Annotated in this window: 52 protein-coding genes and 1 tRNA gene (2 of these 53 cut by a window edge); 18 read left to right on the top strand and 35 right to left on the bottom strand. The window is 67.4% G+C overall.

The features are described from left to right. The 3 genes from ELY12_RS02360 to ELY12_RS02370 form a co-directional block, all read right to left on the bottom strand. Nucleotides 1-891, bottom strand: partial view of a metal-dependent hydrolase gene (locus ELY12_RS02360; RefSeq protein ID WP_126175092.1) — the 5' portion only. The gene continues 78 nt to the left of window position 1, outside the view; 891 of the gene's 969 nt are visible here — the first part of the coding sequence; it begins with the start codon at nucleotides 889-891; its stop codon lies beyond the left edge, outside the window. Between the two features lie 211 nt (nucleotides 892-1,102). Continuing rightward, a complete protein-coding gene (locus ELY12_RS02365; protein ID WP_126175093.1) occupies nucleotides 1,103-2,185 on the bottom strand; it encodes a 2-oxoacid:ferredoxin oxidoreductase subunit beta in 1,083 nt (360 codons plus the stop codon). Between the two features lies 1 nt (nucleotide 2,186). Further along, nucleotides 2,187-4,178: a 2-oxoacid:acceptor oxidoreductase subunit alpha gene (locus tag ELY12_RS02370; protein WP_126175094.1), complete on the bottom strand. Its 1,992-nt coding sequence runs from the start codon at nucleotides 4,176-4,178 to the stop codon at nucleotides 2,187-2,189. A gap of 172 nt (nucleotides 4,179-4,350) precedes the next feature. Here ELY12_RS02370 and ELY12_RS02375 point away from each other — a divergent pair, with 172 nt between their 5' ends. Together ELY12_RS02375 and ELY12_RS02380 are read left to right on the top strand one after the other, a co-directional pair. After that, on the top strand, nucleotides 4,351-5,307 hold the full coding sequence (locus ELY12_RS02375) for an alpha/beta hydrolase (RefSeq protein ID WP_126175095.1): 957 nt from the start codon (nucleotides 4,351-4,353) through the stop codon (nucleotides 5,305-5,307). Further along, on the top strand, nucleotides 5,304-5,777 hold the full coding sequence (locus ELY12_RS02380) for an RNA pyrophosphohydrolase (RefSeq protein WP_126175096.1): 474 nt from the start codon (nucleotides 5,304-5,306) through the stop codon (nucleotides 5,775-5,777). Before ELY12_RS02375 ends, ELY12_RS02380 begins: the two co-directional genes overlap by 4 nt. Before the next feature lies 1 nt (nucleotide 5,778). On the opposite strand, the gene ELY12_RS02385 is transcribed toward ELY12_RS02380, so the two are convergent. Genes ELY12_RS02385 through ELY12_RS02405 form a run of 5 tightly spaced genes read right to left on the bottom strand, consistent with a single transcriptional unit; the run spans nucleotide 5,779 to nucleotide 11,318 of the window. Beyond that, nucleotides 5,779-6,285 carry a tetratricopeptide repeat protein gene (locus ELY12_RS02385; RefSeq protein WP_241229686.1) on the bottom strand — a complete coding sequence of 169 codons (507 nt, stop codon included), beginning with the start codon at nucleotides 6,283-6,285 and terminating at the stop codon, nucleotides 5,779-5,781. 59 nt (nucleotides 6,286-6,344) lie between these two features. Next, nucleotides 6,345-7,526, bottom strand: coding sequence for an RsmB/NOP family class I SAM-dependent RNA methyltransferase (locus tag ELY12_RS02390; protein ID WP_126175098.1), 1,182 nt, complete (start codon nucleotides 7,524-7,526; stop codon nucleotides 6,345-6,347). Then, entirely contained in the window at nucleotides 7,523-8,986 is a 1,464-nt protein-coding gene (gene guaB, locus ELY12_RS02395; protein ID WP_126175099.1) for an IMP dehydrogenase, read from the bottom strand. Before guaB ends, ELY12_RS02390 begins: the two co-directional genes overlap by 4 nt. Nucleotides 8,987-9,040: 54 nt before the next feature. After that, nucleotides 9,041-10,528: a M28 family metallopeptidase gene (locus tag ELY12_RS02400; RefSeq protein WP_126175100.1), complete on the bottom strand. Its 1,488-nt coding sequence runs from the start codon at nucleotides 10,526-10,528 to the stop codon at nucleotides 9,041-9,043. 34 nt (nucleotides 10,529-10,562) lie between these two features. Then, a complete protein-coding gene (locus ELY12_RS02405; protein ID WP_206435749.1) occupies nucleotides 10,563-11,318 on the bottom strand; it encodes a 3-hydroxybutyrate dehydrogenase in 756 nt (251 codons plus the stop codon). Nucleotides 11,319-11,436: 118 nt separating this feature from the next. On the opposite strand from ELY12_RS02405, the gene ypfJ reads away from it, so the two are divergent. Continuing rightward, entirely contained in the window at nucleotides 11,437-12,288 is an 852-nt protein-coding gene (gene ypfJ / locus ELY12_RS02410) for a KPN_02809 family neutral zinc metallopeptidase (protein WP_126175102.1), read from the top strand. A 1-nt stretch (nucleotide 12,289) separates the two neighbouring features. Then, nucleotides 12,290-12,916 (top strand): hypothetical protein, encoded by a 627-nt coding sequence (locus tag ELY12_RS02415; protein WP_206435750.1) that lies wholly within the window; start codon nucleotides 12,290-12,292, stop codon nucleotides 12,914-12,916. A gap of 72 nt (nucleotides 12,917-12,988) precedes the next feature. On the opposite strand, the gene ELY12_RS02420 is transcribed toward ELY12_RS02415, so the two are convergent. Then, nucleotides 12,989-14,575 carry a M56 family metallopeptidase gene (locus ELY12_RS02420; RefSeq protein ID WP_126175103.1) on the bottom strand — a complete coding sequence of 529 codons (1,587 nt, stop codon included), beginning with the start codon at nucleotides 14,573-14,575 and terminating at the stop codon, nucleotides 12,989-12,991. Beyond that, on the bottom strand, nucleotides 14,572-14,961 hold the full coding sequence (locus tag ELY12_RS02425; RefSeq protein WP_126175104.1) for a BlaI/MecI/CopY family transcriptional regulator: 390 nt from the start codon (nucleotides 14,959-14,961) through the stop codon (nucleotides 14,572-14,574). Before ELY12_RS02425 ends, ELY12_RS02420 begins: the two co-directional genes overlap by 4 nt. 103 nt (nucleotides 14,962-15,064) lie before the next feature. On the opposite strand from ELY12_RS02425, the gene ELY12_RS02430 reads away from it, so the two are divergent. Further along, complete coding sequence (locus tag ELY12_RS02430) at nucleotides 15,065-16,213, top strand: alpha-hydroxy acid oxidase (protein WP_126175105.1); 1,149 nt, start codon at nucleotides 15,065-15,067, stop codon at nucleotides 16,211-16,213. Here the strand turns inward: ELY12_RS02430 and ELY12_RS02435 are convergent. Continuing rightward, complete coding sequence (locus ELY12_RS02435) at nucleotides 16,210-16,650, bottom strand: YidH family protein (protein ID WP_126175106.1); 441 nt, start codon at nucleotides 16,648-16,650, stop codon at nucleotides 16,210-16,212. The two genes, ELY12_RS02430 and ELY12_RS02435, sit on opposite strands and share 4 nt — an antisense overlap. A gap of 65 nt (nucleotides 16,651-16,715) precedes the next feature. Between ELY12_RS02435 and ELY12_RS02440 the strand changes: the two genes are divergently transcribed. After that, nucleotides 16,716-17,756, top strand: a complete 1,041-nt coding sequence (locus ELY12_RS02440) for a winged helix-turn-helix domain-containing protein (protein WP_126175107.1) — start codon at nucleotides 16,716-16,718, stop codon at nucleotides 17,754-17,756. Nucleotides 17,757-17,848: 92 nt separating this feature from the next. Beyond that, nucleotides 17,849-18,400, top strand: coding sequence for a hypothetical protein (locus ELY12_RS02445; RefSeq protein ID WP_126175108.1), 552 nt, complete (start codon nucleotides 17,849-17,851; stop codon nucleotides 18,398-18,400). Here the strand turns inward: ELY12_RS02445 and ELY12_RS02450 are convergent. The 4 genes from ELY12_RS02450 to sdhC form a co-directional block, all read right to left on the bottom strand. Next, on the bottom strand, nucleotides 18,397-19,128 hold the full coding sequence (locus ELY12_RS02450; protein ID WP_241229687.1) for a glycoside hydrolase: 732 nt from the start codon (nucleotides 19,126-19,128) through the stop codon (nucleotides 18,397-18,399). The genes ELY12_RS02445 and ELY12_RS02450 overlap by 4 nt on opposite strands. Nucleotides 19,129-19,280: 152 nt before the next feature. Then, on the bottom strand, nucleotides 19,281-21,089 hold the full coding sequence (gene sdhA / locus ELY12_RS02455) for a succinate dehydrogenase flavoprotein subunit (protein ID WP_126175109.1): 1,809 nt from the start codon (nucleotides 21,087-21,089) through the stop codon (nucleotides 19,281-19,283). Continuing rightward, a complete protein-coding gene (sdhD, locus tag ELY12_RS02460; RefSeq protein WP_126175110.1) occupies nucleotides 21,089-21,475 on the bottom strand; it encodes a succinate dehydrogenase, hydrophobic membrane anchor protein in 387 nt (128 codons plus the stop codon). The genes sdhA and sdhD overlap by 1 nt, the downstream gene beginning before the upstream one ends. 13 nt (nucleotides 21,476-21,488) lie before the next feature. Then, nucleotides 21,489-21,869 (bottom strand): succinate dehydrogenase, cytochrome b556 subunit, encoded by a 381-nt coding sequence (gene sdhC, locus ELY12_RS02465; RefSeq protein WP_126175111.1) that lies wholly within the window; start codon nucleotides 21,867-21,869, stop codon nucleotides 21,489-21,491. Nucleotides 21,870-21,964: 95 nt separating this feature from the next. On the opposite strand from sdhC, the gene ELY12_RS02470 reads away from it, so the two are divergent. The 3 genes from ELY12_RS02470 to ELY12_RS02480 are packed head-to-tail and all read left to right on the top strand — an operon-like array spanning nucleotide 21,965 to nucleotide 24,492. Next, the gene (locus ELY12_RS02470) at nucleotides 21,965-22,672 is read left to right on the top strand and encodes an SDR family NAD(P)-dependent oxidoreductase (protein ID WP_126175112.1); all 708 of its coding nucleotides are present in this window, start codon (nucleotides 21,965-21,967) and stop codon (nucleotides 22,670-22,672) included. Then, nucleotides 22,662-23,567: a subclass B3 metallo-beta-lactamase gene (gene bla / locus ELY12_RS02475; RefSeq protein WP_126175113.1), complete on the top strand. Its 906-nt coding sequence runs from the start codon at nucleotides 22,662-22,664 to the stop codon at nucleotides 23,565-23,567. Before ELY12_RS02470 ends, bla begins: the two co-directional genes overlap by 11 nt. Beyond that, complete coding sequence (locus ELY12_RS02480) at nucleotides 23,560-24,492, top strand: 50S ribosomal protein L11 methyltransferase (RefSeq protein ID WP_241229688.1); 933 nt, start codon at nucleotides 23,560-23,562, stop codon at nucleotides 24,490-24,492. The genes bla and ELY12_RS02480 overlap by 8 nt, the downstream gene beginning before the upstream one ends. 270 nt (nucleotides 24,493-24,762) lie before the next feature. Here the strand turns inward: ELY12_RS02480 and ELY12_RS14455 are convergent, their stop codons facing one another. Genes ELY12_RS14455 through ELY12_RS02510 form a run of 6 tightly spaced genes read right to left on the bottom strand, consistent with a single transcriptional unit; the run spans nucleotide 24,763 to nucleotide 31,193 of the window. Next, entirely contained in the window at nucleotides 24,763-24,978 is a 216-nt protein-coding gene (locus tag ELY12_RS14455) for a hypothetical protein (protein WP_241229689.1), read from the bottom strand. Nucleotides 24,979-25,013: 35 nt separating this feature from the next. Then, entirely contained in the window at nucleotides 25,014-27,074 is a 2,061-nt protein-coding gene (gene ligA, locus ELY12_RS02490) for an NAD-dependent DNA ligase LigA (RefSeq protein WP_126175114.1), read from the bottom strand. A 22-nt stretch (nucleotides 27,075-27,096) separates the two neighbouring features. Beyond that, a complete protein-coding gene (locus ELY12_RS02495) occupies nucleotides 27,097-27,780 on the bottom strand; it encodes a GNAT family N-acetyltransferase (RefSeq protein WP_126175115.1) in 684 nt (227 codons plus the stop codon). After that, on the bottom strand, nucleotides 27,777-28,646 hold the full coding sequence (locus ELY12_RS02500) for an alpha/beta fold hydrolase (protein ID WP_126175116.1): 870 nt from the start codon (nucleotides 28,644-28,646) through the stop codon (nucleotides 27,777-27,779). The genes ELY12_RS02495 and ELY12_RS02500 overlap by 4 nt, the downstream gene beginning before the upstream one ends. Before the next feature lie 29 nt (nucleotides 28,647-28,675). Next, complete coding sequence (recN, locus tag ELY12_RS02505; RefSeq protein ID WP_126175117.1) at nucleotides 28,676-30,340, bottom strand: DNA repair protein RecN; 1,665 nt, start codon at nucleotides 30,338-30,340, stop codon at nucleotides 28,676-28,678. Between the two features lie 34 nt (nucleotides 30,341-30,374). After that, nucleotides 30,375-31,193, bottom strand: a complete 819-nt coding sequence (locus tag ELY12_RS02510) for an EAL domain-containing protein (protein ID WP_126175118.1) — start codon at nucleotides 31,191-31,193, stop codon at nucleotides 30,375-30,377. 129 nt (nucleotides 31,194-31,322) lie between these two features. Here ELY12_RS02510 and ELY12_RS02515 point away from each other — a divergent pair, with 129 nt between their 5' ends. From ELY12_RS02515 to ELY12_RS02530, 4 genes are all read left to right on the top strand, one after another. Beyond that, nucleotides 31,323-32,111, top strand: a complete 789-nt coding sequence (locus tag ELY12_RS02515) for an NAD kinase (protein ID WP_241229690.1) — start codon at nucleotides 31,323-31,325, stop codon at nucleotides 32,109-32,111. A gap of 75 nt (nucleotides 32,112-32,186) precedes the next feature. Continuing rightward, nucleotides 32,187-32,261, top strand: a tRNA-Asn gene (locus ELY12_RS02520). Between the two features lie 246 nt (nucleotides 32,262-32,507). After that, on the top strand, nucleotides 32,508-32,891 hold the full coding sequence (locus ELY12_RS02525; RefSeq protein WP_126175120.1) for an LAPAL motif-containing putative phage structural protein: 384 nt from the start codon (nucleotides 32,508-32,510) through the stop codon (nucleotides 32,889-32,891). Then, the gene (locus ELY12_RS02530) at nucleotides 32,804-33,451 is read left to right on the top strand and encodes an LAPAL motif-containing putative phage structural protein (protein WP_126175121.1); all 648 of its coding nucleotides are present in this window, start codon (nucleotides 32,804-32,806) and stop codon (nucleotides 33,449-33,451) included. The genes ELY12_RS02525 and ELY12_RS02530 overlap by 88 nt, the downstream gene beginning before the upstream one ends. Nucleotides 33,452-33,682: 231 nt before the next feature. Here the strand turns inward: ELY12_RS02530 and ELY12_RS02535 are convergent, their stop codons facing one another. After that, nucleotides 33,683-33,919: a KTSC domain-containing protein gene (locus ELY12_RS02535; RefSeq protein ID WP_126175122.1), complete on the bottom strand. Its 237-nt coding sequence runs from the start codon at nucleotides 33,917-33,919 to the stop codon at nucleotides 33,683-33,685. A gap of 357 nt (nucleotides 33,920-34,276) precedes the next feature. Here ELY12_RS02535 and ELY12_RS02540 point away from each other — a divergent pair, with 357 nt between their 5' ends. Further along, the gene (locus ELY12_RS02540) at nucleotides 34,277-34,516 is read left to right on the top strand and encodes a hypothetical protein (RefSeq protein ID WP_126175123.1); all 240 of its coding nucleotides are present in this window, start codon (nucleotides 34,277-34,279) and stop codon (nucleotides 34,514-34,516) included. On the opposite strand, the gene ELY12_RS02545 is transcribed toward ELY12_RS02540, so the two are convergent. Beyond that, entirely contained in the window at nucleotides 34,513-35,253 is a 741-nt protein-coding gene (locus ELY12_RS02545) for a sulfite exporter TauE/SafE family protein (RefSeq protein ID WP_126175124.1), read from the bottom strand. The genes ELY12_RS02540 and ELY12_RS02545 overlap by 4 nt on opposite strands. A gap of 61 nt (nucleotides 35,254-35,314) precedes the next feature. Between ELY12_RS02545 and ELY12_RS02550 the strand changes: the two genes are divergently transcribed. Then, the gene (locus tag ELY12_RS02550; protein WP_126175125.1) at nucleotides 35,315-35,923 is read left to right on the top strand and encodes a GNAT family N-acetyltransferase; all 609 of its coding nucleotides are present in this window, start codon (nucleotides 35,315-35,317) and stop codon (nucleotides 35,921-35,923) included. 124 nt (nucleotides 35,924-36,047) lie between these two features. Here the strand turns inward: ELY12_RS02550 and secA are convergent, their stop codons facing one another. The 3 genes from secA to ELY12_RS02565 form a co-directional block, all read right to left on the bottom strand. Further along, nucleotides 36,048-38,813 (bottom strand): preprotein translocase subunit SecA, encoded by a 2,766-nt coding sequence (secA, locus tag ELY12_RS02555; RefSeq protein WP_126175126.1) that lies wholly within the window; start codon nucleotides 38,811-38,813, stop codon nucleotides 36,048-36,050. Nucleotides 38,814-38,908: 95 nt separating this feature from the next. Next, nucleotides 38,909-39,220 carry a hypothetical protein gene (locus tag ELY12_RS02560; RefSeq protein WP_164549381.1) on the bottom strand — a complete coding sequence of 104 codons (312 nt, stop codon included), beginning with the start codon at nucleotides 39,218-39,220 and terminating at the stop codon, nucleotides 38,909-38,911. A gap of 108 nt (nucleotides 39,221-39,328) precedes the next feature. After that, nucleotides 39,329-39,946: an energy transducer TonB gene (locus ELY12_RS02565; protein ID WP_164549382.1), complete on the bottom strand. Its 618-nt coding sequence runs from the start codon at nucleotides 39,944-39,946 to the stop codon at nucleotides 39,329-39,331. An 86-nt stretch (nucleotides 39,947-40,032) separates the two neighbouring features. On the opposite strand from ELY12_RS02565, the gene argJ reads away from it, so the two are divergent. Further along, entirely contained in the window at nucleotides 40,033-41,259 is a 1,227-nt protein-coding gene (argJ, locus tag ELY12_RS02570) for a bifunctional glutamate N-acetyltransferase/amino-acid acetyltransferase ArgJ (RefSeq protein WP_126175129.1), read from the top strand. Beyond that, nucleotides 41,259-42,071 carry an inositol monophosphatase family protein gene (locus ELY12_RS02575; RefSeq protein WP_126175130.1) on the top strand — a complete coding sequence of 271 codons (813 nt, stop codon included), beginning with the start codon at nucleotides 41,259-41,261 and terminating at the stop codon, nucleotides 42,069-42,071. Before argJ ends, ELY12_RS02575 begins: the two co-directional genes overlap by 1 nt. 3 nt (nucleotides 42,072-42,074) lie before the next feature. Here the strand turns inward: ELY12_RS02575 and trxA are convergent, their stop codons facing one another. The 9 genes from trxA to ELY12_RS02620 form a co-directional block, all read right to left on the bottom strand. Continuing rightward, a complete protein-coding gene (gene trxA, locus ELY12_RS02580) occupies nucleotides 42,075-42,395 on the bottom strand; it encodes a thioredoxin (RefSeq protein WP_126175131.1) in 321 nt (106 codons plus the stop codon). Between the two features lie 44 nt (nucleotides 42,396-42,439). Then, nucleotides 42,440-45,892, bottom strand: a complete 3,453-nt coding sequence (gene addA / locus ELY12_RS02585) for a double-strand break repair helicase AddA (RefSeq protein WP_126175132.1) — start codon at nucleotides 45,890-45,892, stop codon at nucleotides 42,440-42,442. After that, on the bottom strand, nucleotides 45,889-48,831 hold the full coding sequence (locus tag ELY12_RS02590; RefSeq protein ID WP_126175133.1) for a PD-(D/E)XK nuclease family protein: 2,943 nt from the start codon (nucleotides 48,829-48,831) through the stop codon (nucleotides 45,889-45,891). The genes addA and ELY12_RS02590 overlap by 4 nt, the downstream gene beginning before the upstream one ends. Beyond that, nucleotides 48,824-49,546 carry a nucleotidyltransferase family protein gene (locus ELY12_RS02595; protein WP_241229691.1) on the bottom strand — a complete coding sequence of 241 codons (723 nt, stop codon included), beginning with the start codon at nucleotides 49,544-49,546 and terminating at the stop codon, nucleotides 48,824-48,826. Before ELY12_RS02595 ends, ELY12_RS02590 begins: the two co-directional genes overlap by 8 nt. After that, nucleotides 49,543-50,532, bottom strand: coding sequence for an aminoglycoside phosphotransferase family protein (locus ELY12_RS02600; RefSeq protein WP_126175134.1), 990 nt, complete (start codon nucleotides 50,530-50,532; stop codon nucleotides 49,543-49,545). Before ELY12_RS02600 ends, ELY12_RS02595 begins: the two co-directional genes overlap by 4 nt. Continuing rightward, nucleotides 50,529-50,966 (bottom strand): tRNA (adenosine(37)-N6)-threonylcarbamoyltransferase complex ATPase subunit type 1 TsaE, encoded by a 438-nt coding sequence (gene tsaE / locus ELY12_RS02605; protein ID WP_126175135.1) that lies wholly within the window; start codon nucleotides 50,964-50,966, stop codon nucleotides 50,529-50,531. Before tsaE ends, ELY12_RS02600 begins: the two co-directional genes overlap by 4 nt. Further along, the gene (locus ELY12_RS02610) at nucleotides 50,963-53,302 is read right to left on the bottom strand and encodes a sensor histidine kinase (RefSeq protein ID WP_126175136.1); all 2,340 of its coding nucleotides are present in this window, start codon (nucleotides 53,300-53,302) and stop codon (nucleotides 50,963-50,965) included. The genes tsaE and ELY12_RS02610 overlap by 4 nt, the downstream gene beginning before the upstream one ends. Nucleotides 53,303-53,341: 39 nt before the next feature. Beyond that, nucleotides 53,342-54,751: an adenosylhomocysteinase gene (gene ahcY / locus ELY12_RS02615; protein ID WP_126175137.1), complete on the bottom strand. Its 1,410-nt coding sequence runs from the start codon at nucleotides 54,749-54,751 to the stop codon at nucleotides 53,342-53,344. Nucleotides 54,752-54,850: 99 nt separating this feature from the next. After that, on the bottom strand, nucleotides 54,851-55,244 hold the 3' portion of the coding sequence (locus tag ELY12_RS02620) for an S-adenosyl-L-homocysteine hydrolase (protein ID WP_126175138.1). The gene runs 68 nt beyond the window's last position; only the last 394 of its 462 coding nucleotides appear in the window; its start codon lies off the right edge, out of view; its stop codon occupies nucleotides 54,851-54,853.

The following is a 55,244-nucleotide window of genomic DNA, read 5'->3' on the forward strand; positions in this document are numbered from 1 at the left end:
CGCATCGCCGAAGCGGACCATCGTGCCGCAAGTCGTTTCGGTAATGGTCGCCACCGGCATGATCGACCAGGCGAGGTATTGGCGGGCAACAGGGTCTTGGGCTGGGCGAAGCACACGTGGGTCGTTCATGCCGTCTGGTTTCAGCCCGCTGTATTCCGCCAGGGTTAGCAACGACGCGAACGGATCGTAGTCCCCTTGCCCGATCTCGCCCTCCTGTCGCCACACCACATCCCGCCGCCAGAACAGCACCGGTGGCGGGCTTGCGACGATCGTATCGGGCGAGGCGTAGGGCACTTCCACGGTTGGCGCCTCGCGTGCCAGGGCACCGAGCACGCCGTTGAGCGCAATGTATGCGGCCACTCCGACCAGCGCGGTTTGGGCCGGCCTGCCCCACCCCGCATCGCCCCGCCGCTCGCGCCGCCGCGAGAGCGAAATCGCCAGGCCGAGCGCCAGGATCACCCATACGTCGATGATGAACAGCGCGTCGTTGTGATACCAGCGCAAGTCGAACGGCGAGAACAGCTGCACCGCATAGACCGTCTGCCAATCGAGCAGCGGGTGCGTCAGGCAGCCGATGAAGGCCAGCGCCAGCAGCCACCCGAAGCGCATCTCCAGCCCGCTGGCGAAGCTCGCCCGGCGCCGCACCTGCCAGCGGTCGAGCAGCCACAGGAATCCGGCGGTGAGCAGCGGCATGATCCACAGGCCGACCACCAAGCTGTGCGTGATCCCACGATGGGTCGCCAGCGGCTCCCACGGCACCCAGCCGAAGAACACGTCGATATCGGGCGCGTTGGCGCCCATGATCAGCGCGGCGAGGCCCTTGCGCGTCTTGCGCTTCAGGCCGGTCTGGCCGAGCGCCCAGCCGACCAGGCTGTGGGTCAGGTTATCCATCAGCGCCCCGGGAGCCTGTTGGACTTGTCACACTTGTCACACAGTCCAGAGCATTAAGTCGCCTTGGCTGGAAAAGCGTCGCCTTGCGCACCGAAGTGTCGCCTTGCACGGCAACATGTCGCCTCGAGTTTGACAGAACGGATCGCGCGGCGTGGTTCATCCGTCAAGGCATGCCACGGCGTGCCGCTTGTAGGACAGCAGTTTCAGCCCGTCAGCGTGGGTCGGCAGCCCCCGGTTCGCCCTGCCCCGGCGGGCGGGTGCTGACCGGATCGGCGGCGTTGTCGCCCACCGTCCAACTCTGTCCCTTGCCGAGTAGCTTGGCGAGGTTGGTGTCCTTGCCCGCGCTCGACTTGACGCGTTCCTCGGCGACCGCGGCCTCGAAGGTCGGGCGCGGATCGTCGTAGAGCACGCCGAGGGCCATCGGGAACGGCCCGAACGGCATCTCGACCAGCATGTGCGCGATCGAGCGGTTGGTGACGTCGTGGACGATGACATCGGCCGACTGCCAGTCGCCGTCGGTGACCGGCACGACCTTCAACCGCAGCGCCTCGCGGTCGAGCGCGATGCCCTGCGTGCCGCCGGCGAACAGCATCGGCTGCCCGTGCTCAAGCCAGAGCTGGCGGTCCTCGGCGCCCTTCGGCTGGGCGAAGTCGTCGAACACGTCCTTGTTGTAGACGACGCAGTTCTGGAAGATCTCGATGAACGCCGCGCCCTGGTGCGCGTGCGCTGCCTTGAGCACCTCGGGCAGGTTCTTCGACACGTCGAACCCGCGCCCGACGAACCGCGCCCCCGCGCCAAGCGCGAACGCCGCCGGCCGCGCCGGGTGGTCGTAGCTGCCGAGCGGGGTCGAGGGGCTCTTGGTCCCTTCGCGGCTAGTCGGCGAGTACTGGCCCTTGGTGAGGCCGTAGATCTCGTTGTTGAACAGCATGATCTGCATGTTCACGTTGCGCCGGAGCACGTGCATCAGGTGGTTGCCGCCGATGCTGAGGCCGTCGCCGTCACCCGTGACTAGCCAGATGTCGAGATCGGGATTGGCGAGCTTCACCCCCGTCGCCACCGCCGGCGCGCGGCCGTGGATGGTGTGGAAGCCATAGCTCTCCATGTAGTACGGAAAGCGGCTCGAGCAGCCGATGCCGCTGATGAACACCGTGGTCGCCGGGTTGGCGCCGATCTGCGGCAGCGTACGCTGCACCGCCTTGAGGATCGCATAGTCGCCGCACCCGGGGCACCAGCGGACCTCCTGGTCGGTCTCCCAGTCCTTCAGCGTCGTCGCGAAGGGAGTCATGTCGTTCATCTCAATTGTCCCTGTCGTGGTGCAGGCGCAGGTCGCGCGGCAGCGTGCCGTCGTCGTGACCGCTTTCGGGCGTGGGAAGCTGCTGGAGGTTGGCGTCGACTTCCCCGCCCTCGTTGCCGGGAATCCCGTCGAAGAACTTGCCGATCGCTTCTTCCAGCTCGGCGATCTGGAATGGCTGGCCGCTGGTCTTGGTCAGCGGCCTGGCATCGACGAGGAACTGATCGCGCAGCACGGTCTTGAACTGGCCGGTGTTCATTTCTGGCACCAGCACGTGGTCGAACCCGTGCAGAAGCTCGCCGAGGTTGGCGGGTAGCGGCCAGATATGGCGCACGTGGATGTGGCTGACGTCGATGCCGCGATTGCGCGCGCGGCGCACCGCTTGGTGGATGGGGCCGAAAGTGCTGCCCCAGCCTACCACCGCGAGCGTGCCTGAGGTCTCGCCGAGGCAAACGTCCTGATCGGGCACGGAGACCCCGGCGATCTTGCCGACGCGCGCGTCGGTCATCGCCTGGTGGTTGCTGGGCGAATAGTCGATGTGACCGGTGTCAACCGCCTTCTCGATCCCTCCGATACGATGCATCAGGCCCGGGGTGCCGGGCTTGATCCAGGGCCGCGCGCCCTTGAAGTCGCGAGCATAGGGCAACAGGTTGTCGCCGTCGTTCGGCGCATCGAGGAAGGTCACCGGGAACGGCTCGAACCTTGCCGGATCGGGCACCTTCCATGGCTCGGCGGCATTGGCGATGTAGCCGTCGGTCAGCAGCATGACCGGAGTCATGTACTGGACCGCGATGCGGCACGCCTCGATCGCGCATTCGAACGCGTCGCCGGGGCTGCGCGCGGAGACCACCGGCATCGGAGCGTCGCCGTTGCGGCCATAGACCGCCTGGTAGAGGTCGCTCTGTTCGGTCTTGGTCGGGAGGCCCGTCGAGGGACCGCCGCGCTGCGAGTTGACGATCACCAGCGGGAGCTCGGTCATGATCGCAAGGCCCATCGCCTCGCCCTTCAGCGCGATGCCCGGGCCCGACGAGGAGGTGACGCCGAGTTGCCCAGCATAACTCGCACCGATCGCCGCGCAGATCGCGGCGATCTCGTCTTCCGCCTGGAAGGTGGTGACGCCGAATTCCTTGAGCCGCGCGAGGTGATGCAGGATCGCCGATGCGGGCGTGATCGGATAGCCGCCGAAGAACATCGGCAGTTCGGCGAGCTGCGCGCCCGCGACGAGACCGAGACTGATTGCTTCGGCGCCGGTGATCGTGCGGTAAAGACCCGGAGCGCTCTCGACCGGCTCGACATGAAGCTGCTTGAGGGGCCCGGATAGCTCGGCGGTCTCGCCATAGGCATGCCCGGCGTCGAGCGCGGCGATGTTGGCCCCCGCGAGCTCAGGCTTGCCCTTGAACTTCGCGTTCAGCCAATCGTGGATCGGCCCGCGCGGACGGTCGAACATCCACAGCGCGAGGCCGAGGGTCCACATGTTCTTGCAGCGCAGCGCGTCCTTGTTGCCGAGGCCGAACGGCTTCACCGCCTCGACCGTCTGCGCGCTGATGTCGAACGCCAGCACCTGCCACTTGGCGAGGCTGCCGTCGTCCAGCGGATTGGCGGCGTACTTCGCCTTCTCGAGGTTGCGCTTGGTGAACTCGCCGGTGTCGGCGATAATTAGTCCGCCGGGCTTGAGCGCCTGAAGGTTGGTCTTCAGCGCGGCCGGATTCATCGCGACTAGCACGTCGGGCGCGTCGCCGGCGGTCTCAATTGCGGTCGAGCCGAAATTGATCTGGAACGCCGAGACACCGAACAGCGTGCCCTGCGGCGCGCGGATTTCGGCCGGGAAGTCGGGGAACGTGGCGAGATCGTTGCCGGCGAGCGCGGTCGACAGGGTAAACTGCCCGCCGGTGAGCTGCATGCCATCGCCGGAGTCGCCGGCGAAGCGAACGACTACGGCTTCGGGATTTTCGCTCGCAGCGGAATTGAGGGGGCGTTCGGCGGCCTGGGTAGCCATCAGTTGTCCTTGTCGCGGCGCCGACGGGGCGCTCTTGTCGGCTGGCAGCTAGGCAGCGGCCAACTCTCCCACAACCAAGTTTTTCTCCCCGCGCACGAAAATGTCGAGTGGAAAAGCTCTGGAGCGGCGCTAATCATCTTGAAACGCAACCGATCGCGAAAAGGGACCGAGGATGGCCGATAACGAACACTATGTGCGCGACGACGTGCGCGGCTTCCTCGCGATGCTCGAGCAGCTCGGCGGGCCACAGATGGACGAAATCCCCATCGACCAAGCGCGCGCCGGGTACGTGGCGATGAAGTCGCTGGCCGAGGTCGACCCGAAGCCGCTGGCCGTAGTGCGCGACCTCACCTGTCCGGGTCCGGCGGGCGACATTCCCCTACGGCTCTACGATGCGCAGGAGCATCGCGCTCCCGGCCCGGTGGTGATGTTTTACCACGGCGGCGGGTTCACCATCGGCGATCTCGATACCCACGATGCGTTCTGTACCGAGCTCGCCGCCGGGCTCAATCTGCCGGTGGTGGCAGTGCATTATCGCCTCGCGCCCGAACACCCCTTCCCCGCCGCGCCGGAAGACTGTGAAGCCGCGACCCGCTGGGTGGCCGGCAATCCGCAGGAACTGGGTCGTCAGGCGACGGGTCTCATCACCACCGGCGACAGCGCGGGCGGCAACCTCTCGATCGTCATCGCGCAGGCGCTCTCGGACAAGGCGGCGGCGGTGCCGGTGATCCTGCAGGCGCCGATCTACCCGATCGCCAGCCCGGTCGAGGAAACGACCAGCTACAAGAGTTTCGCCGAGGGCTTCTTGCTCACTGCGCGGACGATGGGCTTCTTCTCCGACAGCTACGCCGCCGATCCGAACGACAAGCGCAACTACCCGATCCTCCACGACAATCACGCGGCGAGCCCGCCCACCGTGCTGATCACCGCGGGCCTCGACCCCTTGCGTGATTCGGGACGCGAATACGCCGCGCACCTGATCCAGCACGGGGTCGACGTGATCTATCTGGAGGCGAAGGGCAACGTCCACGGCTTCATCACCATTCGCAAGGCGGTGCCGAGCGCGCAGGGCGATGTCGAGACCTTCATTGACGCGGTGAAGCTGATGCTGGAGCGGCATTCGGCATGATGCCGACCGAATACCGCCCCTGCGTGGGCGTGATGCTGGTTAACGCCGAGGGCAAGGCCTTCGTCGGCAAGCGGATCGACAACAAGGAAGGCGACTGGTGGCAGATGCCGCAAGGCGGCGTCGATCCGGGCGAGGACCTCGCCGATGCCGCGCTGCGCGAGCTGGCCGAAGAGACCGGGATTACGGCCGACCAGGTCTCACTGATCGGCCGCTTGCCGGAAGCGATGCGCTACGACCTGCCCGAGGAACTGATCGGCACGCTGTGGAACGGGCAGTACCGCGGGCAGGAGCAGGTCTGGTTCCTCGCCCGCTTTGCCGGCAACGACGATGATCTCGACCTCGAAGCGCACGATACGCCGGAGTTCTGCGAGTACCGCTGGGTCGATCCGGAGGAGCTGCCCGAGCTGATCGTGCCCTTCAAGAAGCGCGTGTACCGCGCTGTCGTCGAAGGGTTTCGGGAGCTGGTCTGACTTAGTTCTTCTGCGTGACGACAGCGTCAGGCAGAACTGCCTCGGCGGTGAGCACGCGCTGCTGCGGGCCCTTGGCGATCGCGGCGGCGAGCTGCGAGGTCTCGGGGCACTTGTCGCCGCACATCGATTGTAGCTTGGCGAGGTTACGGCGCGCCTTCTCGACCGCGCCCTTCTCGACCAGCGCGGCGCCTTCGCCCGAGAGCGCGGCGAGATTGTCCGGCTCACGCTCGAGCGCGAGGCGGTAGTAGCGGATCGCCTTGCCCTGCAGCCCGTTGAGCCGCGCCGCTTCGGCAAGATCGAGGAAGATCCCCGTCGCCGCCGGGTCCACCGCCAGCGCCGCTTCGTAGGCGTCGACCGCCTTTTCGGGCTGGCCGGCCGCAATCGCCGCGTGGCCCTGCGCCACCAGCGCGGCGGCGCGCGGGTCGGTCACGTGGTCGTCGCTCTGCCCGACGCTCGCGGTCATCGCGAAAACGATCGCCAAAGCGGCGGCGGGGGCGGCGAAACGCATCAGCAACTCCTTCGGGCGCGACGTCCGGGTTTTTACGGGCTCGGCCATAATGCGCGTGATTAACACGGGCGAGATAGACGCGCGATGAAAAATCCGTCCGTGCCGTCGTGAAACGGCGACAGGCGCCATCCTTTCCCGCGCGCGCGGCCAAGCGGGAGATCGACCAGATCGGCCGACCATCCGGGGTGGCGGGCGAGGAAGATTTCGACCTGGTCGGCGCCCTCGGCATCGAGCAGCGAGCAGGTGACGAAGGTGAGCCTGCCGCCCGGCTTGACGAGCTCTGCGGCGATATCGAGCAGACGCGCCTGCGTGTCCGCAAACCGCCCCAGCCGTTCGGGCGTGAGCCGCCACCGCGCCTCTGGGTTGCGGCGCCAGGTGCCGGTCCCCGAGCACGGCGCATCGACCAGCACCGCGTCCGCCGCACCGCGCAAGTCGGCCAGCATTTCAAGCTCTTGTCGGGGATTGATGAGACGCGTCTCGATCATCCCCGCCCCCGCCCGCTCGGCGCGCGGCGCGAGCCGCGAGAGGCGGTTGCGGTCGGTATCGGCGGCGATCAGGGTGCCGCTGTTGTTCATCGCGGCGGCCAGGGCGAGCGTCTTGCCGCCGGCGCCGGCGCACAGGTCGATTACGGTTTCGCCCGGCTGCGCGCCGACCGCGAGGCAGGCGAGCTGCGAGCCGGTGTCCTGCACCTCGATGCGGCCATCGCGGAATCCGTCCCAAGTCTCGACCGGCGAAGCAGGTTCGACCCGCAGGCCTTGCGGCGCGTCGGTTGGCTGGGCGGGCACCGGCAGCTCCATCGTCGACCGATCGGCCTTGAGCGTGTTAACCCTCAGGTCCAGCGGCGCCCTGTCGAGTAGCGCGGCAGCCTCCTTATCCGCGATGCCCGATGCGGCGAGTTCGGCAAGCAGCCATTCGGGAGCGATGCCGCCCTCAGCGGCCACTTCCGCGGGTGCGACCGGCGCAGGGCCGTGAGTGGAGCCGTCGAACAGCGGAGCAAGCGAAGGGTCGTCCGCCACCAGCCGCAACATCGCCGCGCGCCCACTCGGCGGCAACGGCCCACAGGCCCGTATGGCGCGATACACCAGCTCGCGCACCGCGCGACGGTCCTTGGACCCGGCATATCGGCGGGTGCGGAAGTAGTCGGACACTAACCGGTCCGCCGGCGCGCCATCGGCCTGCGCCGCGGCGATCACCGCGTCGAGCAGCTCGATCGCCGCCTGGACCCGCGCGGCGGGTGTCATCGAGTCGGGTAGTTCGGCGCCTCGCGGGTGATCGCGACGTCGTGCACGTGGCTCTCGGCGAGGCCCGCGCCGGTGATGCGCACGAAGCGCGCCTTCTCGCGCAGCTCCTCGAGCGTGGCCGAGCCGGTATAGCCCATCGCCGCCTTGATCCCGCCGACCAGCTGATGGACCACGTCCTTGGCTGGGCCCTTGTACGGCACCTGCCCCTCGATCCCCTCGGGCACCAGCTTCAACGCCGAAACGTCCTGCTGGAAGTACCGATCGGCCGAGCCGCGCGCCATCGCGCCGACGCTGCCCATCCCGCGGTACGATTTGTAGCTGCGGCCTTGATAGAGGAAGGTCTCGCCCGGGCTCTCGGCGGTGCCCGCCAGCATCGAGCCGATCATGATGCTGGAAGCACCGGCCGCCAGCGCCTTGGCAGCGTCACCGCTGGTCCGCAGACCACCGTCGGCGATTACCGGCACACCCGACTTCGCGCCCTCGGCCGCGCATTCGAGCACCGCGGTGAGCTGCGGCACCCCCACGCCCGCGACCACGCGGGTAGTGCAGATCGAGCCCGGCCCGATGCCGACCTTCACCGCATCCGCGCCCGCGTCGATCAGCGCTCGGGTTGCCTCGGCGGTCGCGACGTTGCCGGCGATGACATGGACCGAATTCGACAGCGTCTTGGCCCGCTCAACCGCCCGCGCAACATCCTTGTTGTGCCCGTGCGCGGTGTCGATGATCACGACGTCGCATTCGGCTGCGATCAGAGCTTCGGTGCGGGCAAAGCCCTTATCGCCCACCGTAGTCGCGGCGGCGACGCGCAGGCGGCCCGCTTCGTCCTTGGTGGCGTCGGGATAGTTGACCGCCTTCTCGATGTCCTTGACCGTGATCAGGCCGACGCACTTGTAGTCGGCATCGACTACCAGCAGCTTCTCGATCCGCCGCTGGTGCAGCAGCCGCCGAGCATCTTCCTGGCCGGTCCCAAGCGGCACGGTCGCGAGGTTTTCGCGCGTCATCAGTTCCTTGACTGGCTGCCCGGGGTTCTCGGCGAAGCGCACGTCGCGGTTCGTGAGGATGCCGCACAGCTTGCCATTGCCGTCGGTGACCGGAATGCCGCTGATGCGGTTGGCGGTCATCAGCGCCTGCGCCTCGCCCAGCGTGGCGTCGGGACCGATGGTGATCGGGTTCACCACCATCCCGCTTTCGAAGCGCTTGACCGCGCGGACGGCGGCGACCTGTTCGTCGATATCGAGGTTGCGGTGAAGCACGCCGATGCCGCCCAATTGCGCCATGACGATCGCCATGTCGGCCTCGGTCACGGTGTCCATCGCGGCCGAGATCACCGGGATGTTGAGCGCAATCCCGCGCGTCAGCATGGTGCGGGTATCGGCCATCGCGGGGACGATGTCGCTCTCCCCCGGACGCAGCAGGACGTCGTCGAAGGTCAGGCCGAGGGGGATGTCGTCGTGGGCCACAGGTGCGCGCTTTCGCCGGGAGAATCGTGGCGGCCCATCTAACGAGACACTCTGTCAGCCGCTAGGGGCAGCGGCGCTTTTTCCTTTGGCGCCCGGCCAGCGCTGCACATCGGCGAAATAGCGTACCAGCGCCTGGGTGAGCAGGAGGTCGTCCGCCGCCCCGCCCAGTTCGATGCCCGCCGCCTCGTCGCTTGGCTGGTGGTAGCGTTCGCGGGTGTAGCGCTCGAGCGGTCCCGGCTGCCCGAACGCGCTGGTGACCGAGACCGCCGGCACGTCACGCTGCAGCAGCGCCCAGCCGTCCTGCCGGCGGACATAGTCCTGCGCGAGATGCTCGTCGCCTTCCTTGCGGCGCAAATCGGACATCACCTGCTGGATGCCCGGGTCGAGCGGCGTCAGGCCCTTGCCCACGATCGCCACCGGGCTGCCGGTTGGCGCCACCGCCACGGTATCGAGGTTGAACGCAGCGACGATCGAATCGAGCGGGATCGGCGGGTTCTCGGTAAACGCCTGCGCGCCGAGCAGGCCCCATTCCTCCGCCGTAGTGGCGAGGAAATAGACGTCGCGATCGAGCTTGGGCCCAGCGCTCAGCCGCTTGGCAAGTTCGGTGAGCACCGCCAGCCCGCTCGCGTTGTCGACCGCGCCGTTGCAGATGAGGTCGGTCGCCGGCGGTTCGGCGCAGCGGCCGAAGTGATCCCAGTGAGCCAGCAGCAACACCGCGCCCGCTCCTTCGCGTCGGCCGGGCAGGCGCGCGATCAGGTTGAAGGTGCGCACCGAGCCCGGCGAGGAGGTCGCCTCGATGGTCGCGGTGATATCGAGCGGCACCGGCTTGAACTCAGCCTCGCGCGCGCCGGCGGTGAGCGCCGCCAGCTTCTGCTCGCCGATCATCGCCGCCATCGCGGGCCGCGAGATGAAGCCGTCGATCGCCGCGCCGTCCTCGCCCCCGGCGATCCGGTAGCTCCCGCGACGGCGGGTGGAGGTCAGGTGCGCCAGTTCGCTTTCGTCCTCGACGATCGCCAGCACCGCGGAAGCACCCGCCTGCAGCAGCGCGTCGTGCTGTTCGGTCTGCCCGGCGTGATCCCACAGCATGACCGCGACGCGGCCGGCCACTTCGGAGCGGTCGAGCCCCTGCCCCGCCAGCCCGACGAACACCATCGGCGCGCGTTGGACCAGCCCGCGGGTTCCTTGCGTGAACACCGCGACGCCCGGGTCGGGCAGCGCGATGGACCGGCCATCGCGATAGAAGCGCGCGACGCTCTTGTCGGGCAGGCTTTGCGACAGCGCGACCGGCGCGAACCACGGGTTGGCGGGGTCATTGGTGCCCGACTCCAGCCCGGCAGCCTGCCACTCGCGCGCGAGGTAGCGCAGCGTCTTGGTCTCGCCTTCGGTGCCCGGCTGGCGGCCGCCGAAATCGTCGCTCGCCAGCACCCCGATATGGCGCGCCAGCGCCGCTTCTATCGCGCTCCGATCACGCGCAACCGGGGCCGCCGGCACGGTCGCGCAGCCGCCGAGCATCGCGAGTGCGGCAATCCACGCCAAGCGCATCGGATGTCCCCGGAGAAGTCCCTGCTGCGGCAAGCTACTCGGTCGTCCAGCCGCCGTCGACGCTCCAGTTGGCGCCGGTGACGTTCTGCGCCTCGTCGCGGCACAGGAACACCGCGATCGCGCCGATCTCGGCCGGCTGGACGAACTTCTTGGTCGCCTGCTTCACCAGCAACACATCGTTGATCACCTGGTCGCGAGTCAGCCCGCGCGCTTCCATCGTGTCGGGGATCTGGTTCTCGACCAGCGAGGTCCACACGTAGCCGGGGCTGATGCAGTTGGCGGTCACACCATAGGGAGCGACTTCCAGCGCAACCGTCTTGGTCAGCCCGTCGAGCCCGTGCTTGGCGGCGTTGTAGGCGGACTTGAACGGCGAGGCGACCTTGGAGTGGGCGCTCGCGGTGTTGATGATCCGCCCCCAGCCTTGCGCCTTCATGTGCGGCACCGCGAGGCGGGTGGTGTGGAACGCCGCGGTCAGGTTAAGCGCGACGATCAGGTCCCACTTGTCGACCGGAAACTCCTCGACCGGGGAGACGTGCTGCATGCCGGCATTGTTGACCAGGATATCGACCGGTCCGGCCTCCGCCATCAACGCCTCGCAGCCCTCGCGGGTGGTGAGATCGGCGTTGACGTGCGCGGCGCCGAGCTCCTCACGCAGCTTGGCGATCTCGTCCGCATCACCGAAGCCGTTGAGCACCACTTCGGCGCCTTCAGCCCTGAGCGCACGGGCGATCGCGAGCCCGATGCCCGAGGTGGAGCCGGTGACCAGCGCGCGCTTGCCGTTCAGGAACATTTGCACCCTTCCAGGAATTGATCGGCGAACAGCCGTTGGCCTGCTCCTTGCCAAGCGCGTGGCGGCTGTCCAGTGATTACGCCGCGCAGGGTCGGCAAAAAGATAATGGGGGAGCGCAATGCGGCTCAACAGGTTCGATCCGTCACGCATTCGAGTTGAAGGCGGCGGGGGCGGCGGCTTCCCCGGCGGGATGGGTGGCGGCGTGGGCTGCGGCTCGGTCGTGATTGCATTGATCGCGGCGCTGGTGTTCGGCGTCGATCCCTCGTCGATGCTAGGGGGGATGCAAAGCGGTGCGCCGACCCAAGTCCAGGGTAATGGCTCGCAGCAATCGGTTGAGGAGCTCTGCACCGCAAACGCCTACGCGACCGAAGCCTGCAACACCTTGCAATCGCTCGATGAAACCTGGGCACCTGAGTTCCAGCGAGCTGGTATCCAGTTCGCTCAGCCCACGCTGAAGTTCTATTCGGGCGGCGTAAATTCGGGCTGCGGCGCGGCGTCGAGTGCGGCGGGCCCGTTTTACTGCCCGGCCGACCAGAAGATCTACATCGACACGAGCTTCTACGACCAGCTCGACCGGCAGCTCGGCGCGCGCGGCGACTTTGCACGCTATTACGTCGTCGCGCACGAATACGGGCATCACATCCAGACTCTTACTGGCGTCGCCGATGCGGTCCGGAGTGCGCAGAGCCAGGATCCCCGCAGCGCGAACCAGCTGCAAGTGCGCATGGAGCTCCAAGCCGATTGCTACGCCGGCGTGTGGGCGGGCAAGAACCGCAATTTGATCGAGCCGGGCGATTTCGAGGAGGGCATGACCGCCGCCAGCGCGATCGGCGACGACCGGCTGACCGGCGGCCGGGTGAGCTCGGAGAACTTCACCCACGGCACCAGCGCCCAGCGGATGGAAGCGCTGCGGGCCGGCATGGAGAGCGCCAATGACGCGGTGTGCGATCGCTATGTCCAGGTCCGCTGACATGCTGCGCGCATCGCTCGTCGCCGTGACGATCGCGCTCGTCGCGAGCCCCGCAGCCGCGCGCAACCAGGACCAGCCCGTCGCCGGGCGCGAGCCCGACGCGCAGGACGTGGCGATGACCCCGCTCAACGATCTCAACCTGTCGAAGGACGAAATCCCCGCGGTCCTGATCACCGCCGCGACCGATCCCTATTCGAGCGACGGCCTTAACGGATGCCCGGCGATCCAGGCGGCGATCGCAGATCTCGATGCCGCGCTCGGTCCGGACATGGATGTCGCGACTGGCGAGACCGACCGGCTGAGCACCGGGCGGATGGCGAAGAGCGTGGTCGCCTCGTTCATCCCCTTCCGGGGCATCCTGCGCGAAATTACCGGCGCTGCCGGGCAAGAGCGCGCGCTGCAATCGGCGATCTACGCGGGCGCGGTGCGGCGCGGGTTCTTGAAGGGCCTTGGGCAGCAGAAAGGCTGCGCCTATCCGGCGCGTCCTGCGTTCACCCGGGTCGCGGTCATCCCCTCCCCGCCGCCCGCCGCGAAGCCGCGCAAGGGCGACAAGGGCGGCAAACAGGAGCTGCAAACGGTAACCTTCGTCGAAGGCGAAGTCGTGCAGCCGGTCCCCCGCCGCCGCTAGATACGCGAACGGGGACGGCTAGCGCCGCCCCCGCCGCCGTCCGGGGCGTGTTGGGGACAAGTTACCCGGTGGCTATTTCTCCGCTTCGATCCGCGCGATCTCGCGGTCGAGCGATTCCAGCACTTCCTTCCTGACGCTCTCGCTCATCTCGTTGCTGCGCGCGACCTGATCGCGGGCGGCGCGGATGCCGCTGAGGGCGTGGCCGTTGATGCGCTGGCGGCAGATCTTGATCACCCGCTTGCCGTCGGGCGAGGTCGTCTCGCTGACATCCTCCGCGCCGTCGCAGTTCATCACCACGCGCGGGGCGCGGGCGATGGCGAGCCGGGCATGCTCACCGGCGAGCGCCGACTCCCGTGCGAGCGGAGCGAGGCGCTCGCGGTCGATGACCACCACCCGCTTGGCCATGTCGGCGTCGACTTGACCGAGCCGCTCATGGAGTTCCTTCATCTGCTTCTCGAAGGCCTTCTCGTCGAACTCGCCGTCGGCCGTCACCACGCGGTAGCGCTGGCCGCGGGCGAGCTTGCCGTGGTGCTTCCCGTCCTTGTCGGTGCGGACGACCACCACCCGCCGCTCGCGGTGCGCGCCGTCGCCATCGTCGTGGAACACGTAGGTGTGATCCTCCGCACCGGGCGCGATCACATCGACCGGCTCCACGGGCGCGAGCGGCGCTTCCGGCGGAGCCATCGGAGCGGGCGGCGGCGCGGGCGGCGTCGGGGGCAGCGGCGCCTCGATGCTGTCGTCCTGCGCATAGCTGATCGAGGCGGTCAGCGGCACCAGCAGCACGCTGGCGCCGACCAGCAGCGCACCGGCGCGCCGGCGACGAATGGAAGGAGTGGTCATGGTCAGGTTCCTCAAACGGTGAACGATCGATTTGTCGCCCAGCACGGGGCAGGCCATCGGTGCCGCCAGGGCGCCGCGCGGGCCGGCAACGGCGGAGGCGATGAGCTGGGCGTAGGCCGCGCGCTCGACCCGGTCGCAGTGCTCGACCACGCGGGCGTCGCAAGCGGCCTCCTGGTCGCGGCGCATCGCGCGCCAGCCGAACAACGAGAGCGGATTGAACCAGTGCAGCGCGAACAGCGGCAGCGCGACGAAGTTGAACGCGAGGTCGTGCGCGCGGTGATGCGCCAGCTCGTGCGAGAGAGCGAGATCACGCGCCCGCCGGTCGGTCCAGGCCATGAAGCCGGGCGGGAGCGCAACGACTTTGTCGAACACCCCGAACGCGAGCGGCGATGCGGTGGCAGGCGTCTCGAGCAAGCGGACTTTGCCGTGCACACCGACCGGGTAGGCATCGGCCAACAGATCGCGCCGGAGGCAAGCGTAGGAAACGAGGCGCAAGACGATGTAGACCACCGCGCCGGCGGCCCAGATTGCCACCAGCAGTGCGAGCCAATCCAACGAGGGCGCCGCTGCCGCGGCTGGGGTCGCCACCTCATCAACCGGCAGGACGAGGATTGCCGCATCGGCCGTCGCGGTGGCATCCACGCTCGGCGCGAGCCACGCCGGCAGGACGATCGGCGGCAAGATCAGACGCAGCAACGGTAGCACCCACAGGGCATACGCGGCCTTGGGGCCGAGGTGCCGCGCAACCGGTCGCCGGGCGACGAGCACCAGCGCGATCAGAGCGCCGGTCCACACGAGCGTGTCAAACAGCCAGCTCATCGCCGCAGCTCCTTCAGGAGCGCTTCGATCTCGGCGAGATCCTGGTCGGTGAGCGTCTCGTTCTCCGCAAGGTGCGCGATCAGCGGGGCCGCGCGGCCGCCGAACAGCCGTTCGACGAGGCGCTTCGATTCACTGCCGACATAAGCGGCGCGTTCGATCAGCGGCGAATAGAGGAAGCGGCGGCCGTCGGGCTCGGTCTCCACGGCGCCCTTGGCGACCAGGCGCCCAAGCAGGGTCTTGACCGTCGGCATCGACCAGTCGCGCTCCTTGCAGACGCGGTCGCACACTTCGGCAGCGGACAGCGGACTCTGCTCCCACAGCGCCTCCATCACGGCGTGCTCGGCTTCGCTGATGCGCTCTGACTTGAGGTCGTTTTCGTCGCTCATCGGGTATCCTCCCCAGGACCTTTGAACACCTTTCGACTACGTTTGTAAACATGAAGCGTGGATGAATGATTGCAAGGCAGTGTGCGGTTGGTAGACCCCAGTCATGCGTTTGTCCGATTGCCACAATATCGAGGATTTCCGCCGTCTGGCACGCGCCACGCTGCCGTGGCCGGTGTTCGATTACATCGACGGCGCGGCGGACGATGAACTGACCAAGGCGCGCAACACCGCTGCGTTCGACGATGTCGACCTGGTGCCCAATGTGCTCGGCGGCGTGGCCGAGATCGACACCTCGTGCACCATCATGGGCCGGCGCAGCGCGCTGCCGCTCGTGCTCAGCCCGACCGGCCTGCAGCGCGCGTTCCATTGGCAGGGCGAACGCGCGGTCGCGCGGGCGGCCGAGAAGTTCGGCCTATGGTTCGGCGTCTCCAGCCTGGCGACGGTCAGCATCGAAGATATCGCCGCCCTCGTCTCCACTCCGAAGCTCTTTCAGCTTTACGTCCACAAGGATCGCGGCCTCAACACCTCGCTGATCGAGCGATGTAAGGCCGCCGGCTTCGACGCGATCGCCCTGACCGTTGACACGATCGTTGCGGGCAACCGGGAACGCTGCCTGCGATCGGGCTTCACCACCCCGCCCCGCTTCACCCCGAGCTCGCTCTGGTCCTACGCCACGCGCCCGCGCTGGGCGCTCGACTACGTGTTTCGCGAGAAACTCCGGCTGGCCAATCTCGACAGCCACGTCAGCGAAGGGACCGGCAAGGCGGTGTCGATCGCGGAATACGTCAACACCATGCTCGACCCGGCGATGGACTGGGACGCCGCGGCGCGCATTCGGCAGGATTGGGGCGGTACCTTCTGCCTCAAAGGCGTCATGAGCGTCGCCGACGCGCGTCGCGCGGTGCAGATCGGGGCGGATGCGATCATGGTCTCCAACCACGGTGGGCGCCAACTCGACGGCAGCCGTGCGCCCTTCGACCAGCTCGCCGAGATCGTCGATGCGATCGGAGGCGAGATCGAAGTGATCTGCGACGGCGGCGTGCGGCGCGGCACGCACGTGCTGAAGGCGCTGGCACAAGGCGCGACCGCGGCGAGCGGAGGTCGACTGTACCTCTATGCGCTCGCAGCGGCGGGACAGCCGGGGGTCGAGCGCGCGATCGGCCTGCTGAAAGCCGAGATCGAACGCGGGATGCGGTTGATGGGCGTCACGTCAGTCGATCAACTCGACCGCACGATGCTGCGCCAGCGCTAGCGGCTGACGATCCCGACAAGCACGGCCGCGCCGAGCACCAGCAGGAAGCCGTTGAACACCACCAACAGCCACGCCGGCAGCTTGGCGGTATCGGGATCGGGCCGCAGCGCCTTGCCGGTCAGCTCGCGCCAGATGCCCGCGACGAAGCAGAACTCCGCGAAGGCGATCAACACGATCGAGGTCGCGAGCACCATCCACCCGGGCACCAATTTGTCGAGCAGCGCCTGCGCGCCGATACCCGCCGCCAGGCTGGCGAGACCGGTGCGCATCCACGCGGCGTAGGTCCGCTCGGCCGCGAGCAGCGTCCGGTCGGCGGCGAGCTTGGTGCGCCGGGTGGCGCTGTCTTCCTGTGTTTCCGCGCTGTCGACCAGCGTTTCGGCGCTGTCGGCCAACTTCTCCTGCGCTTTGGCCGCGCGATGCTCGGTGGTGGTCGCCATGCATCCACAACGCCGACAGGCGCAAATGGTGGCAGGAGCGCGATTTTGTCCTAATCGAGCGGTCGATGCGCGAAGCTGCCCTCGCCTTTGGACCGTTCGTGCTCGACGCGAGTGACCGGCGGCTGCTGCGCGACGGCGAGCCGATCGAGGTGTCGGGCCGCTACTTCGACGCGCTCACGCTGCTCGCCGCCGAGAGCGGGCGACTGGTGACAAAGGATCGCTTCATGGACGAAGTGTGGCGCGGCATCCCGGTGACCGACGAGGCGCTGACCCAGTGCATTCGCTCGCTCCGCCGCGCGCTCGACGATGACGCCGCTGCGCCCCGCTATATCGAGACGGTGCCGAGGCATGGGTACCGATTCATTGCACCGGTGAGCGGAGCTGCAGTTGCAGAATCCGGCGTTGCAGCACGTCCGTCATCGATCGCCTTCGCGCCGATCGCGCGCGATGTCACCGCCGCGGCGCTGGGCGGAGGCCTGGCCGGCATCGTCGCCGGGCTACTCTACCTGACTGCCGGGCTGGTCACGCCGGCGATGGGAACGGCTTCGACGTTGATGGTGCTGGTGAGCATCAACCTGCTGCTCGGCCTCGTTGCAGGAGCTGCGGTCGGGCTCGGGCTGACCGCGATGGAAGCGAGCGGGCGAGGTGCCTGGCGGCCAATCGTGGGCGCTGCGCTTGGAGGACTGGTCGTCGGGGCGATCGGGCGGATGGTCGGCAACGACTTGTTCGAACTGCTGTTCGGCCAGGCGCCCGGCGCGATCACCGGCGCGGGTGAAGGGCTGCTGGTCGGCCTAGCCGTCGGCTGTGGGCATGTGCTTGCGCAGGGCGCGGCGGGCTCGCGGCCATGGCTGCAAGTCGGCGCGGGCGCGTTCTGCGGCGGTCTTGCCGGGCTGGCGATGGCGGCTGCGGGCGGACGATTGATGGCGGGAAGCCTCGCGCAACTTGCGGAGCGCTTCCCCAACTCGCGCCTCGGCATGGGGCCGATGCTGGGAGCGCACGGGTTCGGTCCTTGGGCGCTTGCGATCGCCACCGCGCTCGAGTGCGCACTGTTCGCCGGCGGCGTGGTGCTCGCGATCACCGTCGCCCGCCGCGTGCCGCGCGCCTGAGGAACGCTTTCAGCAAGTCCTCACCCGCCGCTCATGACGCTCACGACGGGCGAGACGACAAGCGACGCTCCATTGCAATCACGGAGTTCGTCATGTCCCAGACCCACCAGATGAGCGATCGCTCGACCCGCAATTTGCGGATCGCCGGTTGGTCGCTCGCCGCCGCCCTGCTCGCCTTGCCGGCCATCGCCATGCAGGCGGGGGTCGAGGGCGTGCTGTGGACCGCCAGCGACTTTATCTTTGCGGGCATCGTGTTCGCCATCGTCGGCGGGCTGTTCGAGCTCGCCGCGCGCGCCAGCCGTAATATCTCCTACCGCGCCGCGGTGGTGATCGCGGTTGCCAGCGGCTTCCTCCAACTGTGGATCACGCTCGCGGTCGGCATTATCGGCAGTGAGAACAACCCCGCCAACTGGACTTACATCGCCGTCGTGCTCACCGCGCTGTGCATCGCCGCCGCGGCGGTCGGCAACACCCGGATGCTCTCACGCGGTATGGCCGTGATGGCCGGTCTGCAGGTGTTCTTCTTCGCCCTGCACATGATCGACGGCCACATGACGGCGATCATCGACCTGTTCTTCACGGCGCTGTGGGTCCTGTCCTCGCGCCTGTTCGCACTCGCCGCGCGGCAGAGCGAAGCAGCCTAGCAGACCTCCGCGGTATTCTCCGGGATTGGCCCCGGAGGAACCCGCGCCGGCGACATCCAAAAGGGGTCGCCGGCGAGGTGGTGCGTATCGCCATATGCCTTGCCGAGCGCCGCGTAGAGCGCCGGATCGTAGTCGGCGAGATCCTCATGGTTGAGGATGCGCCGGCCGTTGAACGCGGCGAGCTTGTTCGAGTTGAACCAGAACTGGGTGCCCTCGGCCCAGTATTCGTCGACGCTGGTCGAGGCGTACTCATCCTTCCAGCGGCCAGACTTAAGCGCGCTCGCGTAGGCCGCATCGATCTCGCGCGAGAGGCGCGCATCAACCGCGCGGATTGCCGTGAGCACATCGTGGCTGAATTCATGCACCAGGATGGTCTCGCCATAATACCGGCTCGAGCGCAGTCCGAGCACGTCCTCCGCGGCGCCGCTGGTGAGCGGCCCCGCCATCCCCCGCGCCCGCGCGTTCCAGTACTCCCGATCGGTCATCGCACCGATCCGCTCGTCGTAGTGCTTGCGCTCGCAACGCGTGAGGCGCGGGTCCGAGCGGTCGGGCCGCGTCCAATGCGCCTGCTCAGGGAGGTCGGTGGTCGCCTCGCTCTCGGCCATGATGGCGACGCGGTAGCCATTGGTGGCCAGCCAGCGCGCGAGATCGGGCCGGTGGACAAGCATCTGGCGGATAAGACCGGCGGCCCGTTCCAAAGCGTTCGGCGGCACCTTCGCGGAACTCACCACCGGAATGCCCGATGCCTCGCGTCGCTGCGCGTAAAACGGGTCGAGCTCCGGCGTTATGCCGCTCGGCCGCACACTCGCGCAGCCAGCAATCGCGGACGCTAGCATGACAAGGAAAGCGGCCCGAAGTGGCGGCGCCATTGCGCTGCCCGTCAGTACACGCGCTTCTTCGGTTTGATGTACTCGACGTCGTCGGTGAGCGTGTATTCGTGGACCGGGCGGTAATCGAGGCGCACCGCGCCGCCTTGGCCGCCCCAGCCGTCGAACCAGGTGACGGTGTGCTTCATCCAGTTGGCGTCATCGCGCTCGGGGAAGTCCTCGTTGGCGTGCGCGCCGCGGCTTTCCTGGCGGTTGTGCGCCCCGGCGATGGTCACGCTCGCCTGCGCGATCAGGTTGTCGAGCTCGAGCGTTTCGACGAGGTCACTGTTCCAGATCAGCGAACGGTCGGCGACCGAGATGTCCTGCATCGAGCGGTAGATCTGGCCGATCTGGTCGACGCCTTCCTTCATCAGCTCTTCGGTGCGGAAGACCGCGGCGTGCTTGCTCATCGACTGCTGCATCGCCTTGCGGATCGCGGCGGTCGGCTGGCTGCCCTTGGCGTTGCGGAAGTGGTCGAGGCGGGTGAGCGCCAGCTCAGCACTGTCCTTGGGCAGCTCGTCGTGCGCGGTGCCAGGAGTGATCAGCTGCTTGAGCCGGTGCCCGGTCGCGCGTCCGAACACCACGAGATCGATCAGCGAGTTGGAGCCCAAGCGGTTCGCGCCGTGGACCGAGACGCACGCGGCCTCGCCGACCGCGAACAGTCCAGGGACCACGGTCTCAGGGTTGCCATCGGCACCGATGGTGACGACCTCGCCGTGATAGTTCGTCGGGATGCCGCCCATGTTATAGTGCACCGTCGGCACCACGGGCAGCGGCTGGCGGGTCAGGTCGACCCCGGCGAAGATCTTGCCGCTCTCGGTAATGCCCGGGAGCCGCTCGGCAAGGATCTTGGGATCGATGTGGTCGAGGTGAAGGTAGATGTGGTCCTTGTTCGGGCCCACGCCGCGCCCTTCGCGGATCTCCAACGCCATCGAGCGGCTGACCACGTCGCGTGAAGCGAGGTCCTTCGCGCTTGGCGCATAGCGCTCCATGAAGCGCTCACCCTCAGAGTTGGTGAGGTACCCGCCCTCGCCCCGCGCGCCCTCGGTGATCAGCACGCCGGCGCCGTAGATGCCGGTCGGGTGAAACTGGACGAACTCCATGTCCTGCAGCGGCAGCCCGGCGCGCAGGACCATGCCGCCGCCGTCACCAGTGCAGGTATGCGCGCTGGTGGCGGTGAAGTAGCACCGGCCGTAACCGCCGGTCGCGAGCACGACCGATTTCGCGCGAAAGCGATGGATCGAGCCATCGTCCATGCACAGCGCGACCACGCCGACGCAGGCGCCATCCTTCATGATCAGGTCGATCGCGAAGTATTCGATAAAAAAGTCCGCGTCGTACTTCAGGCTCTGCTGGTAGAGCGCATGGAGCATGGCGTGGCCGGTGCGGTCCGCGGCGGCGGCGGTGCGCTGGACCGGTGGGCCTTCGCCCATGTTCTGCATGTGGCCGCCAAACGGGCGCTGGTAGATCGTCCCGTTGTCGTTGCGGCTGAACGGTACGCCCGCGTGCTCGAGCTCGTACACCGCGGCGGGCGCCTCGCGCACCATGTACTCGATCGCGTCCTGGTCGCCGAGCCAGTCCGATCCCTTGACGGTATCGTACATGTGCCACTGCCAGTGGTCGGGCGAATTGTTGCCCAGGCTCGCGGCGATGCCGCCCTGCGCCGCGACTGTGTGGCTGCGGGTCGGGAACACCTTGGTGATGTTCGCCGTGCGCAGGCCCGCCTCGGCCGCGCCCATCGTCGCGCGGAGGCCCGAGCCGCCGGCACCGACGACGACAACGTCATAGGTGTGGTCGATAATCTTGTAAGCTTCGGTCGCCATCAGGCGGCTCCTGCAAGGGCGAGGCGGAGGACGCTCAGCACGCCGAGTCCGGCGCCGGCGATCGCCAGGATGTTGAGCACGATGGTGAGCGCGAGATGATTGCCCGCGTCGTGGACATAGTCGTCGACCAGGATCTGCAGGCCGTGCCGCGCGTGCCAGAACACGTTGGGCAGCCACAACGCCAGCACCAGCGCGGGCACCGGGCTCGCCACCCAATCCTTCATCGCGGCGAAATCGTGCGTCGGCTGCAGCGCGAAACTGAACGCGAGGAACAGCCCGCCGAGAATGTTGCCCACCGCGGTGAAGCGCTGAAGCATCCAGTGATGCGCGCCGTGGCGCGCGGAGCCCAGTCCGCGGACCCGGCCGAGTTCGGTACCGTCACCCATCGTCTTCGTCCCCTCAGCGCGTCAGGATCACGGCCCAGAAGGCCACGGTGAGAACGATCCCGATCACGGGCGCGAGCACCGACCAGGTCTTGTTGGTGCCGAGCTCGTACCCCGCCCCGGCATCGAGCACGAAGTGGCGGATGCCGCTCGCGAGATGGCTGAAATAGGCCCACGACAGGCCGATCAACACGACCCGGCCGATCAGCGAGCCGGCCACAGTCTGGAACGTCGCGTAGGTCTCCGGACCACCCGCAAGCGCTGCCAGCCACCACACCAGGATCGGCAGGCCGACCAGCGCCATCCCGTCGCCAGTGATGCGATGGAGGATCGAGACCGCCATATGCGGCCCCCAACTCCAGATCTGCAGGTGCGGCGAGAGCGGGCGATTGGCCATGAACGGGTCCCGGTTGAATTGCGCCTTCCCCTTAACGCCTTGGCCCCGAGGCGCAAGCGCTCGACACGCAACGCCTGATGCAGGAAAGGGGACGGATGACGACCATACTCCTGACCGGCGCATCGCGCGGAATCGGCGCTGCCGCCAAGGCCGCGCTCGAAACGCGCGGGTGCCGGGTAATCGGCCAAGCGACCCGCGCTGCCGGCGATCTCCTTGCGGCTGACTTCACCGATCCGCAGTCGCCGCAACTGCTGTGGGAAGGTGCGCTGGAGGAAGCGGGCGGCACGATTGATGTGCTGGTGAACAACGCGGGCCTGTTTGCCGCCAATCCGCTCGAAAGCTCGGACATCGCCTGGCTCGATGGCTGGGAGGACACGCTGCGCATCAACCTCACCGCCGCGGCGCAGCTCAGCCGGTTCGCGGCGCGGCACTGGCAAGAGCGCGGCACCGGCGGCCGGATCGTGCACGTCGCCAGCCGCGCCGGTCATCGCGGCGATTCGCCGGCCCATTGGCATTACGCCGCGGCCAAAGGCGGGATGTTGGCGCTGCACAAGACGATCGCACGGCAATACGCGGCCGAGGGCATCTTGAGCTACGCGATCGCGCCGGGCTTTACCGATACCGACATGGCGGGCGACTACCTTGCCAGCCGGGGCGGTGCCGGTTTGCTGGCGGACATCCCGCTCGGCCGCGTGGCCACGCCCGACGAGATCGCGACGATGATCGTATTCTGCGCGCTCGACGCGCCGCCCAGCATGACGGGCGCAACGCTCGACGCCAACGGAGCCAGCTATGTCCGCTAGAATTGCCGCGCTCGCCCTGCTGGGCCTGCTGTCCGCCTGTGCCACGCCCAAGCCCGTTGCCTTGGCCGATCCCGCCCCCGCCCAGCGCGCCTGGGCCGCCGCGTGCGAGGACAACGACGAGTGGGACAAGCCCGGCGCGCCGCTCCGCATCCACGGCAATACCTATTACGTGGGCACCTGCGGCATCTCCTCGATTCTGGTCGTGAGCCCCGACGGGCATGCGCTGATCGATAGCGGAACCGACAAGGGCGCCGACATCGTCCTCGCCAACATCAAGGCGCTCGGGTTCGACCCGCGCGACGTGAAGATGCTGCTGATGACGCACGAGCACTTCGACCACGTCGGCGGGATGGCGAAGCTGCAGGCCGCGACCGGCGCGCCGATCCTGACCACCGCCGAGGCGGCGATAGTCCTTCGCACCGGATTGCCCGGGCACGACGATCCGCAGTCGAACTCCGGCCACCCGTCATTTCCGCCGGTGCTCGGCAAGATCATCGAGCTGGATGGCGTGCACGACCAGTTGATCGGCGACACCACCTTCCACCCCATGCGCACTCCCGGGCACACCCCCGGTGCGATGAGCTGGAGCTGGCGCGATTGCGGCGAGCCGACCTGCGTGAACTTCGTCTATGCCGACAGCCTCAATCCGATCAGCTCGGACGGCTATCGCTTCGCCGATCACCCCGACCTTGTCGCGGGGATGCGCGCCGGGATCGCCAAGGTCGCCGCCGCGCCATGCGATATCGTGCTCGCGCCTCATCCCGTCGCTGCGGCGATGCGCGCGCGGCTGCTCGGCGACAAGCCGCTGATCGACCAGAGTGGCTGCCGCGCCTACGCTGCGGTGGCGGCCGGACGTCTCGACAAGCGGCTGGCGGACGAAGCCGCCGGTGGCTGATTGCTGGACCATCCGGACCGAGGTTCCGCGCAGCGTCGCGCAAGCTGCGCTCCTGGCGCACGAGGAGGCAGTGGACTGGCCCTACGACTGGGTCCTGACCGGCATGGAGATCGCCGACGACCGGCCCGAAGACTGGTTCGTCGAGGTCTATCTTCCGAAGAAGCCAACGGCGGCTGATCGCAAGCGAGTTGCCGCGCTGTTCGCCGGGTCTTCACCCAATTTCACGGTGACCAAGCTCCCCGATGAAGACTGGGTGACGGTCAGCCAGAGCGGGCTCGAACCCATCGTCGCCGGGCCGTTCTATGTCCGCACGCCGGACTTCCCGCCAGTGCTGGGGACGATCGATTTCGTCATTCCCGCGAGCCAGGCGTTCGGCACCGGACACCACGCGACCACCGCGGGCTGCCTCGCGATGCTGGCGGCGATGAAGCGCCGCGGCATCGCGGTGCGCAATCTCGTCGACATCGGCACCGGCACCGGTTTGCTCGCGTTCGCCGCGCTCGCGCTGTGGCCACGCGCCCTCGCGACCGCCAGCGACATCGATCCCGTCTGCACCGGAGTCGTCGAAGCCAACGCAGCGACCAACAACGTCACATTGGGCGCACAGCGCGGCGAACTGACGATGGTTGTCGCCGACGGAATGGCCGATCCGCTGTTGCGTGCGCGTGGGCCCTACGACCTGCTCATCGCCAACATCCTCGCGGGACCGCTGGAGGAACTGGCGGCAGACTTCAGCAGCGCGGTCGTGCCCGGCGGCAGCGTGCTCCTCGCCGGCTTGCTCGAAACGCAGGAGCGCGCGGTTCGCGCCGCTTATGTGCGCGCCGGCTTCCGACTCGCCGCGCGCATGGTCAACGGCGACTGGTCGATCCTGTGGCTGCGCAAGCGAACGCGTCAGCCGCTCCACCGCGCCAGCGCATCGCGATAAGCCTCGCGCGCCTCACGCTCGCGCCGCTCCAGCTTGCTCGCCTCCTTATCCTGGCGGGTTTGCAGCGCCTTGATCTTGCGGTCGATCGCATCGCGCTCGGCTTCGAGCTTCTTCAGGGCGGCGGTGTGGCGTTTGGTTGCTTCCTCGAGTGCAGCCTCGGCCTTGTCGAGCCGGTCGCGCGAAGGCGGTTTCGACCGCTTGCGCGGTTTTGGCTCGGGTTCATCCGCTGTCGCCTTCGCCTTCTTCTTGCGCGGGCCGAGCGCCTTCAGATTATCCGCCAGCCCCGCGCGATTTCATGATCACTTCGCCCGGCCGCTTGAGCGGCTCGGCCATCAGCGTCTCGTCGGTGACCTCCTCGGCCGCTCCGCGTGCGAACAGGTTCGCATCGGTCCCCCACGCCGCCAACGCCGCCTTGCGGCTCGGCGCGGCGACATAGGCATCGTGAAACCCCGCCGCCGTGCGAAACACCTTGAGCTTGCGCGCCATGGAGCCAGAACCGCAGAGCCGATCGCCCGGTTCCGCTAGCCTGCCTTGGCGACGATCTCCGCCCAGCCCGCCTCGTCGATCACCTCGATGCCGAGCTCGGCGGCCTTCTTGAGCTTGCTGCCCGCGCCGGGCCCGGCGACGATCAGGTCGGTCTTGGCGCTGACCGAGCCCGCTGCCTTGGCCCCGAGCCGCTCGGCCTGCGCCTTGGCCTCGTCGCGGCTCATGGTTTCGAGCTTGCCGGTGAACACCACCGTCTTGCCGCTGACCGCGCTCGCGGTGGTTTCGACCTCGTAGCGCGGCGGCGACACCTCGCGCAGCAGGTCGTCCCACACCGCGCGATTGTGCTCCTCGTGGAAAAAGTCGCCGAGCGCCTCGACCACGACCGGGCCCACGCCCTCAATCGAGGTGAGTTCGCTGGACGCTTCCGCATCGCCTGCGTGCGCCGCCTCGGCTGCGGCACGCAGCGCGGGCAATTCGTGAAAGCGCTTCATCAGGTCGCGCGCGGTGACCGCGCCCACGTGACGAATGCCGAGGCCGAACAGCAGCCTGGCAGCATCGGGCGCGCGCTTGGCCTCGATTGCGGCGAGCAGCGCCGAGACTGACCTTTCCTGCCAGCCCTCGCGGCCGATCAGTTCGTCGCGATGGTGCTTGAAGCGGAAGATATCGGGCGGGCCGCGGTTCAGCCAGCCGAGCTCGATGAACTCGGCGATGGTCTTCTCGCCCAGCCCTTCAATGTCGAGCGCGGCGCGGCTGACGAAGTGACGCAGCCGCTCGAACTGCTGCGCGCGGCAGACGAGGCCTCCGGTGCAGCGGACATCGACCTCGCCCTCCTCGGCGACCGCTTCGCTGCCGCAGACCGGGCAGTGGTCGGGAAACGCGTAGGGCGCGCGCGGTTCTTCGCGCGTGAGGTTGTCGACCACCTGCGGGATCACATCGCCCGCGCGCTGGATGACGATGCGGTCGCCCTCGCGCAGGCCGAGCCGCGCAATCTCGTCGCGATTGTGGAGCGTGACGTTGACCACTGTCACCCCGCCCACCAACACCGGCTGCAGGCGGCCGACCGGGGTTAGCTTGCCAGTGCGGCCAACCTGGATGTCGATCTTCTCGAGCACGGTCTCCGCGCGTTCGGCGGGAAACTTGTGCGCCAGAGCCCAGCGCGGCGCCTTGCCGATTGCGCCCAGGCGCGCCTGTAGCGCGAGGTCGTCGACTTTGTAGACCACGCCGTCGATGTCATACGGCAGGCCCGCGCGCCGCTCGCCGATGCTGCGATAGTGCTGCAGCATGTCCTCGATCGATTGGCACAGGATCAAGTCCGCGCTGACCGGCAAACCCCACGATTCCATGCGCTTGAGCATGGCGAATTGGCTGCCCTCGGGCACCTCCGACGCCGCGCCCCAGCCGTGCGCCCAGAACCGCAGCTTGCGCTGCGCGGTGACGTTCGCGTCCTTTTGCCGCAGCGAACCGGCCGCAGCATTTCGCGGGGTCGCAAACAGCCGCCCGCCCGCTTCCTGCTGCGCAGCATTGAGCGCGGTAAAGTCCTGTTTCGCCATGTAGACTTCGCCGCGCACTTCGAACACGTCCGGCACTTCGCCGCGCAGCATTTGCGGGATATCGGGGATGTGCGCGACGTTCGCGGTCACGTCCTCACCGACCTCCCCGTCGCCACGCGTGGCGGCGCGCACCAGGCGGCCCTGCTCGTAGCGCAGTGAGCATGACAGCCCGTCGATCTTGTCCTCAGCCGTGAAGGCAAGCGGGGCGTCCGCGGCAAGGTTGAGGAAGCGTCGGACCCGCGCGACGAAGTCGGCCACTTCCTCGTCGGAGAAGGCGTTGTCGAGGCTCATCATGCGAACCTCGTGCCGCACCTTGCTGAGCGGCGACGCGGCGACTTCGTGCCCCACATCGCGCGATGGCGAGTCCGGCCGGATCAGGTGCGGAAACGCCGCTTCCAGATCGGCATTGCGCCGCACCAGCGCGTCGTATTCGGCGTCGCTGATCTCGGGTGCATCTTCCGCGTGGTAGAGCCGGTTGTGGTGCGCGATTGCCTTCGCGAGCCGCATCAGTTCGTTGGCGGCCTGGGCTTCGGTCATGTCCTCCATCGCCCGCGTTCCTAGCGCGCACTCAGGCCAGCGCCAGCACCAAAAGCGAGAGCCGGCGACGGAGGCGGAACCCCATCTTCTCATAGAGCCGGATCGCGCCGATGTTGTCGCCGTAGCAATGCAGGAACGGCCGATCGCCGCGTTTCTGGAACCCGTGCATCACCTTGCGCACCAGCGCCGCAGCCATGCCTTGGCCGCGAAACTCCGGCCAGGTGCACACACCCGACACCTCGGCAAGCCCTGGCAGCAGCAGCCGCTCGCCCGCCATCGCGGCGAGCCGGCCGTCCACACGGATACCGTAGAACGCGCCGTACTCGTGCGTGCGCGTGCTCCACGGGCCCGGCTCGGTGGCGTGCGCGAGCTCGGCCATCTCGGCCGCGTCGGCCTGGCCCAGTAGTGCAATGCGCGGATCGTGCTCAAAGGGCACCTCGCCGCCATACCACACCATCTGCACGAGTTCCGCCTCGCGCAGGACCTGGAAAGCGGCAGATGGTTGCGGAAGGTCGGTCTCGACCAAGCCTACCGCGTCGTCGGGCCCCTCGAGAGTTGCGGCAAGCGCGTCCCAGCACTCTGCGCTCGGTTCGCGCAGGGCGGCGAACACGCCGTAGCCGGGATCGATCCGCACCGCCGCGCCCTGCGCCACGGCGAGGTGCGCCTGCCGCCCGGTCAATGCATGCCAGACCGGCCGATCGAGCAAATCGCTCATTGTTGCCGCAGGATCGCCAGCAATTGCGGCTCGACCGCCTGATAGGCCTCGGCGCCCGGCGTGATCACGTCGAAGTGCGACGCGTCGGGCTTGAGCGTGACGCCGACCTGCACCCCGGCCGCCCGCAAGGCCGCCAGCGCGTCGGCGTCCGGGGATGGCAGCCTCGCCTGAACAAATTCGAGGCGGCGCAACTGCGCGGGATGCCCAAGCGGCGAGATTGCCGCGTAGCGGTCAGGCACCTCGGCAACGGTCCCGCCCATGAACGGCGCGACCGAGGAGAACTCGCACAAGGCATCGAACGGCGCCTGATCGCGCGCGAGGTCGGCGGGGCCATCGAACACGATCGCGTTGGCGCGAAACGCCCCCACCCGCGCGGCGACCGGGCCGTCCGGTCCCTGGCTCGCCGCCAGCCACTGCGCGGGCAAGGCGCCCGCCGAGTGGCCGACGAAGGTCAGCCGCGTCATGTCGATTCGCCGATCATCGACCAGATCGCGCAGGAGGTCCTCGACCGCAGCCCAATCGGCGAAACTACCGGGCCAACCGCCGCCGTCACCCACCTCGCGGTAATCGACGTTGAGCGTCGCTATATCCAGGTGCTGCCACCGCGTGGCGAGCGGCGCCATGTAGTTGCGATCGGCGATGCCGGTCTTCCAGCAACCACCGTGGAAGATCACCGCGAGCGGAAACGGGCCCTTCCCCGCCGGCACTCGCAAATCGGCAAACCCGCGGGGATGATTGGCATAGCGCAGCGTGCGATCGGGTTTCGACGGGGCCAGATGCGCATCGGTTCCATACATTCCGAGCGGAGCCGCGGCAGCAGGTGGGTCTGCCGGGTTCACGGCGCACCCCGCCAGCATTGCGGCCATTGCAGCCAACGCGAGCCGGGAAAGCGCACTCACACTCCCTCCAGCAACCGATCGGCCTGGGCGCGGGCCTCGGGCGTCACCTCCGCGCCGGAGAGCATGCGCGCGATCTCCTCTTGCCGCGCTGCCGCATCGAGCAGCGTGACCGAGGTGCGTGTGACCGTGCCCTCACTGCTCTTGTGGATCACGTAGTGCGTGCGTCCGCGGGCGGCGACTTGCGGACTGTGGGTGACGACCAGCACCTGCCCGCCCTCGGCGAGGCGCGACAGCCGCTCGCCGATCGCGCTTGCTACGGCGCCGCCGACGCCGCGGTCGATCTCGTCGAAGATCATCGTCGCCGCGCCGCCCTTTTCCGCCAGCGCGACCTTGAGCGCGAGGATGAAGCGGCTGAGTTCGCCGCCGCTGGCGATCTTGTTGAGCGGCGCGAAATCGGCACCGGGGTTGGTTGCGATGAGGAACTCGACCGCGTCCATCCCGTCCGGGCCCCAACGCTCCTCGGGCAGCTCGACCACAGATGTGCGGAACCGCGCCGCATCGAGCTTGAGCGGCGCCAATTCGCCCGCCACCGCCGCGTCCAGCCGCTCGGCCGCAGCAACCCGCACCGAATGAAGCGCGCGCGCCCGCTCGCGGTAGGCATCGCCCGCTACCTTCGCGGCAATGGCCAGCGCGTCTAGCTCCGCCTCGCCGCCCTCGATCGCGTCAAGCTGACCGCGGAACTCGCGCATCTTGTCGGCCAGCTCATCGACCTCGCACCGGTGCTTGCGGGCGATCGCACGCAAATCGAATAGTCGGGTCTCGGCGCGTTCGAGCGCCAGGGGGTCGTGCACCAGCGCGTCGGCGGCGGCGGAGAGCTTGTCCTCCGCCTCGCCTGCTTCGATCACCGCCCGGTCGAGCGCGGACAACGCCTCGGCCAGCAGCGGGTGCTCGCCAGCGATCCGGTCGAGCCGCCGCGCCGCTACTCGCAAGCTAGCGAGCGGCGAGTCCGAACCCTCCCACAATTGGCGCAGTATCTCGAGATCGCCCGACAGACGTTCGCCCTTCTGCATCGAGGCGCGAGTTTCAGCCAGGCGCGCCTCCTCACCCGCCTGCGGTTCGATCGCGGCCAGCTCGGCAAGGTACGCCAGCAGCAAGTCCTGATCGGCCTGCGCGGTCTCGACGCGCTCGCGCGCGACGGCGAGCCGGTCCTCCGCCGCCCGCCAGGCATTCCAAACGCTCGCCATGTTCGCGCGCTCCACGCCGGCAAACCGGTCGAGCAGCGCCCGGTGCCCGCGCGGATTGACCAGGCCCCGATCGTCATGCTGTCCGTGCAATTCGACCAGCGAGGGCGCGATTTCGCGCAGCAGCGCTACGCCGACCGGCTGGTCGTTGACGAACGCCTTGCTGCCGCCGTCGGCCTTGAGCGTGCGGCGCAGGATCAGCGGTTCGCCCGCCTCCAGTTCGATATCGGCGTCGCTCAGCGTCTCGGCGATGGCTGCCGGCAGCGCGGCGAATTCGAAGGTCGCGGAGACGCTGGCCTTGTCCTCGCCCGCGCGCACGAGGCCGCTTTCGGCGCGATTGCCCAGCACCAGCCCGAGCGCGTCGAGCAGGATCGACTTGCCCGCCCCCGTCTCGCCGGTCAGCACGCCCAGGCCGCCGCGGAAATCCAGGTCGAGCGCCTCGATCAGCACGATGTTGCGGATGGTGAGGCGCGTCAGCATGCGCCCCGACCTCTAGCTGATGCGTTTCCGCGCGTCACGCGGGCAGGCGCGTATCCTCCCCGGCCAGTGCGAGAAATGCCGCGGGGCTGAGCGGGACAGCGCGCAGAAACCCTTGATAGGTTGCGCAACCCTCGCGCGACGCGACTAGGCGCTGCCCTTCGGTCTCGATGCCCTCGGCCACCACGCTCATGTCGAGTGCCCGAGCAAGCGCGACGATCGCGCGCAGCACCGCGAGATCGCGGTCGTCGTGCTCGATCCCGACGATCATCGAACGATCCAGCTTGAGCGTGTCGAGTGGCAGTACTTTGAGGTAGCGGAAGTTGCAGAAGCCCGCGCCGAAGTCGTCGAGCGCAATGCTCATCCCGGCCCGCTTCAGCGCGGCCAATGTCCCTGCGCTGCCGTCCAGATCATCGATCAAGACCTGCTCGGTAATCTCGAGCGTCAGGCGATCAGCTGCAAACTCAGCCTCAGCCAACAGGCCGAGCAGATCCATCACGCACCCCGGTTCGGCCAACTCAGCCGGAGTTACGTTGAGCGAGAGGCGCAAGTGCTTCGGCCAGACCCGCGCCGCCGCGAGAGCCGAGACTGCAATGTGGCGCGAGAGCTGCGCCGCTTGTCCCGCGCGCTCGGCGACGGTGAAGAGCGCGTCTGCCCCGATCGTGCCGACGCGGGGGTGCTTCCACCGCGCGAGCGCTTCCGCGCCGACCAGTTCGTCGCTCACCAGGTCGAACTGGGGCTGGAGGACGATTCCAATTTCACCCCGAGCAAGCGCGGCAACGAGGTCCGCTTCGATATCGTCTGGCCGGGAACGCGTGTCGCGGCGGCAATCGGCGAAGTCGGGGAGAGTGGCCATCGGCCCGTGCTCTAGCCCAGCGAACGCCCCGCCGCGCGCCCGCCAAAGGGCGCGTTGCCAAATGGGACAGCGGGTCTTAGCCTTGGTGAATGGCCCTGGTGAATGCGGGGCGCGGCAGAGGGCGAGCGCGTGACCGGGGAGATCGATGGGAAGCGGCTCGCCCTGCTGGCCTCGCGCACAGAGCGCGCGACCGAGGCGGCCGCCGAACTGCGCCAGCACTTCGATTTCGTGTCGCTCGACCGGGCCCAGGCGGTGATTGTCCTCGGCGGCGACGGCTTCATGCTGCACACCTTGCACCGTATGCTCGACAAGGGACGCGTGATCCCGGCGTACGGGATGAACTGCGGCACGGTCGGCTTCCTGATGAACCGCTACCGCAGCCCCGCAAAGGTGGCGGAGCGGCTGAACAAGGCCAAGGCGTTCCAGATTGCGCCCTTGCGAATGGAGGCAATCCAGCAGGACGGATCGCGCCATGTGGCCTGCGCGATCAATGAGGTGTCGTTGCTGCGCGAAACCCGCCAGACCGCGAAGATCGAGATCGTCCTCAACGGGCGCACGCGGCTGAAGGAGCTGGTGTGCGACGGCGTGCTGCTGGCAACGCCGGCCGGCTCGACCGCGTACAACCTGTCCGCCAACGGGCCGATTCTGCCGCTCGATTCGCAGCTGCTCGCGCTCACCCCGATCAGCCCCTTCCGTCCGCGCCGCTGGTCGGGCGCGGTGCTGCCCGAGCGGAGCCAGGTCACCTTCAAGGTCAACGAGCCCGGCAAGCGGCCGGTCTCCGTGGTGGCCGACCAGAAGGAATTCCGCGATGTCGCCGAGGTGCACCTCGAGATCGCGCGCGAAAGCCAGCTGACCCTGCTGTTCGATCCCGGTCACGCACTCGACGAGCGGATCGTCGCGGAACAGTTCGCGGTTTAAGGCGCCTCGCCCAATTCGGGGACTTGCCAAGGCAAAGACCCGCCCATATAGGCGCGCTCCTGCCGATCCGGCTGCTCCCCGATAGCTCAGCGGTAGAGTAGGTGACTGTTAATCACTTGGTCGTTGGTTCGAATCCAACTCGGGGAGCCATAAAATCAAGCACTTAGCCCAGAAAAATGCCGAAATTTTCTCGGCTACTGTGGCTTCACTGTGGCTTGTTGATGCCCTAAGATCACTTAGTCGTCGCCTGCGAGCTTCAATTTTCTAAGTGATTTCAGCTATATAGCGCACACGACTGGACAGCTTGCCTCGACTGTGGCCTCTCAACATCAGGGAAGCTCGCAAGCGTTTGTTTTCTAGTCGTTTCATCGGTGGTCTTGGATCGGGGGCAGAGTAGTGATCGATGAATCAGCTACCCATGTGCGATCGACCATCCGCTACGACGGACCTGCCTTGGACGGCCACGAAATGGACATCCAGGAGCTGGCCCCTGCCCTGCTTTCTTTGGCTGACCTGATTCAGATTGCGAATAAGAAGTTCAACGGGTCGCACGCGTCCATCAAGGTCTTGGTCAACGCTGATGTCGATCAGCGATGTTTCATGCTGGACATTAGCTTGGTCCAGACCTTCTTCGATCAAGCCAAGACCTTCCTAGGCATCGAGGATGTCAAAACGGCGAAGGAGATTGCCGAATGGGTCGGCATCCTAAGCAGTGGCGGGATGGGCCTGTTCGCTACGCTAAGATTTCTGTCAAAAAACAAAAGGGCGGCGGGCATCTAGAGATTAAGGACGTCGGAGATGGCAATGTCATCATTAGCGGCAACGGCAACACGATAACCGTTCGCCGCGAGGTGGCAGCTTTGGCGCAAGAGCCACGGGCGGTCGAAAAGGCCAAGGCTGTCATGAAGCCGTTGGAGCGAAAAGGATACGAGAGCCTATCGTTCCTTGAGGATGATCGACCGGTTGTGGAGATTTCTCAGTCCGAGGCGAAAGCTATTGGCGATCTGCCCAACCAGCCTCTCAGTGACATCCCGGTAGAAAGCGTCTCGACCATCCGTGGCCAAGTGAGAATCAAATCGGCCCAATATGAAGGGAACGCGCAATGGGCGTTCCTGTGGAACGGCAGGGCTATCAGTGCGGAGATGATCGATAGCGCCGTCGAATGGGTCGCTGCGTTCCAGCAGAACGACATCTATGCGCCGCCAAACAGCGTCCTTGACGTCACCATGGTGGAAACCGTGGAGCTTGATCCCGACGGGATGGTGATCGGCAGGCCAAGCTACAAGGTCGTGGAGGTGCACGGAGTAGCGCCCCCGCCAAAACAGATTCCGCTGTTCTGATCCAGTTGTGGGCACCGGTGACTGGGACGATTTCGCCGTGGCTTCCCACTGTGGCTTCTCCCTAGGGCGCGAACGGCCCCCAACGCCCCTCCATGCCGCTTTGACACAGCCTAACTCTCTCAAATACCTGTTTTTTAATGTCTTTCTTCGATCACTTCTGCTTGCTGTTAATCACTTGGTCGTTGGTTCGAATCCAACTCGGGGAGCCATCATTTCATCGCCGCCTGCCCGTTAGTCGGGATAGCGCCGTCGCGGTGGATCGCAGCGGCATTCGAAGCGGCCTTTGACTTGCGCATTGACGAAGCTGCCGGCTGACTCGGCGTCGCACAGCGCGTGGTAGAGCTCCGCCGGCACGTCCGAATAGACGTAACGGCGGCGTCCCGCGAACCAGATGCTCAGCTCGCGCGTGGCAGGGTTGTACGCCACTCGCTCGATCGCTGATGAAGCGCGCATTTCCTGAACCGGCATGACCACTTAGCGCGCGAGCGAATCGCGGCGTTCCACCGCTAGCGTCGAACCGAATCGGATTCGCGCCAGGACGAATCGGAACGCTGATCAGGAGCGGCGGTTGAGTCCGCCATGGCCCCGCTCCCTCCTCTTTTGCGCGAGCGCGCCAACCGTCTTCGCGTAACGGCGCCGGCTCTGCCGGAGCGCTCTCATTTCCACGTCTGCCCGGCCTGTGGCCAGCAGGTAGACCGGAGGAGATTGGGCGATGTCATCCACCACGAGACCCCGGCGCACGCGCCGCTGCCTGGCTAACATCGGTCAGACTTGGACCCTTTGCCAGAGCCTGTCGTTAAGGCTGCTCACGGAAAGGATCGCGATATGCTTCTCAGATTGGCCACGCTCGGCGCGCTCGGTTACGCTGCGTATAACTATTACACCAAGAACCGCGAGCAGGTGGACGGCACCCTGCGCCGGCTCACACAGGGCGGAAGCTCGGGTACAACTTCGTCGAGCGCTTCCACCGACAGCAGCGAGGGCGACCAGGGTGTCGATCTCGCAGGCGGCCCGCTCAGCGGCAGCGCGCAGCTTGTGCACGCGGGCGAAGGACCGGTCGCTTAGCCACCGATCAGCAGGCGCCCGCCGACCCAGATGGTCAGCGCGGCAGTCAGCCAGCGGATGGCGGTCTGCGGCAGGAAGCGGACCGCCAGCAGGCTGCCGACCTGGCCGCCAATCGCCACTGCGATCACCAGCGGCAGACCTAGCGAAATCGCCTCGCCCATCCGCTCGGGGCCGTTCTTGATCAGCTGGCCGCCCAGCCCGAACAGCGAATTGACCAGAATGAACAGCGCCGCTGTCGCCGCGACCGCGCGAGCGCTGTTCCAGCGCGTGAGGTGCAGTAGCGGGGCGAGGAAGATGCCTCCGCCGATGCCGACCAGCCCCGCGAGATAGCCGATCGGCGCCGCCGCCAGCGGCATCCAGCGCGCGACACGGGTCGGCGTACCTTCCGGCGTCGGTGCCTGCGGAACCAGCAAGGTCAATCCGGTGAGGACGAGGCTCACGCCGAGCAGCGTCAGGAACGCAGCCTCCTTGATCGGGGTCAGTCCGCCCAGGAACGCCGCCGGCGCCGCGATCGCGGTGAGCAGCGCCGCGCCGCGCCATGGGGTCAATCCGGCGCGCGCGAAGCGCACTGTGCTGCCGCCCACCACGACGATATTGCACGCGAGCGAGAGTACCGGCAGCAGCTGATAGTCGAAGCCAGAGAGCGCCAGCAGCGCGCTGTATGTGGACCCGCCGCCGAAACCGACCGACGCATAGAGCAACGCGGTGAGCGCGAAGGCGGCGGCGAGCAACGGCATCGTCGCTGGCACTACCATACGGCATGCGGCATGCTAGCCCCGCGAACTGGAGGCGCGGGCGATGGAGTTTCCGGACATCGAGTTGGGCGGCGACCTGGTGCGTGCGGGCCTCGGAGAGGCTGGCGTCATCGCGCAGATCACCGCCGACGCCTTTCGCGACGATCCGTTCAACCGGTGGCTGTTCGGCAGCTATCGCGGGATGGCAGGCGTGTTCGCGGCGCTTGCGCGGCACGTCTATACCCGGCGCGGGTTCTGCTACCGGCTGGGCGATCAGGGCGCGGCGATGTGGATGTTGCCGGGAGGCGATCTTGAGCCGCCCTGGATGGCGATGCCGGCGCTCTATCGTGCCGTCCTCCTCCACAGCACCAGCGGTGCGCTCAAGCGGACCGATGCCGCGGTTGCGGGCATGAACCGGCACCACCCGACCTTCCCCCACGCCTACCTGTTCACGATCGGTGTGCGGCCGCAGGCGCGCGGCCAGGGCCACGGGCGGAGGCTGATCCAGCCGGTGCTCGACGCATGCGACGCGGCGGGCCTGCCGGCCTATCTCGAAAACTCGAACCCGGCGAACTGCGGGTTCTACGGCAGTTGCGGGTTCGAGCGGCAGGCGATGATCGAGGTCATGCCGGACGCGCCGCCGTTGGAGGCGATGCTAAGGCAGCCGCGGTAACGCGAAAATGCTCGTCATCCCCGCGAAAGCGGGGACCCATCTCCCGCCGAAGCGTGAAACGCAGCCTCGGTGATGGGCACCCGCTTTCGCGGGGGTGACGGGCATGATTGGGGCAGACGTTAGCTTACGCCGGAGCCTTCGCCCCAACCGCTCCGTGGCAGTGCTTGTACTTGTTACCCGAACCGCACGGGCACGGCGCGTTGCGGCTGATGTCCTCGCCCGCCCACGGATTGTCCGCCACTCCTCCGGGTCCGGCCTCGGCCATCGGCGATCCGGCGAGCGAGCCGAACAGCGCCTCGCGCGTGCGCGATCCGTCGCCGTCGTTCGAATCCTCGATCCCCAGCAGCGGCTCGATGTGCCCGGTCAGGAACTCCGGCAGATCGGGCAGCGCCAGCGGCGCCTGCGGAGCGCTGAAGCGGAATTCGCTCCGCATCAGGATCGTGGTCACGTCCTCGCGCAGTGTTTCGAGCATGCGCTCGAACAGCATGAACGCCTCGCGCTTGTACTCGTTGATCGGCTGCTTCTGCGCATAGGCGCGCAGGAAGATCACCTGGCGCAGCGCATCCAGCGTCGAGAGGTGCTCCTTCCAGTGGTGGTCGAGCCGTTCGAGCAGGATCTGCTTCTCGATCCGCTTCCACATGTCGGGATCGGCGTCGGCGATCTTGCGCTCCATGACCTCGTCGGTCATCGCCTGCAGCCGTTCCTCGAGCATCTCGGGCTCGACGTGGTCTTCCTCGACCCATTCCTCGAACGGCGCTTCGACCCCGAGCACGTCCATCGCGCGCTGCTTGAGGCCCGCGATGTCCCACTGCTCGGGATAGGAGCCCGGAGGGCACGCCTCGCCCACCAGCGTGTTGACCGTGTCGTGGCGCATGTCGGCGACCACCTCGTCCACCGCGTCGGCGTCCATGATGTCGGCGCGCTGCTCGTAGATGACCTTGCGTTGGTCGTTCATCACGTCGTCGTATTCGACGACCTGCTTGCGGATATCGTAGTTGCGCGCCTCGACCTTCTTCTGCGCGGTCTCGATCGCCTTCGACAGCCACTTGCTGCCGATCGCCTCGCCATCGGCGAGGTTCGAGTTCATCATCCGGGCGAACAGCGTGTCCGGCCCGAAGATGCGCAGGAGGTCATCCTCCAGGCACAGGTAGAAGCGGCTGAGGCCGGGGTCGCCCTGGCGGCCCGAGCGGCCGCGCAGCTGGTTGTCGATGCGGCGCGATTCGTGGCGTTCGGTGGCGAGCACGAACAGACCGCCCGCTTCCAGCACCTTGGCGCGCTCGGCGGCGACCTCGGCCTTGATGCGGTCGATCTCCAACGGACGCTTGGGGTCGTCCTCGGCCAGGTCCTTGAGCTCGTCCTCGATCCGGAACTCGACGTTACCGCCGAGCTGAATGTCGGTTCCGCGGCCGGCCATGTTGGTGGCGATGGTCACCGCACCGAGCCGTCCGGCCTGGGCGACGATGTGCGCCTCCATCTCGTGGAAGCGGGCGTTCAGGACCGAGTGCTTGACGCCCTCCTTCTCGAGGAATTCGCTCAGCAGCTCCGACTTCTCGATCGAGACGGTGCCGACCAGCACCGGCTGGCCGATCTGCTGCTTCTCGGCGATCGCCTTGGCGATGGCCTGAAACTTGTCCTGCGTGTTCTTGTAGAACTCGTCTTCCTCGTCGATCCGCTGGACCGGCACGTTGGTCGGGATCTCGACCACGTTCATCTTGTAGATGTCCCAGAACTCACTCGCCTCGGTGGCGGCGGTGCCGGTCATGCCGCTGAGCTTGGGATACATGCGAAAATAGTTCTGGAAGGTGATCGAGGCCATCGTCTGGTTCTCGGGCTCGATCTTGACGCCCTCCTTGGCTTCGACCGCCTGGTGCAGGCCGTTGGACCAGCGCCGCCCGTCCATCATGCGGCCGGTGAACTCGTCGATGATGACGATCTTGTCGTCCTTCACGATGTAATCGATGTCACGCTTGAACATCACATTCGCGCGCAGCGCCTGGTCGAGATGGTGGACGACCTGGGTGTTCTCGACGTCGTAGAGGTTGGGCGTGGTCAGCAAGCCGGACTCCGCGAGCATCGCCTCGATCTTCTCGGCGCCCTCCTCGGTCCACGAGATGCTCTTGGCCTTCTCGTCCGCTTCGTAGAAGCTCGGGTCGATCGACTTCACGATCCCGTCGATCGCGATGTAGAGGTCCTGCTTGTCCTCAGTCGGGCCGGAGATGATCAGCGGCGTGCGCGCTTCGTCGATCAGGATCGAGTCGACCTCGTCGACGATCGCGAAATTGAAGGCACGTTGAACCATTTGTGCGCGCTCGTGCTTCATGTTGTCGCGCAGGTAATCGAAGCCGAATTCGTTGTTCGTGCCGTAGGTGATGTCCGCGCCGTAGGCTTCGCGTCGCTCGAACTCGTTGAGATTGGGCACGATCACCCCGACCGTCAGGCCGAGGAACTTGTGGATGCGGCCCATCCAGTCGGCGTCGCGGCGGGCGAGGTAGTCGTTCACGGTGACGACGTGGACGCCCTTGCCCTCGATGGCGTTGAGATAAGTGCCGAGCGTTGCGACCAGCGTCTTGCCCTCACCCGTGCGCATCTCGGCAATCTCGCCCCGGTGGAGCACAATACCGCCGACCATCTGCACGTCGAAGTGCCGCATGCCGAGCACGCGAACCGACGCTTCGCGCACGGTGGCGAAGGCTTCGGGCAGGATGTCGTCGAGGGTGCTGCCGGCGGCGAGCTGGTCGCGGAACTTCTGCGTCTGCGCGGTGAGCTCGGCATCGGAGAGCGCCTGGATCTGCGGTTCGAGCGCGTTGATCTGGCGGACAATCTTGTCGAGCGACTTGACGTAACGGTCGTTCGAAGACCCGAACAGGGCCTTGGCGAGGTTCTGAATCATGGGAGTGGCCTGACGGCTGGAGGTACGGATGCGCGCCCCGCCCGCGCGCGAGCGCAGGTGCGGAGCGTCAGATTACGGCGCGATGGAAGGCGGCGTTACTCGAACGCGCGGTCGGGACCGAATTGTACCGTCGGGATGTAGATGACGATCGGCTTGCGCGGCGCACAGCCGGGCTGCGTGATCGTCTTGCCCTGGGCATTCACCCGCTGGGGCAGCGCGCTGCAGGCGGCCTGCTGCGAGCCCTGCGGCGCGGTCGTGCTGTTTTCAACCTGGTGGCCGAAATCGAGCATCATGCGCGCATGCGCCGGCGTGCCGGTGGCGGCAAGCCCGGTGATGAGCGCAAGACAAGCGAGGATGCGACGCAACATAGCGCGGGTCAGATAAGCTTTGGCGGCCATCTCGTCCACCCCCCAGTGAAACGCGGTTACATTACATCGAACTGTGCACTGCCTTAGCGGCGCGCGCTGAACGAAACTTGAACGCAAGGCCCTTATTGGGCCGATAAGCGAAAAAAATCAGTCGGAAAGCTGGGTCCGCTCGGTTTTGAAGGTCATTGTCGTGACGCTGCGGACCGGTTGGCCGTCCTTGTCGGTCATCGGGCTGATGGCGGACTTGGGAATGTTTGCGCAAGCTGCCGCGCCCGGGCTGACCATCTTCCCCCCGGGCCCGGACACAGGCTCGGAATCCGACAGAACCTCGCAAGACGAAACGGAGCCGTCTTTTTCCACCACGAAGCGATATGAGACCAGCATGATCGGTGGAAGCGTACGCGCCGTGTCGGGGATTTGCCACCGGACCGAGCTCGACCAAGTACCGGCGATGGCTTGGCCAGCCGAATCCTTGGCGGGAGTGAAGCGGGCGCGGGCGCGGATGAGTTCGCAAGTGGCCGTGTCGAGATGTGCGTTCCCGCTGCTCTCCTGAACGGTGCAGTCGGTCACGCTGCCGTCTGCAGCCACACCCAGTACGAAGCGAACTACCCCCTGAGCCTCCTCGCGCAAAGCCGCAGCGGGATAGTCGTTTGCGGTGACCCATGTGCCCGGATTCCCCGTGGGCCGCGGCGCCGCCGGCTCGGCTGCGACCGCGGGCGCGGTGCTGAGAAGCAGCGCTGAGGCTGCAAGGCTTTGGATTCGCATAGCATATTGGTGCAATAACTCGCGCCGTCCGTAAAGGGCTGCCCCCCAGTTGCAGGGGCTTTCGCGCAAGCTTATGCGCAGCCGCGATGGACCTGCACCGCTCCCCCCTCGCCCGCGCTTTCCCGGCAATGCCGAAAATCGCCGGCGTCACGGCCCGCGTGGCGCGCGCCGGGTACAAGGATTGGGGCCGCTGCGACCTGACCTTCGTCGAACTGGATGAAGGCACCGCCGTCTCAGGCGTGTTCACCCGCAACGTGTGCTGTTCGAGCGAGGTGGAGTTGGGCCGCGAGCAAGCGCGGCTCGGCAAGGCGCGCGCGCTGATTGTCAATGCGGGCAACTCGAACGCCTTCACCGGCTATCGCGGGCGCGAGGCGGTCGAAGTGATCATGGCCCAAGTCGCCGATCATCTAGGCTGCGCGCCGAGCGAAGTGTTCGTCTCGTCGACCGGCGTGATCGGCGTCCCGCTGCCGCAGGACAAGGCGCGCGAGGGACTCGCTGCCGCCTTCAATGCACCTGAGTGCTCGTGGGAGGAAGCCGCCGCAACTATCGGAACCACCGACACTTTCACGAAAGGCGCAGTGGCCACGGCGGTGATCGGCGACAAGACCGTCTCGCTCGTCGGCATCGTAAAGGGCAGCGGAATGATCGCCCCCGACATGGCGACCATGCTCGGCTACATCTTCACCGATGCCGCAGTCGAACCGGCGTTCCTGCAGGCAATGCTCTCTGCCGCGAGCGACGCGACGTTCAACTGCATCACGGTCGACAGCGACACCTCGACCAGCGACACCGTGTTGGCGTTCGCCACCGGCAAGGCGGGCAATGTCCCCCTCGCCTCGGTCGACGACGCGGGTTCCGACGCATTTGCAGCCGCACTGCACGATGTATGCAGACAGCTTGCCCACCTGGTCGTGCGCGATGGCGAAGGTGCGCAGAAATTCATCGAAGTGGCCGTCACCGGCGCGCAATCCGACGAAAGCGCGCGCAAGATCGGGCTCGCGGTAGCGAACTCGCCGTTGGTGAAGACCGCGATCGCCGGCGAGGATGCGAACTGGGGCCGCGTGGTGATGGCGGTCGGCAAGGCGGGCGAGCCGGCAGACCGCGACAGGCTCTCGATCGGGTTCGGCGGGACCTGGGCGGCGCGCGATGGCCAGCCGCTAACGGATTATGACGAGGCGCCCGTCGCCGAGCATCTGAAAGGCCGCGAGATCATGATCCAGGTCGATCTGGGCCTCGGCGAAGGCCGCGCGACCGTGTGGACCTGCGACCTCACCCACGGCTACATCGCGATCAACGCCGACTATCGGTCGTAATGAGCGCCCTCGACGAGGAAATGCTCGCGCTGCTGCGCTTTGCCGCGGAGCGCTCGATCATGCCGCGCTGGCGCAACCTCGCCGCGGGCGATGTCGAAGACAAGGATATCGACGATCCGGTGACGATCGCCGACCGCGAGGTCGAAGAGTTCCTGAGTGACGCGCTCACACGCCTTGCGCCGGGGTTGGCGGTAGTCGGCGAAGAGGCCGCGCACGCGGACGCATCCGTGCTCGACCGCCTGTCCGGCGCCTGCTGGATCATCGACCCGATCGACGGCACCAGCAACTTCGCCAACGGAACCGGCCATTTCGCGACGATGGTCGCGCTAGCCGACGCTGGCGAGGCGATCGCGGCGTGGATCTACGATCCCCAACGCGGCCGGATGTGCCGCGCGCGCAAGGGCGAAGGCGCGTTCGTCGACGATCAGCGCATCACCACGCGGTCGAGCGGTGCCGAGCCGCCGCGCCTGGCCGCCATGACGCGCTACATGGCGCCCGAACGGCGCGTGGTGTTCGAGACCAAGGTCGCGCCGCACTTCACATTGGTCGACGCGCCTGGCTGCGCCGCCGAGCAGTACCCGCTGGTCGCGTTCGGCGAACACGACATCGCGATCTACGAGCGCGTGCTGCCATGGGATCACGCCGCGGGCTACCTGTTCCTCAACGAAGCGGGCGGTCGCTGCGCCCGGCAGGACGGAACGCCCTACCGGGTCGACAGCGGCCGCAAGGGCATGATTGCCGCTGCGAACGCCCGGCTTTGGGACGATTTCACCGCGCGGCTCGACGCCGCCGGCTACGCGCCCGGCAAGTAGCGCCTAGAGCTCGCTTTCGAGCCAGCTCTTGAGCTGCATCTTGGGCGCCGCGCCGAGCTTCTGCGCGACCGGCTTGCCGTCCTTGAACAGCACCATCAGCGGGATCGACTGTACACCGATCGAGCCGGGGACGCCGGTGTTCTCCATGATGTCCATCTTGGCGATGGTCACCTTGTCGGACAGTTCGTCGGCGATTTCCTCGAGCGAGGGGCCGATCATCTTGCACGGGCCGCACCACTCGGCCCAGAAATCGACGAGCACGGGCTTGTCGGAATCGAGCACGTCGGACTGGAAGCTGGCGTCGGTGACGGCGATGGTCGGCATGGGGTATCTCCTGCTGTTGCGCTCAATCTAGGCGCTCAGCGCGCTCACTCAACGGGTGTCGGCGGAAAGCTTTCCGCGTCTGTGGACAAGAGGCCCTTGCGCGCGGCCAGCTCTGCGCCGGGGATCGCGATCAGGCGCGGAGCGTGCGTGTAGAGGACGGCGGCGCAGATTTCGCGGCCCGGATAGATCACCTCGAGCGTGGCGGCGTAGGCGGCCATCTGACGCAGAGTGCTCTCCGGAACTTCCGCCAGCGACGCGGGCGGGCGGCGCGCGGTCTTGAAATCGATCACGGTTATCCGATTGGGCTCGATCAGCAGGCGGTCGGCGGTGCCCGCAATTACGATTCCGCCGACTGTGGCAGCGAGCGGCACTTCGGCAAGTGCGGCTGGCGAGAAGACTTGCGCGAACGCCGGCTCCGCCAGGACCGCCAGCGCGCTGTCGAGCATGGCGTCCCTCTCGGCCTGGTCAAGATCGGCGCCTTGCCGCGCGAGCCAGGCTCGCCCCGCGTCGATGCGACGATCGGGGGCAACGTCGGGCAAGCGTTCGAGCAGGCGGTGGATCAACACGCCGCGCCGCGCCGCCACGCGCGCCGCTTCGGGGGGCAGCGGCGGATCGGCTGCGCGCTCGTTACCCGCCGCCGACGGCGCGAGCGGACGCGGGGGACGCGGTTCCGGACCGACCGGGGTCGTTGCCCAGGCGGGCAAATCGGGTGTGGGCGCGGTCTCCGCGCGTCGCGAGACGGGAACAGGCTCGGCTGCCCGCCCCCACTCGGTCCGCGCACCCCAAATCGGATCGGCGAGTTCCTCCGCTTCGAACAGTGGCTTGAGGCGTGCGTACCACGAGTCGGGCGCCGGTTCTTTTTCGCGCTTGCCGAGCGCCCCGCCGATGAACAGCGCCTCCTCTGCGCGGGTCATCGCAACGTAGAGCAACCGCCAATGCTCCTCGCGTTCCGCAGCGCGGGCCGCGGCTTCGGCAGTCGCCACCGGTCCCGCCTTCTCATCCTTCCGCAGCGAGGGGATCGGCACCGTCCGTCCGCCCCCGCCGGGCAGGTTCTCCGCCAGCGTCAGTCCACGGGTCGGTGAGGAATCGGGATTGCCGGTCGCATCGGCGAGGATGACGATGGGCGCCTGCAGACCCTTCGAGCCGTGCACAGTCATCACCCGCACCAGGCCGCCGCCGCCGTCCGCTTCGCGCTTCAGTTCGCCCTCGCCCGCGTCGAACCAGGCGAGGAAGCCGACCAGGCTCGGAGTCTGCGTCGAAGCGTAGGCATTCGCGGCATTGAGTAGCTCGTCGATCGGATCGTTCACCTCGCGCCCAAGCCGCGCGACCAGCGCCTTGCGGGCCTGCCAAGGGCCCACCAGCAGCCAATGCAGCAGCGCCTGGGGTGGCTCGAAATCGGCGAGACGGAGGAGATCGCGCAGGCGGTCTGCCGTCTCGCGCTGGCGCGAGTGCAGGCCGAGGCGGATGTGATCCCACAGGCGTACGCGATCGGGGCGATAGCCGTACTCGAGGAGGTCCTCTTGCGACCAGCCGATGAGCGGGCTGACCAGCAGGTTGGCGAGGCTGAGATCGTCGAGCGGCTGCGCGGCGAAGCGCAGCGCGGCGAGCAGGTCCTTGACCCCCAGCGGCGCACCGAGCCGCAACCGGTCCACCCCCGCCACCGGCACGCCCGCCGCGTGCAGCCGCGCGACGATCAGCCCGGCGAGTTCGCGCCGCTTGCGCACCAGCACCATCACGTCGCCGGGACCAGCATTGCGCCGCTCGCCCTTGACCAGCGGGAAGCCTGCATTGAGCCAGTGCTTCACCTGGTCCGCGATCCGCGTCGCCATCGCGCGCTCGGGTTCGGACAACCAATCCTCCGGCCCCTCGTCGTCGGGATCGTCGTCGCGCCTGGCAACCGGTTGCCACAGCGTCACGAGACCTGGACGGTCGTCGCCGATATGCGGCTCGGGCGGGGTGTCGAGCCCGAACTTGGCCGGCTCGATCGCCTCGATCGCGCGGTCGACGAAATCGAGCACCGGTTGCGCGGTGCGATAGCTGCGGCCAAGCCCGATGTTGAGCAGTTCGCGGTCGGGATCGCCCTCGGCCAGCGCGTCGATCAGTTCGGCGTAGTGCCGCCGCGCGATCGCAAAATTCTCCGGGCTGGTGCCTTGGAAGCGGAAGATCGCCTGCTTGTAATCGCCGACCACGAAGATCGTCCGCATCGCCTCACCGCGCGCACCTTCGCCGGCGAAGAAGTCCCCGGTCAGCGCGCGGATGATATCCCACTGCGCCTGGTTGGTGTCCTGCGCCTCGTCGATCAGGATGTGATCGAACCGGCGGTCGAGCTTGTAGCGGATCCAGTCGGCGATGTCGGAACGGGTCAGCAATGCGGCGGCGCGGCGAATCTGATCGTCGAAGTCGATCAGCCCCTCCCGTTCCTTCGCGTCCTCCCACGCGAGCGCGAAGCGGCGGCCGAGATCGAGCGCGGGCGCGAGGAAATCGGCCAGCGCCAGCAGCGCCTCCCGCTCCCGCAAGGCGAGCAGCGAGGCGGCGACCGCGGCGGCGTCATCGGCATAGCTTGGATCGAACTTCTCGAGACTTTTGAGCGAGCGGACTTCGCCCTTCTGCGTGAACAGCGCGGCTTCGAGCGGCCGCGCCGCGCTCACTCGCCCGAGGCCACTCGCAGCGAGGAAATCGCCAATCGCGGCGACCGACTTGTCGGCCGTCGCGGTGCCCCACGCCTGGTTGGCGACGAGGACGCGGTGCAGCGCGTCGCAGTCGAACACCCCTTCCGCGCACAGTTCGACCAGACTGGTTTCATCCGCATCGGCGGGCAGCCCGATCAAGCCAAGCACCCGCTCGCGCATCGGAGGCTTCCATGCACCGGTGCCTTGCCACACCTCCCGCGCTTCGGCGCAGCGCATCAACCAGCTGCGCACTCCGTCGGGCCCCATCCGCTCGCTGAGCATCGCAAGGGGGCACAGAACCGAGTCGTCGCCCGCTTCCTCAGCCTCGACCACCATCGCCGCAAGGACCTGGTGCGCAAGCAACTCGCGGTCGCGGTCCTCCATCGGCCGCGTGCCGGGCACAAGCCCCGCCTCGTCCGGAAAGGCTGCCAGGAGCCACTGCGAGAACGCGTGGATGGTATCGATGCGCAGGCCCCCGCCAGGGCAATCCAGCACCGCGGCAAAGCGTGTGCGCGCGCGATCGAGAGTCTCCGGATCGACCGGCGCGCCGATTGCTAGCAGTTCCTTGCCGAGCGCCTCAGGCTTCAGGCGCACCCACCGCGCCAGCACCGCATTGACGCGCTCGGCCATTTCCGCTGCGCCGGCCTTGGTGAACGTAAGACAGAGGATCTGCCCTGGCTTGGCCTCTCTCCGCAGCAGCAACCGCAGCACACGGGCAGACAGCACCTGTGTCTTGCCTGTTCCGGCCGAAGCAGACAGCCAAACGCTCTGTTCAGGGGTCACAGCAAGCGCTTGATTGCCGTGCAGGGGATGCACCGCACCGCTCATTCCTCGCGCCCCATCCATTCATCGAGCCGCATGAGCTGGTCGTACGTCGCATAGCCCGGCGCATCGGGATTGAGCCGCGCGGTGAACGGCTCGCTGCCGAGGATCCAGTAGTCGAGCGCTTCGTCGAGATAGCGGCGCGCCTGCGGCAGGAACTCACCGGGGGCGATGCCGCTGCGCTTGTTGCCCTCCAGCAGCGGCGTTGTGACGTATCCGAATCCGGTCTCGCTGTCCTTGCTCTTGCCGAGCGACCAATATTCGAAGCGCGTCGCCGGCCCGTGCGCCCCGGAGAATGCCCCGCCCTCGACCATCAGACCGAGCGTGCCGAGCTGCAGCGCATAACCCGCCTCCACCTGCGCCCCAGTTGGAGGCTTGCCGGTTTTGTAGTCGACCACCGCGAAACTTCCGTCGTCGAGGCGGTCGAGCCGGTCGATCCGCCCGTGCAGCGTCACACCGCGCCAGTCGAGCGATCCCTTCGCCTCCCACAGCGCCGGCCTGCGATTGGGATTGGCCGCGACTTCCGCCGCCACCCACTCGAGCGCCTTGAGCAAACGCGGCCGCCACAGCGCCCGCGTGAGGGGATGCGCCTGCATCGCGCGTAGCTCTTCCTCGGCGATGTCCGCGAGCGGGCGGCCGGTCTTGTGCCACTCCTCCAGGATCGCGTGCGCCACCGTCCCCTGCCAAGCGGGCGTCGGATCGGCATCGAGCAGATCGAGTTCACGCAGGGACAGGATCGACGAAGCGTAGAACTGGTACGGATCGGCACGGAGGCGATCGAGCCCGGTCACGCTCACCGGCACCCGGCGCTGCTCCGCCGATGGCATGGGTCGCGGACGCGGATAGGGCTCGGTCGGCGAGGTGTGATCGATTGCCTGCGCGAACGATGGAGACGTCTTCTCACGGTGCGAGTCGCCCAATTCGCCCAGCAGCGCCTGGACCCGCAGGAGGAAGCGCGAGGCAATCGCCGGACCGCCCTCGTCCCGCCGCGAGCGGCTGAGGACGACCTCGGGCGCACCCATTGCCGCCGCAAGGTCGTGTGCGTTGAGGCCAATGCGGAAGTCGGCTCCGGGCACACCGAGGGCGCGCAGTACCGCCGGGGCAAGCAGCGGATCGGTCGCCGGTTTGGCGGGCCACGTACCCTCGTTGAGCCCGGCCGCGATCACCAGGTCCGCGCGCGCCATGCGCGATTCGATAAGGCCATAGATCGCGATGCGAGGGTGTCCGCCGTAGGGCGGGCGCACCGCGATCTGCTCCATTGCGTCGCCGAGGGCGGCGTGCAGGTCGCCGATTTCGATAACGGTGCCGGTCTCGCGCGCGTGCAAGCGCAAGTCCTCGACGAACTCCGAGAGCGCGCGGCCGTCCTCGCGGCTCCATAGCGCCTCTCCGGCCAGCGCCTCACCCGCTGCCGAGAGCCGATCGAGCCAGTCGGCGAGCGGGAGCGCATCGTCCATCAGCAATGGGCCCAGAACGGCTTCGACGTCAGCCCACCAAGCCGTGAGCCGAGCCGCAGCTGCTATCGGCCGCACGGCATGCAGCCCCGGCTCCGGTCGCGGGCCACGCAGCTTGCGATCGAGCGCGCGCACCGCGTCGAGCCAATCTCCGCGTTGCTCGCCGATACGGACGAGCGGGTTCGACAGTGCGGCGATCAGCGCGACGGGCGCTGCATTGTCCGACGCGAGTTCGGCCAGCTGCAGAAACAACCGGCCGGCCGTGGTCATGCTCAACGGCTGGCCCGCGGAATCGTCCGCGGTGATGTTCCACCGGCGCAAGTGCTGGACCACCCGCCGCGCCAACGCGCGGTCTGGCGTGACCAGCGTCACGCGCTTTTCCGGCTCCGCGACAGCCTGCCGGATGAGCAGCGCGATCGCTTGTGCCTCCGCTTCCGGATTGGCGTTTTCCATCACCCGAACGCCCGCGAGACGGCGCTTCTCGGGCGCCAGCCCCACCCACGCCTTGCTCGCTTCGGGCGGCAGGAACAGGTTGGAGATCGCGTGACTGCGCTCGGGTTCGGCGGCAGTCATCCCGCGGCGGTGCCACTGCTGCATCTCGGCGCGGTTGATCCCCATCCGATTGAGCAGCAATTTGAGGTGATATTGCGGGTGAGTGACCGCATCGCCTTCCGCGAACGGCGGGTCGCCCGGATTGGCGCCTGCTCCGGCCGCGCCGAGTTCGTCCCACACCTCGGCGGGCATGGCGAGATCGAGGTCGGGGAGGATGACAGCGCCCTGGGGCAACTCGCTCACTACCCGAAGCAAGCCAGCTAGCGCCGGAGACGCGCTGGTGACGCCTGCCGCGACGACGGGCGTCTCCGGTGAACGCAGCTTCCACGCTTTAGCGGCGTGCTCAAACAATCGATTGCGGCGAGCCGACGCATCGAGCGCGCCCATCACCGAGAGCTCCTCCAGCCAGCGCGCCTGAATGCGGGCGAACAGGCGCACCGACCGCTGCCAGTGCTCGGCCATATCGCCGACGATTTCGATCACGCGCTGATCGAGCAATTCCTCAGGGCCGATATCCTCGACCAGCAGCCGGTCCATCGTCCGCGCGACCTCTCGCGCGAGGCGCAGCAGCGCCGAACCGCGCGGCGCATCGCGGCCCATCTCCTCGCGCAGCAATTCGGCGATCCGCAGCCAGCGGCGGGTCGGCTCAACCGCGGGCGGAATGTCCGCCGCGCCCAGCGGATCGAGCAGCGCGCCAAGGGTCTCGTCGAGATCAAGGTCGCCGACCACCGCCATACGCGGCATGAGCAAGCCGCCTTCGCTCGCCCGCACGAATGCTTCCTGCAGTGTTCGCGCCGCGCGGTTGGAAGGCAGCAACAGCGTCAGCCGGGCAAGACCGATGTCGGGCTGCGAATAGCGCGGGATCAGCCCCGAAACGAGCGCATCGGCGAATCCGCGGTGAGCCGCGATCGAATAAACCTTGGGCCCGGGCCGCTCAGCCACTCCTGAGCGCCTCCTCGGTCGGCTTGATCGCGTCGGGCGTGCCAACCTCAAACCAACGGCCGGTGAAGTTGGTGCCGTAAAGCCGCCCCTCGGCGATCGCGCGTTCCCACAGCATCATCGTGCTAAATGCACCCTCGGGCGCATCGCGCAGCAGCCTGTGGCTGACGAGTTGGATGCCCGTGTAGATATAGGGCGCGATGCGGCCCGGCTTGCGGCGCGATAGCCGGCCGAGCGGGTCCATGTGAAAATCCCCGTCACCGCGGAAGTTCGCCGCGCGCGAATGCGGGACGACCAGCAGCAGCGCGTCCATCCGCTCCGAATCCCACCCCGCCGACAGATCGGCGAAGGCATCGCGCGGACCGTCGAGCCAGATATTGTCGGCGTTAAGGCAGAAGAACGGATCGGGCAGCAGGCCGGCGCGAAGAGCCTTGGTCATCCCGCCGCCGGTTTCGAGCAACGCTCCCCGTTCGTCCGAGATCACGACCTTGGGCAGCGGGCGCTTCCCAACGTGGGCCTCGACCGCATCGCCGAGGTAATGAACGTTGACCACCGCCTTCGCCACGCCTGCCTCAGCGAGCCGATCGAGCGCGTGGTCTATCAGCGGCTTCCCCGCGACGCGCACCATCGGCTTGGGCTGAGTCGCGGTCAGCGGACGCATGCGCTTGCCCAGCCCCGCGGCCATGACCATTGCGGTGTCGCTGGCTAGGCCGGTCACGCCAGCCGGCCGCCCAGGTGTTCGCGCACTTCGCGCGGGATGTTGCGGTCGAACCACTCGGCGACCGGAGCAAGCGCCGGGTGCGCGAGGTCGCGTTCCATCGCGCGCCACACGCGCGGAATGAGCGACAGGTAGTTCGGCTTGCCGTCGCGTTTCCACAGGCGGACGAAGATGCCGACGATCTTGGCGTTCCGCTGCGCGCCGAGCCGGGCGTAGTCGGCTTCGAACTCGCCCCCAGCACCAGCGCGCTCGAGGTAACGATCAAGCATGCGCCGCTCGAGCTCTTCCGGCACGTCGCGCCGGGCGTCCTGCAGCAGGCTGACGAGATCGTAAGCGGGGTGCCCGACCAGCGCATCCTGGAAATCGATCAAGCCCTGCGCGCCGCCGCCCGCCTTTTCGGGCTCGAGCAGCATGATGTTTTCAGCGTGGTAATCGCGCAGCACGGTGACGCCCGGTGCCTGCCGCGCGAGCAGCGGCGCCAACACCGCCTCCCACCCCTGCTCGTACCCGCTCTCGTCCACTTCGAGGCCCGCCGCGGGGCAATACCACTCGGTGAACAGCGCCGTCTCGCGCAGGTAGGCGGCCAGGTCATACGCGCCGAACGGACCCGCCGGACGCTGGTGGAGCTCGACCAGCGCGTCGATCGCAGTCGCATAGGCCGCATCCTCGCCGTCCGGGTTCAACTCGAGCCAGTCGCGCATCCGATCGTCGCCGAAGTCCTCGAGCAGCGCCCAGCCCTTCTCAGCGTCGGCAGCATAGACCTCGGGCGCGCGCTGGCCGTTGGCACTGAGCCAGGCGGCGACATCGAGGAACGGCTGCGGGTCTTCCTGCGGCGGCGGGGCGTGCATCAGCATCGCCTTGCGGCTGCCGTCGCGGATGCGGAAGTAGCGACGGAAGGAAGCGTCGCCCGGGATCGGATCGACTTCGGCATCCCCCCAGCCCGCTTGGCTGAGAAACGGATGCAGGCCTTCGGGAAGCGGGATCATGGCAGGCGCCCTAGCCAATCGGCCCCCGGTTCGACAATCGCTCGCCGCCCGTTTCCCGCCGATTCCAACGCGATGGAGAGGCAGCCCGGCTCATGCGCGAAGCCGCCCGCGTGGTCGGGCCATTCGGCGAGCAGGACGGCACCTTCACGGTAATCGCCGAGACCGAGTTCGTCGGCTTCGCCGGTAGTTTCGAGACGATAGAAATCGGCGTGCACCAGCGGCGGATCGAGCTGGTCGTAAGTCTCGAGGATGGTGAAGGTTGGGGATGGCACTTCCCCCGCATGACCGAGCGCGGCGATGATCGCGCGGGCGAGCGTGGTCTTGCCCACCCCGAGCCCGCCTGACAACGCGACCACGTCGCCGGGGCGGACGCGCGCGGCAATCCGGCGACCGAAGTCTTCCATCGCAGCCAGGTCGGGCAGATCGACGGTCACGGCAGGAGGATCGTCGCGGTGGTCCCTTCCCCGCGGCGTGAGACGATCTCGAGCGCGCCGCCGTGCGCCTCGACCAATTGCCGCGCGAGCGGGATGCCCAGGCCCTGGCGACGTTCCGGCCGGCCGTGGGCGCCGGTCCGCAGCCCTTCGAGCGCACGGCGCAACTCGTCGCGGCTCATGCCCTTGCCGTTGTCGGACACGACGATCCGCACACCGTCGGCCTTGCGCGACAAATCGACGAGGATTTTGCCGCCCGACGGTGTCGCCGCGATCGCGTTGTCGAGCAATTGGCCCAGCGCGCGGTAAATCTGGCGCGGATCAGCCTCCACCTTGACGGTCTGGCCGCCGCGCAGATTGAGACTGAGCCCCGCGCCGACAATCGCGGCCTCGCGGTCCCTTACGATCCGCGTGACGAAGGGCAGCAACTCGATCCTCTCCGGCGCCAGCGGCAGCAGGCCCGCCTCGCTTTGCGACAGGTCGAGCACGTTCTCGACCTGCTCGGTCAGGCGTTGCACCGATTCGATGATCGCCGCAACGTACTCGTGCCCTTGCGGAGTGAGCTCACCGGCGACGCCCGCTTCGAGCAGTTCGGCGAAACCGCTGATCGAGGTGAGCGGCACACGGAATTCATAACTCATGTTGGCGAGGAAGCGGGTTTTGACTTCATCGGCCGCTTCCAGCGCCTCGTTGCGTTCGCGCAGCGCATCCTCGGCGTTCTGCGAATCGGTGATGTCGAGGACGGTCAGGAGGCCGTTGCCATCGGGCAATGGCACGCCTGCGATCTCCAGCGTACGACCGTCCGAGAGCGACACACGGCCGCCCGTCTGCTTGCGGTCCAGAGTCGCCCCGCGAACCATCTCACCGACCGCCTTCGCCTGCTTGGGCTTTGCCAGCAGCGGGGTTAACTTCGCCACAAGCTGGTCGGCAGTGGGGTGTCCGTCGAGCGCCTCAGGTTCCAGACCCCACGCACCGGCGAAACGGCGGTTCCAAAGCTGCATGTGCCCATCGGGCGCGAACACCGCAAGCGCCTCGAACAGGCTGTCGAACGTCGCCGTGCGGGTCCGGAGCAGGGTGTCACGGGTTGCCGAAAGCGCCAGGCTCTCGGTCCGGTCCTCGGCGATGAGGACCAGCCCGCCGTCGGGCATCGGTTGGGCGACGACGCGCAAATGGGTCCCATCGCTCAGCGGCCAGGCTTCCTCGGCAGGCTCACCGCTCGCGAACCACTCGACCCGCTCCGCGCGCCACGCCGGGAAGTCGCGCACTTCGGGCGTGCGGCCGGCCTCGCGCGCCTCGCGCAGGAAGCGTTCGAACTCGATTCCTTCGGCCGCGCCGGGACGCATGGCGAAGGCGCGGCGGAATGGCTGGTTCGCCGACACCAGCTTGCGGTCGGCACCGAACTGCGCGACGCCAACTGACAGTTGATCGAGCATCTGGCGCTGAGCGTCGCGGAACGCGCGAAGCGTGCGCGCCTGCTCTTCCATCTCCTCAATGTCGACGGCGTAACCCGCGACGCCTTCGTCACCGAGCGGTAGATCGCTCACCCGCATGGACCGACGCTGGCCGTTGACTGTAGCTGCGACGATCCGCTCGATCGGCCGCTTCTGTTGCGCGGCTTGCTCCGCGATCTGCGCGGCACTTAAGCCGTCGACCGCCTCGATCAACTCGGTCTGCGCTTCGACCACCGCATCGGCATTCTCGCCGCCGACTGCGGAGACATAGGCGCGATTGACCAGTTTAAGCCGCGCGTCCGGTCCCCGAAACCACATCGGCAGCGGAGCGGCCTCGATCAGGCCCACCAGCGCCGCAAAATCGCCCTTGGCGCGCGAGGCATCGGACCGTAGCCGCGCGAGCTCGCTCTCGCTCTCGGAAAAGTCGAATATCCATAACATTGCCGCGCCGCCAGGCGAAACCTGCGGATCGGCGAGCGACCCGCGTACCGCCAGGCTACGGCGCGATCCCGGCGGGGTTAGCGCGATGCGAAACGGGGCCGCAGTCTTTTGCGTGCGCGATACCAGGTTGGAGAGTTCGGCGAGTTGTTCGGCGGACAGGCCCTTGCCGCTCTCTCCGCCGCCGAGGTCACTCAGATATTGCGGCAGCTTGGGCAGGCCGAACCAGCCGGCAAGCCGCTCGCTACCCTCGATCCGGCCGTCGGCGCGGACCAGCAGGGGAATGGCCGGCGCTTCGTCGATCATCCGCGCCATGCGGCGGGAGGCCTTGCGAGCGCCCTCGGCGGCCTTGGCCTTGGCGCTGGCGGCGATCATCAGCCATGCCGCGCCCGCCACCCACGCGGCGAGCAGCAGCCCGATCAGTACCAGCGCGGACGGGGAGAATTGCATGCGGGGCGAGCGCTATTCGCGCCCGCCGCGCAAAGCAACTTAGTAGCGGTAGTGATCCGCCTTGAACGGTCCGTTCACCGGCACGCCGATGTAGTCGGCCTGCCGCTGGCTCAGCTTCGTAAGCTGCACGCCGAGCTTCTCGAGGTGCAGCGCGGCGACCTTCTCGTCGAGGTGCTTGGGCAGGACGTAGACGTCGTTCTTGTACTCCCCGCCCTTGGTGAACAGCTCGATCTGGGCGAGCGTCTGGTTGGTGAAGCTGCAGCTCATTACGAAGCTCGGGTGGCCGGTGGCGCAGCCGAGGTTTACCAGCCGGCCCTTGGCGAGGATGATGATCTTCTTGCCGTCGGGGAAAGTGACGATGTCTGTCCCCGGCTTCACTTCCTGCCAGTCGTAGTTGTCGAGCGCCGAGATCTGGATCTCGCTGTCGAAGTGGCCGATGTTGCAGACGATGCTCATCGGCTTCATCGCCTTCATGTGCTCGGCGGTGATGACGTCCTCGTTGCCGGTGGTGGTGACGAAGATGTCGCAGCGCTTGACCGCCTCTTCCATCGTCACGACCTCGAACCCTTCCATCGCCGCCTGAAGCGCGCAGATCGGGTCGATCTCGGTCACCATCACGCGCGCGCCGCCGTTGCGGAGCGAGTCAGCGCTGCCCTTGCCGACGTCACCGAAGCCGGCGACGCAGGCGACCTTGCCGGCCAGCATCACGTCGGTCGCGCGGCGGATCGCGTCGACCAGCGATTCCTTGCAGCCATAGAGGTTGTCGAACTTCGACTTGGTGACGCTGTCGTTCACGTTGATCGCGGGGAACGGCAGCTTGCCCTGCTTGGCGAGGTGATAGAGGCGGTGGACGCCAGTGGTGGTCTCTTCGGAAACGCCCTTGATGCTCTTCACCGTTTCGGTGAGGTAGCCGGGCTTGGCCTTGAGGAACGCCTTGAGCGCGCGCTGGAACTCGATCTCCTCGGCATTGCCCGGCTCGGGCAGGTCTTCGCCCGCCTCGACCCGCGCGCCCCACAGCGCGAACATGGTGGCGTCGCCGCCGTCGTCGAGGATCAGGTTGCAGGGGGTATCGCCCCAGTCGAAGATGCGGCCGACGTAGTCCCAGTAATCGGCGAGGCTCTCGCCCTTGATCGCGAACACCGGGATGCCCTGCGCGGCGATCGCGGCGGCGGCGTGGTCTTGGGTCGAGAAGATGTTGCAGGTCGCCCAGCGGACCTCGGCGCCGAGCGCGGTCAGCGTCTCAATGAGCACCGCGGTCTGGATCGTCATGTGCAGCGAGCCGGTGATGCGCGCGCCCTTCAGGGGCTGCGAGGCGCCGTATTCCTCGCGCAGCGCCATCAGGCCGGGCATCTCGGTTTCGGCGATCGCGATCTCGGCGCGGCCGTAATCGGCGAGGTTGATGTCCTGGACGACGTAGTCGCGGGTCAGCGTCTGGGCGGAAGTGGCCACGTGGGAATCTCCAATGGGGGAATTCCCGCGCGCCTAGCTCCCGCCCGCGCCAAAAGCAAATATAAAGCTTCCTTTATATGTGATCCGTGCACCGCCCGATTACCGTGCGGCGACCTGGACCGGCGGGCTGTCACGCAGCACTTCGTCCGCCACCGCCAGCAGGTGCCCGCGGTCGGCCGTGCCGGCGAGATCATGCGTCAGTCCCTTGAGCTGCCCGCAGCCGAGCCAAGGGTGCCCTTGGCCGTACTGGTTCGCCATCGAAACGCTGATCGTGTCGAGTGCCTTCTTCGCGCCCGCCGCGCCCATCCGCGCCGAGTAGTCGGCGTTCAGCGTGTTGTACGCCCCCTGCATCGTCGAATACTGATTGGTCGAGAACCGCGCGTAGTCGGCCTGGAAGTTGTCCGCCCCAAACCGGCACCGCAGCGAACTGACCATCAGCATGATGTCCAGTTTGCGCAGGCTAGCCGCTTCGCCCGCCGGAGTTTGCGCCTGC

The organism is Tsuneonella rigui, from assembly GCF_003958625.1.
GTDB classification, from domain to species: Bacteria; Pseudomonadota; Alphaproteobacteria; order Sphingomonadales; family Sphingomonadaceae; genus Tsuneonella; species Tsuneonella rigui.

What these genes read in the sequence shown, in the direction of transcription:
- ELY12_RS02420 (WP_126175103.1), bottom strand. Translation starts at nt 14,575, where the DNA reads ATGAGCTGGCTGTTTGACACGCTCGTGTGGACCGGCGCTCTGATCGCG.
- ELY12_RS02440 (WP_126175107.1), top strand. Translation starts at nt 16,716, where the DNA reads ATGCGCGAAGCTGCCCTCGCCTTTGGACCGTTCGTGCTCGACGCGAGT.
- sdhA (WP_126175109.1), bottom strand. Translation starts at nt 21,089, where the DNA reads ATGGCGACCGAAGCTTACAAGATTATCGACCACACCTATGACGTTGTC.
- ELY12_RS02535 (WP_126175122.1), bottom strand. Translation starts at nt 33,919, where the DNA reads ATGCCGGTTCAGGAAATGCGCGCTTCATCAGCGATCGAGCGAGTGGCG.
- ELY12_RS02415 (WP_206435750.1), top strand. Translation starts at nt 12,290, where the DNA reads ATGCTGCGCGCATCGCTCGTCGCCGTGACGATCGCGCTCGTCGCGAGC.
- ELY12_RS02470 (WP_126175112.1), top strand. Translation starts at nt 21,965, where the DNA reads ATGACGACCATACTCCTGACCGGCGCATCGCGCGGAATCGGCGCTGCC.
- ELY12_RS02425 (WP_126175104.1), bottom strand. Translation starts at nt 14,961, where the DNA reads ATGAGCGACGAAAACGACCTCAAGTCAGAGCGCATCAGCGAAGCCGAG.
- bla (WP_126175113.1), top strand. Translation starts at nt 22,662, where the DNA reads ATGTCCGCTAGAATTGCCGCGCTCGCCCTGCTGGGCCTGCTGTCCGCC.
- ligA (WP_126175114.1), bottom strand. Translation starts at nt 27,074, where the DNA reads ATGGAGGACATGACCGAAGCCCAGGCCGCCAACGAACTGATGCGGCTC.
- ELY12_RS02375 (WP_126175095.1), top strand. Translation starts at nt 4,351, where the DNA reads ATGGCCGATAACGAACACTATGTGCGCGACGACGTGCGCGGCTTCCTC.
- ELY12_RS02365 (WP_126175093.1), bottom strand. Translation starts at nt 2,185, where the DNA reads ATGAACGACATGACTCCCTTCGCGACGACGCTGAAGGACTGGGAGACC.
- ELY12_RS02400 (WP_126175100.1), bottom strand. Translation starts at nt 10,528, where the DNA reads ATGCGCTTGGCGTGGATTGCCGCACTCGCGATGCTCGGCGGCTGCGCG.
- ELY12_RS02510 (WP_126175118.1), bottom strand. Translation starts at nt 31,193, where the DNA reads ATGGCCACTCTCCCCGACTTCGCCGATTGCCGCCGCGACACGCGTTCC.
- ELY12_RS02430 (WP_126175105.1), top strand. Translation starts at nt 15,065, where the DNA reads ATGCGTTTGTCCGATTGCCACAATATCGAGGATTTCCGCCGTCTGGCA.
- ELY12_RS02390 (WP_126175098.1), bottom strand. Translation starts at nt 7,526, where the DNA reads ATGACACCCGCCGCGCGGGTCCAGGCGGCGATCGAGCTGCTCGACGCG.
- ELY12_RS02600 (WP_126175134.1), bottom strand. Translation starts at nt 50,532, where the DNA reads ATGATCCCGCTTCCCGAAGGCCTGCATCCGTTTCTCAGCCAAGCGGGC.
- argJ (WP_126175129.1), top strand. Translation starts at nt 40,033, where the DNA reads ATGGACCTGCACCGCTCCCCCCTCGCCCGCGCTTTCCCGGCAATGCCG.
- secA (WP_126175126.1), bottom strand. Translation starts at nt 38,813, where the DNA reads ATGATTCAGAACCTCGCCAAGGCCCTGTTCGGGTCTTCGAACGACCGT.
- ypfJ (WP_126175102.1), top strand. Translation starts at nt 11,437, where the DNA reads ATGCGGCTCAACAGGTTCGATCCGTCACGCATTCGAGTTGAAGGCGGC.
- ELY12_RS02545 (WP_126175124.1), bottom strand. Translation starts at nt 35,253, where the DNA reads ATGCCGTTGCTCGCCGCCGCCTTCGCGCTCACCGCGTTGCTCTATGCG.
- addA (WP_126175132.1), bottom strand. Translation starts at nt 45,892, where the DNA reads ATGAGCGGTGCGGTGCATCCCCTGCACGGCAATCAAGCGCTTGCTGTG.
- trxA (WP_126175131.1), bottom strand. Translation starts at nt 42,395, where the DNA reads ATGCCGACCATCGCCGTCACCGACGCCAGCTTCCAGTCCGACGTGCTC.
- ELY12_RS02565 (WP_164549382.1), bottom strand. Translation starts at nt 39,946, where the DNA reads ATGCGAATCCAAAGCCTTGCAGCCTCAGCGCTGCTTCTCAGCACCGCG.
- ELY12_RS02540 (WP_126175123.1), top strand. Translation starts at nt 34,277, where the DNA reads ATGCTTCTCAGATTGGCCACGCTCGGCGCGCTCGGTTACGCTGCGTAT.
- ELY12_RS02610 (WP_126175136.1), bottom strand. Translation starts at nt 53,302, where the DNA reads ATGCAATTCTCCCCGTCCGCGCTGGTACTGATCGGGCTGCTGCTCGCC.
- ELY12_RS02445 (WP_126175108.1), top strand. Translation starts at nt 17,849, where the DNA reads ATGTCCCAGACCCACCAGATGAGCGATCGCTCGACCCGCAATTTGCGG.
- ELY12_RS02495 (WP_126175115.1), bottom strand. Translation starts at nt 27,780, where the DNA reads ATGAGCGATTTGCTCGATCGGCCGGTCTGGCATGCATTGACCGGGCGG.
- ELY12_RS14455 (WP_241229689.1), bottom strand. Translation starts at nt 24,978, where the DNA reads ATGGCGCGCAAGCTCAAGGTGTTTCGCACGGCGGCGGGGTTTCACGAT.
- ELY12_RS02370 (WP_126175094.1), bottom strand. Translation starts at nt 4,178, where the DNA reads ATGGCTACCCAGGCCGCCGAACGCCCCCTCAATTCCGCTGCGAGCGAA.
- ELY12_RS02530 (WP_126175121.1), top strand. Translation starts at nt 32,804, where the DNA reads ATGGGTCGGCATCCTAAGCAGTGGCGGGATGGGCCTGTTCGCTACGCT.
- ELY12_RS02550 (WP_126175125.1), top strand. Translation starts at nt 35,315, where the DNA reads ATGGAGTTTCCGGACATCGAGTTGGGCGGCGACCTGGTGCGTGCGGGC.
- ELY12_RS02380 (WP_126175096.1), top strand. Translation starts at nt 5,304, where the DNA reads ATGATGCCGACCGAATACCGCCCCTGCGTGGGCGTGATGCTGGTTAAC.
- ELY12_RS02385 (WP_241229686.1), bottom strand. Translation starts at nt 6,285, where the DNA reads ATGCGTTTCGCCGCCCCCGCCGCCGCTTTGGCGATCGTTTTCGCGATG.
- sdhD (WP_126175110.1), bottom strand. Translation starts at nt 21,475, where the DNA reads ATGGGTGACGGTACCGAACTCGGCCGGGTCCGCGGACTGGGCTCCGCG.
- ELY12_RS02405 (WP_206435749.1), bottom strand. Translation starts at nt 11,318, where the DNA reads ATGTTCCTGAACGGCAAGCGCGCGCTGGTCACCGGCTCCACCTCGGGC.
- sdhC (WP_126175111.1), bottom strand. Translation starts at nt 21,869, where the DNA reads ATGGCCAATCGCCCGCTCTCGCCGCACCTGCAGATCTGGAGTTGGGGG.
- ELY12_RS02435 (WP_126175106.1), bottom strand. Translation starts at nt 16,650, where the DNA reads ATGGCGACCACCACCGAGCATCGCGCGGCCAAAGCGCAGGAGAAGTTG.
- ELY12_RS02500 (WP_126175116.1), bottom strand. Translation starts at nt 28,646, where the DNA reads ATGGCCGCAATGCTGGCGGGGTGCGCCGTGAACCCGGCAGACCCACCT.
- recN (WP_126175117.1), bottom strand. Translation starts at nt 30,340, where the DNA reads ATGCTGACGCGCCTCACCATCCGCAACATCGTGCTGATCGAGGCGCTC.
- ELY12_RS02575 (WP_126175130.1), top strand. Translation starts at nt 41,259, where the DNA reads ATGAGCGCCCTCGACGAGGAAATGCTCGCGCTGCTGCGCTTTGCCGCG.